This window comes from Streptomyces sp. NPDC056061 (assembly GCF_042266885.1).
In the GTDB taxonomy this organism is placed as follows: domain Bacteria; phylum Actinomycetota; class Actinomycetes; order Streptomycetales; family Streptomycetaceae; genus Streptomyces.
Map to the genome: position 1 here is coordinate 1 of NZ_JBHJWQ010000018.1, position 57671 is coordinate 57671.

General features: G+C 72.4%; 46 protein-coding genes and 8 pseudogenes. 36 read left to right on the forward strand and 18 right to left on the reverse strand.

Annotated elements, in window-relative coordinates; all coding sequences use genetic code 11:
- The 4 genes and pseudogenes from ACFC79_RS23830 to ACFC79_RS23845 all read left to right on the forward strand — a co-directional run.
- Positions 1-503 (forward strand): annotated as a pseudogene (locus ACFC79_RS23830) (hydantoinase); the annotation flags it as partial.
- A 123-nt stretch (positions 504-626) separates the two neighbouring features.
- Positions 627-2057 (forward strand): purine-cytosine permease family protein, encoded by a 1431-nt coding sequence (locus ACFC79_RS23835; RefSeq protein ID WP_376243282.1) that lies wholly within the window; start codon positions 627-629, stop codon positions 2055-2057.
- A gap of 91 nt (positions 2058-2148) precedes the next feature.
- Positions 2149-3744 (forward strand): hydantoinase/oxoprolinase N-terminal domain-containing protein, encoded by a 1596-nt coding sequence (locus ACFC79_RS23840; protein WP_376243285.1) that lies wholly within the window; start codon positions 2149-2151, stop codon positions 3742-3744.
- The gene (locus ACFC79_RS23845) at positions 3737-4810 is read left to right on the forward strand and encodes a DUF917 domain-containing protein (RefSeq protein WP_376243288.1); all 1074 of its coding nucleotides are present in this window, start codon (positions 3737-3739) and stop codon (positions 4808-4810) included. The genes ACFC79_RS23840 and ACFC79_RS23845 overlap by 8 nt, the downstream gene beginning before the upstream one ends.
- Positions 4811-4886: 76 nt before the next feature.
- On the opposite strand, the gene ACFC79_RS23850 is transcribed toward ACFC79_RS23845, so the two are convergent.
- The 4 genes from ACFC79_RS23850 to ACFC79_RS23865 all read right to left on the reverse strand — a co-directional run bounded on the left by ACFC79_RS23850 (position 4887) and on the right by ACFC79_RS23865 (position 8822).
- Positions 4887-5330, reverse strand: coding sequence for an SPW repeat protein (locus tag ACFC79_RS23850; RefSeq protein WP_376243290.1), 444 nt, complete (start codon positions 5328-5330; stop codon positions 4887-4889).
- 190 nt (positions 5331-5520) lie between these two features.
- On the reverse strand, positions 5521-6882 hold the full coding sequence (locus tag ACFC79_RS23855) for a cryptochrome/photolyase family protein (protein WP_376243293.1): 1362 nt from the start codon (positions 6880-6882) through the stop codon (positions 5521-5523).
- Between the two features lie 137 nt (positions 6883-7019).
- Entirely contained in the window at positions 7020-7865 is an 846-nt protein-coding gene (locus ACFC79_RS23860; protein WP_376243297.1) for a siderophore-interacting protein, read from the reverse strand.
- Positions 7866-7913: 48 nt separating this feature from the next.
- On the reverse strand, positions 7914-8822 hold the full coding sequence (locus tag ACFC79_RS23865) for a 5'-3' exonuclease H3TH domain-containing protein (RefSeq protein WP_376243656.1): 909 nt from the start codon (positions 8820-8822) through the stop codon (positions 7914-7916).
- Between the two features lie 425 nt (positions 8823-9247).
- Here ACFC79_RS23865 and ACFC79_RS23870 point away from each other — a divergent pair, with 425 nt between their 5' ends.
- The 4 genes and pseudogenes from ACFC79_RS23870 to ACFC79_RS23885 form a co-directional block, all read left to right on the forward strand.
- Positions 9248-10321: a glycine betaine/L-proline ABC transporter ATP-binding protein gene (locus tag ACFC79_RS23870; RefSeq protein ID WP_376243300.1), complete on the forward strand. Its 1074-nt coding sequence runs from the start codon at positions 9248-9250 to the stop codon at positions 10319-10321.
- Positions 10314-12944 (forward strand): annotated as a pseudogene (locus ACFC79_RS23875) (ABC transporter permease/substrate binding protein); the annotation flags it as partial. The gene ACFC79_RS23870 and the pseudogene ACFC79_RS23875, both read left to right, overlap by 8 nt.
- A gap of 202 nt (positions 12945-13146) precedes the next feature.
- On the forward strand, positions 13147-13692 hold the full coding sequence (locus ACFC79_RS23880) for a helix-turn-helix domain-containing protein (RefSeq protein ID WP_376243658.1): 546 nt from the start codon (positions 13147-13149) through the stop codon (positions 13690-13692).
- A gap of 77 nt (positions 13693-13769) precedes the next feature.
- Positions 13770-14414, forward strand: a pseudogene (locus ACFC79_RS23885) (helical backbone metal receptor); the annotation flags it as partial.
- On the opposite strand, the gene ACFC79_RS23890 reads toward ACFC79_RS23885, so the two are convergent.
- Complete coding sequence (locus tag ACFC79_RS23890) at positions 14353-15504, reverse strand: TDT family transporter (RefSeq protein ID WP_376243303.1); 1152 nt, start codon at positions 15502-15504, stop codon at positions 14353-14355. The pseudogene ACFC79_RS23885 and the gene ACFC79_RS23890 overlap by 62 nt on opposite strands.
- A gap of 70 nt (positions 15505-15574) precedes the next feature.
- On the opposite strand from ACFC79_RS23890, the gene ACFC79_RS23895 reads away from it, so the two are divergent.
- Complete coding sequence (locus ACFC79_RS23895; RefSeq protein WP_376243306.1) at positions 15575-16507, forward strand: LysR family transcriptional regulator; 933 nt, start codon at positions 15575-15577, stop codon at positions 16505-16507.
- Positions 16508-16706: 199 nt separating this feature from the next.
- Here the strand turns inward: ACFC79_RS23895 and ACFC79_RS23900 are convergent, their stop codons facing one another.
- Both ACFC79_RS23900 and ACFC79_RS23905 read right to left on the reverse strand, forming a co-directional pair.
- Complete coding sequence (locus ACFC79_RS23900) at positions 16707-17459, reverse strand: gamma-glutamyl-gamma-aminobutyrate hydrolase family protein (RefSeq protein WP_376243309.1); 753 nt, start codon at positions 17457-17459, stop codon at positions 16707-16709.
- Between the two features lie 282 nt (positions 17460-17741).
- Positions 17742-18470: a FadR/GntR family transcriptional regulator gene (locus ACFC79_RS23905; protein ID WP_376243312.1), complete on the reverse strand. Its 729-nt coding sequence runs from the start codon at positions 18468-18470 to the stop codon at positions 17742-17744.
- Between the two features lie 76 nt (positions 18471-18546).
- On the opposite strand from ACFC79_RS23905, the gene ACFC79_RS23910 reads away from it, so the two are divergent.
- From ACFC79_RS23910 to ACFC79_RS23925, 4 genes are all read left to right on the forward strand, one after another.
- A complete protein-coding gene (locus tag ACFC79_RS23910; protein ID WP_376243315.1) occupies positions 18547-19914 on the forward strand; it encodes a glutamine synthetase family protein in 1368 nt (455 codons plus the stop codon).
- Between the two features lie 8 nt (positions 19915-19922).
- Complete coding sequence (locus tag ACFC79_RS23915; RefSeq protein WP_376243317.1) at positions 19923-21317, forward strand: aldehyde dehydrogenase family protein; 1395 nt, start codon at positions 19923-19925, stop codon at positions 21315-21317.
- Between the two features lie 6 nt (positions 21318-21323).
- Positions 21324-22115, forward strand: a complete 792-nt coding sequence (locus tag ACFC79_RS23920; RefSeq protein ID WP_376243320.1) for a 3-oxoacyl-ACP reductase — start codon at positions 21324-21326, stop codon at positions 22113-22115.
- Between the two features lie 69 nt (positions 22116-22184).
- Entirely contained in the window at positions 22185-23111 is a 927-nt protein-coding gene (locus tag ACFC79_RS23925) for a DUF2510 domain-containing protein (RefSeq protein WP_376243323.1), read from the forward strand.
- A gap of 151 nt (positions 23112-23262) precedes the next feature.
- Here ACFC79_RS23925 and ACFC79_RS23930 read toward each other — a convergent pair whose 3' ends face one another.
- Entirely contained in the window at positions 23263-24465 is a 1203-nt protein-coding gene (locus ACFC79_RS23930) for an amino acid deaminase/aldolase (protein ID WP_376243326.1), read from the reverse strand.
- Positions 24466-24797: 332 nt separating this feature from the next.
- Here ACFC79_RS23930 and ACFC79_RS23935 point away from each other — a divergent pair, with 332 nt between their 5' ends.
- From ACFC79_RS23935 to ACFC79_RS23945, 3 genes are all read left to right on the forward strand, one after another.
- Entirely contained in the window at positions 24798-25673 is an 876-nt protein-coding gene (locus tag ACFC79_RS23935) for a hypothetical protein (RefSeq protein WP_376243661.1), read from the forward strand.
- Complete coding sequence (gene mycP, locus ACFC79_RS23940; protein ID WP_376243329.1) at positions 25670-26869, forward strand: type VII secretion-associated serine protease mycosin; 1200 nt, start codon at positions 25670-25672, stop codon at positions 26867-26869. The genes ACFC79_RS23935 and mycP overlap by 4 nt, the downstream gene beginning before the upstream one ends.
- Positions 26870-26940: 71 nt before the next feature.
- Positions 26941-27669 (forward strand): SseB family protein, encoded by a 729-nt coding sequence (locus ACFC79_RS23945; RefSeq protein WP_376243332.1) that lies wholly within the window; start codon positions 26941-26943, stop codon positions 27667-27669.
- A 92-nt stretch (positions 27670-27761) separates the two neighbouring features.
- Here the strand turns inward: ACFC79_RS23945 and ACFC79_RS23950 are convergent, their stop codons facing one another.
- Positions 27762-28124 carry a DUF1844 domain-containing protein gene (locus ACFC79_RS23950; protein ID WP_376243334.1) on the reverse strand — a complete coding sequence of 121 codons (363 nt, stop codon included), beginning with the start codon at positions 28122-28124 and terminating at the stop codon, positions 27762-27764.
- 356 nt (positions 28125-28480) lie between these two features.
- Here ACFC79_RS23950 and infC point away from each other — a divergent pair, with 356 nt between their 5' ends.
- From infC to ACFC79_RS23990, 8 genes and pseudogenes are all read left to right on the forward strand, one after another.
- Complete coding sequence (gene infC / locus ACFC79_RS23955; protein ID WP_376243336.1) at positions 28481-29167, forward strand: translation initiation factor IF-3; 687 nt, start codon at positions 28481-28483, stop codon at positions 29165-29167.
- Between the two features lie 117 nt (positions 29168-29284).
- Positions 29285-29479, forward strand: coding sequence for a 50S ribosomal protein L35 (gene rpmI / locus ACFC79_RS23960; RefSeq protein ID WP_335938494.1), 195 nt, complete (start codon positions 29285-29287; stop codon positions 29477-29479).
- A gap of 107 nt (positions 29480-29586) precedes the next feature.
- Positions 29587-29970, forward strand: a complete 384-nt coding sequence (gene rplT, locus ACFC79_RS23965; protein ID WP_143625552.1) for a 50S ribosomal protein L20 — start codon at positions 29587-29589, stop codon at positions 29968-29970.
- A 141-nt stretch (positions 29971-30111) separates the two neighbouring features.
- Positions 30112-30945, forward strand: a complete 834-nt coding sequence (locus tag ACFC79_RS23970) for a TrmH family RNA methyltransferase (protein ID WP_376243340.1) — start codon at positions 30112-30114, stop codon at positions 30943-30945.
- A gap of 136 nt (positions 30946-31081) precedes the next feature.
- Entirely contained in the window at positions 31082-32251 is a 1170-nt protein-coding gene (locus ACFC79_RS23975; protein WP_376243343.1) for an ATP-binding protein, read from the forward strand.
- Between the two features lie 199 nt (positions 32252-32450).
- Positions 32451-33578 carry a phenylalanine--tRNA ligase subunit alpha gene (gene pheS, locus ACFC79_RS23980; RefSeq protein ID WP_376243346.1) on the forward strand — a complete coding sequence of 376 codons (1128 nt, stop codon included), beginning with the start codon at positions 32451-32453 and terminating at the stop codon, positions 33576-33578.
- Positions 33578-36130, forward strand: a complete 2553-nt coding sequence (gene pheT / locus ACFC79_RS23985; protein WP_376243349.1) for a phenylalanine--tRNA ligase subunit beta — start codon at positions 33578-33580, stop codon at positions 36128-36130. Before pheS ends, pheT begins: the two co-directional genes overlap by 1 nt.
- Before the next feature lie 349 nt (positions 36131-36479).
- Positions 36480-37180, forward strand: a pseudogene (locus ACFC79_RS23990) (transcriptional regulator); the annotation flags it as partial.
- A gap of 292 nt (positions 37181-37472) precedes the next feature.
- On the opposite strand, the gene ACFC79_RS23995 reads toward ACFC79_RS23990, so the two are convergent.
- Positions 37473-38333, reverse strand: coding sequence for a 3-hydroxybutyryl-CoA dehydrogenase (locus ACFC79_RS23995; protein ID WP_376243352.1), 861 nt, complete (start codon positions 38331-38333; stop codon positions 37473-37475).
- 213 nt (positions 38334-38546) lie between these two features.
- Here ACFC79_RS23995 and ACFC79_RS24000 point away from each other — a divergent pair, with 213 nt between their 5' ends.
- A complete protein-coding gene (locus ACFC79_RS24000; RefSeq protein ID WP_376243662.1) occupies positions 38547-39821 on the forward strand; it encodes a glycoside hydrolase family 10 protein in 1275 nt (424 codons plus the stop codon).
- Between the two features lie 97 nt (positions 39822-39918).
- Here ACFC79_RS24000 and ACFC79_RS24005 read toward each other — a convergent pair whose 3' ends face one another.
- Together ACFC79_RS24005 and ACFC79_RS24010 are read right to left on the reverse strand one after the other, a co-directional pair.
- Complete coding sequence (locus ACFC79_RS24005; protein WP_376243355.1) at positions 39919-40131, reverse strand: DUF1918 domain-containing protein; 213 nt, start codon at positions 40129-40131, stop codon at positions 39919-39921.
- Positions 40132-40261: 130 nt separating this feature from the next.
- Positions 40262-41218, reverse strand: a pseudogene (locus ACFC79_RS24010) (DMT family transporter).
- Between ACFC79_RS24010 and ACFC79_RS24015 the strand changes: the two are divergent.
- Positions 41151-41548 (forward strand): annotated as a pseudogene (locus ACFC79_RS24015) (PLP-dependent aminotransferase family protein); the annotation flags it as partial. The pseudogenes ACFC79_RS24010 and ACFC79_RS24015 sit on opposite strands and share 68 nt — an antisense overlap.
- Positions 41524-41928: pseudogene (locus ACFC79_RS24020) on the forward strand (histidine phosphatase family protein); the annotation flags it as partial. The pseudogenes ACFC79_RS24015 and ACFC79_RS24020, both read left to right, overlap by 25 nt.
- Positions 41929-42067: 139 nt before the next feature.
- Here ACFC79_RS24020 and ACFC79_RS24025 read toward each other — a convergent pair.
- A complete protein-coding gene (locus ACFC79_RS24025; RefSeq protein ID WP_376243358.1) occupies positions 42068-42814 on the reverse strand; it encodes a Clp protease N-terminal domain-containing protein in 747 nt (248 codons plus the stop codon).
- Between the two features lie 131 nt (positions 42815-42945).
- Positions 42946-43443: a peptidylprolyl isomerase gene (locus tag ACFC79_RS24030; protein ID WP_376243361.1), complete on the reverse strand. Its 498-nt coding sequence runs from the start codon at positions 43441-43443 to the stop codon at positions 42946-42948.
- 301 nt (positions 43444-43744) lie between these two features.
- On the opposite strand from ACFC79_RS24030, the gene ACFC79_RS24035 reads away from it, so the two are divergent.
- The gene (locus ACFC79_RS24035; RefSeq protein WP_376243363.1) at positions 43745-44521 is read left to right on the forward strand and encodes a DUF6796 family protein; all 777 of its coding nucleotides are present in this window, start codon (positions 43745-43747) and stop codon (positions 44519-44521) included.
- Positions 44522-44600: 79 nt separating this feature from the next.
- Here ACFC79_RS24035 and ACFC79_RS24040 read toward each other — a convergent pair whose 3' ends face one another.
- Positions 44601-45455 (reverse strand): alpha/beta fold hydrolase, encoded by an 855-nt coding sequence (locus tag ACFC79_RS24040; RefSeq protein WP_376243366.1) that lies wholly within the window; start codon positions 45453-45455, stop codon positions 44601-44603.
- A gap of 325 nt (positions 45456-45780) precedes the next feature.
- Here ACFC79_RS24040 and ACFC79_RS24045 point away from each other — a divergent pair, with 325 nt between their 5' ends.
- Entirely contained in the window at positions 45781-46917 is a 1137-nt protein-coding gene (locus ACFC79_RS24045; RefSeq protein ID WP_376243369.1) for an FAD-dependent oxidoreductase, read from the forward strand.
- An 846-nt stretch (positions 46918-47763) separates the two neighbouring features.
- Here the strand turns inward: ACFC79_RS24045 and ACFC79_RS24050 are convergent.
- Entirely contained in the window at positions 47764-48630 is an 867-nt protein-coding gene (locus ACFC79_RS24050) for a phosphotransferase (protein ID WP_376243372.1), read from the reverse strand.
- Positions 48631-48861: 231 nt separating this feature from the next.
- Here ACFC79_RS24050 and argC point away from each other — a divergent pair, with 231 nt between their 5' ends.
- From argC to ACFC79_RS24075, 5 genes are read left to right on the forward strand one after another with little or no spacing between them, the layout of a single operon-like run.
- Complete coding sequence (argC, locus tag ACFC79_RS24055; RefSeq protein WP_376243375.1) at positions 48862-49890, forward strand: N-acetyl-gamma-glutamyl-phosphate reductase; 1029 nt, start codon at positions 48862-48864, stop codon at positions 49888-49890.
- Positions 49887-51041 carry a bifunctional glutamate N-acetyltransferase/amino-acid acetyltransferase ArgJ gene (gene argJ / locus ACFC79_RS24060; RefSeq protein WP_376243378.1) on the forward strand — a complete coding sequence of 385 codons (1155 nt, stop codon included), beginning with the start codon at positions 49887-49889 and terminating at the stop codon, positions 51039-51041. Before argC ends, argJ begins: the two co-directional genes overlap by 4 nt.
- On the forward strand, positions 51038-51952 hold the full coding sequence (argB, locus tag ACFC79_RS24065) for an acetylglutamate kinase (RefSeq protein WP_376243381.1): 915 nt from the start codon (positions 51038-51040) through the stop codon (positions 51950-51952). Before argJ ends, argB begins: the two co-directional genes overlap by 4 nt.
- Positions 51949-53145 carry an acetylornithine transaminase gene (locus tag ACFC79_RS24070; RefSeq protein ID WP_376243384.1) on the forward strand — a complete coding sequence of 399 codons (1197 nt, stop codon included), beginning with the start codon at positions 51949-51951 and terminating at the stop codon, positions 53143-53145. Before argB ends, ACFC79_RS24070 begins: the two co-directional genes overlap by 4 nt.
- Before the next feature lie 10 nt (positions 53146-53155).
- Positions 53156-53692 carry an arginine repressor gene (locus ACFC79_RS24075; RefSeq protein ID WP_376243387.1) on the forward strand — a complete coding sequence of 179 codons (537 nt, stop codon included), beginning with the start codon at positions 53156-53158 and terminating at the stop codon, positions 53690-53692.
- A gap of 84 nt (positions 53693-53776) precedes the next feature.
- On the opposite strand, the pseudogene ACFC79_RS24080 reads toward ACFC79_RS24075, so the two are convergent.
- Positions 53777-54016: pseudogene (locus tag ACFC79_RS24080) on the reverse strand (hypothetical protein); the annotation flags it as partial.
- Between the two features lie 57 nt (positions 54017-54073).
- Positions 54074-54673, reverse strand: a complete 600-nt coding sequence (locus tag ACFC79_RS24085) for a pyridoxamine 5'-phosphate oxidase family protein (protein ID WP_376243390.1) — start codon at positions 54671-54673, stop codon at positions 54074-54076.
- Between the two features lie 212 nt (positions 54674-54885).
- Between ACFC79_RS24085 and ACFC79_RS24090 the strand changes: the two genes are divergently transcribed.
- Together ACFC79_RS24090 and argH are read left to right on the forward strand one after the other, a co-directional pair.
- A complete protein-coding gene (locus ACFC79_RS24090; RefSeq protein ID WP_376243393.1) occupies positions 54886-56082 on the forward strand; it encodes an argininosuccinate synthase in 1197 nt (398 codons plus the stop codon).
- Between the two features lie 108 nt (positions 56083-56190).
- Positions 56191-57624, forward strand: coding sequence for an argininosuccinate lyase (argH, locus tag ACFC79_RS24095; protein ID WP_376243395.1), 1434 nt, complete (start codon positions 56191-56193; stop codon positions 57622-57624).
- Positions 57625-57671: the final 47 nt, after the last annotated feature.

Here is a 57671-nt window from a genome sequence, read left to right on the forward strand (position 1 = left end):
TCGGTGCCCTGACCGGCGGCTATCCACAGGAGGCCGGCCCCGGCGAACGCTTCGGCGGCGTACCCGTCAGCCTGCGTTTCCCCGACCTGATCACGGTGCCCGCCGACGCGCACCGGGAACTTGCCGAGGCCGCCGACCGGATGCGCCCCGCGGCCGGGCCGCTGCCGCTGATCCTGGTGGGCGGCGGAGCGGACGGCGTGCCCGGCCCGGTGCTCACCGGATTCGATGTCGTACGGCCCGAGCACGGCGGCGTCGCCGGTGCCTTCGGCGCCGCGGCCAGCCCCGTCGGCGGGCAGTACGACCGCATCGTCACCCGGGGCCCCGGCCGTCGGCTCGACGCCGTGCGCGACGAGGTACGGGAGCTGGCCAGGGCCGGTGCCGTACGCGCCGGTGCCGACCCCCGGCGCGTGGAGGTCCGGTCCGAACCGGACCTGCCGGTGCCGTATCTGCCGGGAGCGGTGCTCCTGCGCGCCCGGGCCGCGGGACCACCGCTGCCGCTCTGAACCCGCCACCCCGCACTCTCCCCACCCCGCACTCTCCTCCCCGCCTCTCCTTTCCCGCGGAGCAGCCCGCCGCCGTGCTGCCGCGTCCCTCAGCCCATCCCGCACACCCGAGGACCCGCCCCCATGACCCAGCAGTTCGACGCCCGGCCGGACGCGCGCAGCGCGCCACGGCCCGAGCCACAGCCCCAGGACGAGGACTACCCGCTGGAGCGGGTGCCGCGCGCGGCCCGCTACTCCTGGTTCAACGTCGCCGTGCAGCGATTCGGGCAGCTCTCCGACCTCACCCAGTTCCTGCTGGGCGCCACGCTCGGCGCCGGGCTCTCCTTCTGGGGCGCGTTCTGGGCGTTCACGCTCGGCTCGGTGATCCTGGAGATCGTCTGCATCTTCGTCGGCATCGCGGGCATGCGGGAGGGGCTCTCCACGTCGATGCTGGTCCGCTGGACCGGGTTCGGCCGCTACGGCTCGACCCTGATCGGCCTCGTCATCGCGGTCAGCCTCTTCGGCTGGTTCGGTGTGCAGACGGCGGTCTTCGCCGCCGGACTGCACTCCATCGTGCCCGGACTTCCCATCTGGGCCTGGTGCCTGATCTGCGGACTCGGCGTCACCGCGCTGGTGCTGCGCGGCTTCCGCGCCATGGGCTGGACCGCGTTCGTCACCGTCCCCGCCTTTCTCGGGCTGGCGGGCTGGGCCATGGCGGTGGAGTTCTCCCGCCATCACATCGGCGACCTGGTGACCGCCGCGCCCTTCGGCGCCCACCTGTCCATCGCCACCGGCGCGACCATCGTCGCCGGTTCCTACATCGTCGGCGCCGTCACCACCCCGGACATGACCCGCTTCAACCGCAACACCGGAGACGTCGTCAAGCAGACCGTCGTCGGCATCAGCCTCGGCGAGTACGTCCTGGGTCTCGGTGGCGTGCTGCTCGCCTACGCGGTGAAGTCGTCCGACCTGATCGCCATCATCACGTCCTCCTCCGGGGTCATCGGTGTCATCGTCCTGGTATCCGCCACCGTGAAGATCAACAACTGGAACCTCTACTCGTCGTCGCTCGGCCTGATCGGCGCGGTGGAGGCGCTGTTCAAGGTCCGGCTGCACCGGGTCGGCACGACCGTCGTCATCGGTGTGCTGGGCAGCCTCGCCGCCGCGGCCGGAATCCTGGACCGGTTCACCGACTTCCTCACCGTGCTCGGCATCCTCACCCCGCCGGTCGCCGGAATCATGGTCGCCGAGTACTTCGTGGTGAAGAAGTGGCGACCGCAGCTCGACGCGTCCCGCTCCGCGGGACGGCTGCCCGAGACCGAACCCAGTTGGGTTCCGGCCACGATCGCCCTGTGGATCGTCGCCTCCCTGTTCGGCTGGCTCGGCGACCACTACCAGTGGTGGGGGATACCGGCGCTCAACTCCCTGCTGCTCGCCGGGGTCGGCTACGTCGTCGTCGGCAAGCTCGGCCTGGTGCGCGGCGTCCGTGAACTGCCGTTCGCCCAGCCCGCCCGGCCCGCCGCGGCGATCGAGGCGGAGCTGGACGCGGCCCGGTCGCAGAGCGCCACCGTCTGAGAGCCGGTCGGTCCTTCGGCCGGAAGGCCCGACCGGCTCCGACCCGCGGCCCCACCCCGACACCCCACCCGCTACGAAAGACGGACACACCATGCGCATCGGAATCGACGTCGGAGGCACCAACACCGACGCCGCCCTCCTGGGGGACGACGACCGGATCGTCGCCACCGCGAAGACCCCCACCACCTCCGACATCACCTCGGGCGTCACCGCGGCGATCCGGGCCCTCGACCCGCCGAAGGAGTCCGTCACCGCCGTCATGATCGGCACGACGCACTTCCTGAACGCGCTGATCGAGGGCGCCCGGCTGGCCCCCGTCGCCGCGGTGCGCCTCGGGCTGCCGGCCACGGCGGCCCTGCCCCCGATGACGGACTGGCCGGAGCGTCAGCGGGCGGCCGTCGGCGGGCACGGCTACCTCTGCCACGGCGGGCGGGAGTTCGACGGGCGTCCGTTGTCGCCGCTCGACCCGGAGGAGCTGAAGCGCACCGCCGCCGACATCGCCGCGCGCGGACTGACCTCGGTGGCCGTCTCCTCGGTGTTCTCCCCGGTCGCCGAGGAGGACGAGCGCCGGGCCGCCGAGATCCTCGCCGCGGAGCTGGGACCGGACGTCCACTTCTCGCTCTCGCACGAGCTGGGCCGGGTCGGACTGCTCGCCCGCGAGAACGCCACCGTCATCAACGCGGCCCTGCGCGACCTGGCGGCCGAGATCGTGGCGTCGTTCGCCACCTCGCTCGCCGACGTCTCGCTGACCGCCCCGTTCTTCCTGTCGCAGAACGACGGCACGCTGATGGACGTCGACTTCGCACGGGCCTACCCGGTGGCGACGTTCGCCTCCGGCCCCACCAACTCGATGCGTGGCGCCGCGTTCCTCTCCGGTCTCGGCGACTGCGCGGTCGTGGACGTCGGCGGCACCACCGCCGACGTCGGCATCCTGGCGGGCGGCTTCCCGCGCGAGGCCGCCGGGGAGAGCGAGGCCGCGGGCATCCGCACCAACTTCCGCATCCCCGACGTCCTCTCGCTCGGCATCGGCGGCGGTTCCCTGGTCTCGGCCGACGGGGACACCGGCCCCCGCTCGGTGGGCTACCGGCTCACCGAGGAGGCGCTGGTCTTCGGCGGATCCACCCTGACGGCGACCGACCTCGCGGTGGCCGCGGGCCGCGCCGACATCGGCGACCGCTCCCGCGTCGCCCATCTGGACCCGGAGTTCACGGCGCGCGCCCTGGACCGGATCGCCGAGCGGCTCGCCGAGACCGTCGACCGGATGCGTACCTCGCCCGATGCGCTGCCGGTGGTCGCGGTGGGCGGCGGCAGCGTGCTGGTGCCCGCTTCCCTGCCGGGCTTCGACGACGTGCGACGCCCCGGCCACTTCGACGTCGCCAACGCCGTCGGCGCCGCCATAGCCCAGGTCGGCGGCGAGGTGGACCGGGTCTTCCAGGTCCCCGAGGGCCGCCGGGACGCCGTGCTCGCGGAGGCCCGCGAGGAGGCCGTCGGCCGGGCCGAGAGCGCGGGCGCCAGGCCCGGCACCGTCCGCATCGTCGACGTGGAGGAGGTGCCGCTCGCCTATCTGCCCGGCGGCGCGACCCGCATCCGGGTCAAGGCGGTCGGCGACCTCGACCTGAACGGCATCGGCACCACCCGCGCCCCGGCCGGGGCGCGCGACACCTACGGAGCAGCGTCACATGCGTGAGATCAACCTCGACAACCTGGACGACATCGCCCGCGGCGCGGGCATCCTCGGTACCGGCGGGGGAGGCGACCCGTACATCGGCAAGCTGCTCGCCCGCGAGGCCATCCGCAGGCACGGACCGGTCCGGCTCGTCGCGTTCGACGAGGTGCCGGCCGACGCGACCGTCGTCCCGGTCTCCGGGATGGGCGCGCCGACGGTGCTGCTGGAACGCGTCCCGGCCGGCGGCGAGGAAGTGGCCGCCCTGCGCGCCCTGGAGAAGCACATCGGCCGCCGCGCCACCCACATCGCGCCGATCGAGGTCGGTGGCGTCAATTCCATGCTGCCCATCGCGTGCGCAGCGGAGGCCGGGCTTCCGCTGGTCGACGGGGACGCCATGGGCCGGGCCTTCCCCGAGGCGCAGATGGTCCTGCCCGGACTGATCGGGGTGGCCAACACGCCGATGGCGCTCGCCGACGACAAGGGCAACAGCATCATCGTCGACGCCGTCTCCAACCATGCCGCCGAACGCATCGCCCGGGCCGTCTGCGTGGAACTCGGCTGCCAGATCTCCAGCGCCGACACCGTGATGCGCGGCGACCAACTCGCCGAAGGGCTCGTCCCCGCCACGCTCACGCTCGCCGAACGGCTCGGCGCCGCCGTCCGTGAGGCGCGCGCGGCGCACACGGACCCGGTGCGTGCGGCCCGGGCCATGCTGTCCGGAACCCATCTGCTGACCGGCAAGGTCGTCGACGTCAGCCGCCGTACCGAGGGGGGCTTCGCCCGGGGCGGCGCCCGGATCGAGGGCGTCGGCGACGACACCGGCCGCCTCCTCGAACTCGGCTTCCAGAACGAGCACCTGCTCGCCACCCGGGACGGCGAGACCGTCGCCACCACGCCGGACCTGATCTGCGTGCTGGACACCGACACCGGTGACCCGGTGACCACCGAGGGGCTCCGCTACGGGCTGCGGGTGAGCGTGCTCGCGGCCCCGTGCGACCCGCGCTGGACCACCCCGGGCGGCCTGGCCCTCGCCGGACCGCGCTACTTCGGGTACGACGTGGACTACCTGCCGTTCCGGCGGGACTGACCGGTGGCGGGACACGACCCCGCCACCACCGCACGGCAGCCCGGTCCGTCCCTCGCGGACCGGCCTGCCGTCCCGGTCAGATCCTGCGCTTGCCGATCTTCATCGAGGCACCGACGCAGACCAGACCCAGCAGAACAGTCAGTCCGCCGACGATGACGTTGTTCAGGACGACGCCCAGGCTCGGGCCGCTGCCGACGACCCAGGTCGAGACGATCAACCACGCGCCGATGGCGCAGATGGCCCAGCTCAGGCCGTACATCCGTTCCGGCATGACGGTGAACCCGAGCCCCAGCACCGCGATCGCGATACCCATGATCAGGTTGTTGATCACCAGTGTCGGCTGGGACGCGGTGAAGTGCATCACCCAGGGCGAGATGGCGCAGTAGAGACCGACGAGGAACACCGGCGCGTCCACGAGCGCCACGTCACGCCCACCGAGCACGCGGGCGTAGCGATCACTCATTTCGGAAACATCGGGGTGACCGGCCATCTCACGGCCGGCGTGCGAGAGGTTCGACATGGGGTTCGTCTCCTTCGCTTCCGCGGACCGGGCCACCGCGTCGTGCGCGGGAGGCCCGCTCTGCCATTGTGCCCTTATGTGCCCCTTATGTGCAGTTTTCCGGCGGGGGGACTGCTGCGGGACGCCCGGCGGGGCAGGTACGCGATGCGCTGCACGGCGGACGGAGCACGGGCGGCATCCTCCGGGCGGTTCAGCCGAGGCCGCGGGCCCGTTCGAAGCGGGACCGCGCCGCGCCGAGGTCGACGAGCGGCGCCGGGTAGTCCGGGGCGGCCTCCCGGACGGCCGGCTTCCATGGTTCGTGGACGGCGCCGCCGGGCACCCCCGCCAGTTCGGGCACCCAGCGGCGCACGTACGTGCCACGGGGGTCGAACCGCCTGCCCTGGGCCACCGGGTCGAGGACGCGGTTCGGCCGGGTGTCCGTGCCCGTTCCGGCCGCCCACTGCCAGTTCAGCTGATTGTTCGCCAGGTCGCCGTCGACCAGCAGGTCCAGGAAGTGGGCGGCCCCGACCCGCCAGTCGGCGTACAGCGTCTTGGTCAGGAAACTCGCCGTCAGCATCCGTGTCCGGTTGTGCATCCAGCCCTCGTGCGCCAGTTGCCGCATGCCGGCGTCCACCAGCGGGTACCCGGTGCGGCCGGTCCGCCATGCGGCGATCTCGTCCTCGTCCGACCGCCAACGGTCGTCGCGCGGCCGGTAGTCGGCGTGGGCGGCGTCGGGACGGGCGGCGAGCACCTGGTGGTGGAAGTCCCGCCAGGCGAGTTGGCGGACGAACGCCTCGGCACCGGATCCGCCGCGGTGCCGCGCCCGGTGGACCACTTCGGCCGCCGAGAGGCAGCCGAAGTGGAGGTACGGGGAAAGGCGTGACGTCGCGTCACCCGCCAGGTCGTCATGGCCGTTCGCGTAATCGGCGAGCGGGCCGTTCAGCCAGGACGACAGCAGCCGGCGCCCCGCGGACTCGCCGCCCGCGGCGAGTCCCGGCGACACCCCGGTCACCTCGGACCGCTCCGGCAGTGGGGCGCCGGTCACCTCCTGCGGCAGCCGTACCGTCCGCGGGGCGGGCAGGGTGCCCCGGATCTCCTCGGCCTGCCACCGGCGGAAGTAGGGCGTGAAGACCGCGAAATGGTCGCGGCCCGCCGGGGTGATCCGCCCCGGCGCGAGTGCGGTGACCACCGCGTCGTGGACGTGCAGCGCGCAGCCGACCGACGCCAGTGCCGTACGCAGGCGCTCCTCGCGGCGCAGCGCGTAACCGCTCACCCCCGCGGCGACATGCAGGTCGCGCGCCCCCGTCTCCGCGGCCACGGCGCGGGCCGCGGAGACCACGTCCTCGTCCCGGACGACCAGTTGCCCGCCACGACGGCGCAGCCCCGCGTCGAGGTCCCGGAGGCAGTCCGCGAGGAACGCGCGACGGTTGGGGGCGTCGAAGCCGGCCCGCTGGATGCCCCGGTCGCGCACGAACAGCGGAACGACGGCGTCCGCGTCGTGTACCGCGGCCCGCAGCACCGGGTTGTCGTGCAGTCGCAGGTCGGAGGTGAACAGGGCCACGGAGACGGACATGGGCGGGTGTCCTCCTGATGTCGGCCCGTCGTCGCCCGCACCTGGCGACGGGTCCGCGGGCGCGGCGCGCGGCCGGGACGGCCCGGGCCTGCGCGCATCCTTCCACGGGTCGACGGCCCGCGCCCGCGGCGCGCGGCTCAGGCCGCCACGCCCTCCTGCTCGCGCTCCACCTGGGCGTTCCACTCGCGCTTGACCGAGCGCCAGGCGTCGTCGTTCTGGCCGAGCCGCCAGTACCCGGAGACCGACAGCCGGGGGAGCGGGATCCCGTGGTCCAGGCGCAGGTGGCGGCGGATCTCCTTCACGAAGCCCGCCTCGCCGTGGACGAACGCCTGGACGTCGCCCCCGGGGAACTCCAGCTCCCGCACGGCGGTGATCAGCGCCTCGCCGACCGGACGGTCCCCGCGGTGCAGCCAGGTCACCTCCACCCCGTCGGGCGTCACGATCTTCTGCTCCTCCGAGGCGTCCGCCACCTCGACGAACGCGTGCACCACCGCGCCCGCGGGCATCTGCTCCAGGGCGGCGGCCACGGCCGGCAGGGCGCTCTCGTCTCCCACCAGGAGGTGCCAGTCGGCCGAGGCGTCCGGCGCGTACCCCCCGCCGGGGCCGAGGAAGGTCACCCGCTCGCCGGGGGCCGCGCGCAGTGCCCACGGCCCGGCGAGTCCCTCGTCGCCGTGGACCACGAAGTCGATGGCCAGCTCGCGGGCGACCGGATCCCAGGAACGCACCGTGTACGTGCGGGTGGTGGGCCACAGTTCCCGGGGCTGCTCCTCACGGATCCGGGCCATGTCGAACGGGTGCGCGTAGTCCGCGCCCTCGGGGGCGAAGCAGAGTTTCACGTAGTGATCGGTGCACCCCGCGAGCCCGAAGTCGGCGAGTCCGTCCCCGCCGAGCACCACGCGCACCATGTGCGGGGTGATCCGCTCGGTGCGCAGAACCTCGGCCGCCTGAGCCTTGGGTGCCTGCCGTGCCGGTCGTTCTGCCACGAGGTTCTCCCTGAGTCGGATTTGCTTAGGCTTACCTAAGTTAGCATCTCAGGTGTGGAGTGTGGAGAGCAGCCGCCGCACCGCACCGCCCAGTCCCCACCGCTGCACGAGGGCGTCCAGGGCCATCGGGTCGCGCGGTTCGGCGGGAAGCGCGGGGTCGAACGCCGGTAGTGGCACGTCGCCGGCGACCCGGACGACCTTCGGTGCGACGGCCACGTAGTCCCGGGCCTCGTCGAGGCGCTTGCGCTGCGAGGGGGTCAGCCGGGACGACGGATCGTCGACCGCGGCCATGATCCCGGCCAGGTCGCCGTAGGAGTCGAGCAGCTTCGCCGCCGTCTTCTCGCCGATGCCGGGGACGCCGGGCAGGCCGTCGCTCGGGTCGCCGCGCAGCAGCGCCAGGTCGGCGTAGCCGGGACCGTCCACCCCGTACCTCTCCCGCAGCCACGTCTCGTCGGTCAGTTGGAGCGAGCCGACCCCCTTCAGCGGGTAGAGCACCCGCACGCCGCGGGCGTCGTCGACCAACTGGTAGAGGTCGCGGTCGCCGGTGACGATGTCCACCGGGCCGGTGGCACGGCGGGTGAGCGTGCCGATCACGTCGTCGGCCTCGTAGTGCGCGACCCCGACCCGGGCGATGCCGAGCGCGTCGAGCACCTCCTCGATGACCGGGACCTGGGGGGCCAGGGTGTCCGGGGTCTCCTCCTCGTCGGGCAGCCCCTGCGCGGTCTCCGTCGCCACCCGGTGCGCCTTGTACGAGGGGATGAGCTCCACCCGCCAGTGCGGCCGCCAGTCCGCGTCCATGCAGGCGACCAGGTCGTCCGGGCGGTGGTCCTGGACCAGGCGCGTGATGAAGTCGAGCAGCCCGCGCACGGCGTTGACCGGCGTCCCGTCCGGGGCGCGTACCGAATCGGGGACCCCGAAATAGGCGCGGAAGTAGAGGGAGGCGGTGTCCAGGAGCATCAGTCGTCGCGTCACACCCCGATGATGCCGCACCCCGCCGACGCCGTCCGCCGCTCGTGCCGTGGCCGGAAACGGAGGGTGGAGGAGGTCCGGAGGGGAGATGGTCCGGCACGGGTTCCCGGGCGACGTGCACGGTTCGGACGCGCATTGTTCGTCCGTCGGCGTGAACGCGTGACGAAAACTGTCCACGTGTGACCTGAGTCACTCTTGCGTTTGGCTCGTGTAAGTCCGGGCAGGCGCGCAGCCGGAGCGGATCACGTCGCAGTTTCCACAGATGCGCGTGCCATGCGGGCCGGATCCGCGCCGCTCCACGGTCTGCCGGAGGGGGTGGCAGACCGTTTTTCCGTTCTACGCGCGAGGTGTATGTGTCAAGGCTGCAAGCCGAGCACCTGTACAAGGTGTTCGGCAGAAGACCCGATCAAGCAGTGCGGAAGCTCGAGGGCGGCGCCGACCGCGACGAGCTCCGCGCCGACGGAACGACCGCAGCGGTGATCGATGCCTCGTTCACCGTGGAACCGGGACAGATCTTCGTCGTGATGGGTCTGTCCGGGTCCGGGAAGTCCACGTTGTTGCGCATGCTCAACGGACTCCTGGAGCCCACAGCCGGACGCGTGCTGTTCGACGGCCAGGACCTGACCGCCCTGAGCCCTGCCGAGCTGCGCCATGTCCGTTCCTCCAAGATCAGCATGGTGTTCCAGCACTTCGCTCTCTTCCCTCACCGGAGCGTGCTGGAGAACGCCGCGTACGGCCTCGAAGTGCAGGGGGTACCGCGTGCGGAGCGGGAGCGGCGCGCCGTCGAGGCGCTGGAGCTGACCGGCCTCGCGGGCTGGGAGAAGTCCTGGCCCGACGAACTGTCCGGCGGCATGCAGCAGCGCGTCGGGCTGGCCCGTGCGCTGGCCACCGACGCCGATCTGCTGCTGATGGACGAGTCCTTCAGCGCCCTCGACCCGCTGATCCGCCGCGACATGCAGGACCAGCTGCTCGAACTGCAGAAGCGCCTGAAGAAGACCATCGTCTTCATCACCCACGACCTCAACGAGGCGATGCGCCTCGGTGACCGCATCGCCGTGATGCGCGACGGGCGGATCGTCCAGCTCGGCACCGCCGAGGACATCCTGGTCACCCCGGCCAACGACTACGTCGCCTCCTTCACCCAGGACGTCGACCGCACCCGGGTGCTGACCGCGGGCGCCATCATGGCCGAGCCGCACACGGTCATGGGCACCAGCACGGACGACGGCAAGGAACTGCGCACCCCCGGCGACGTCCTGCGGGAGGCCCCGGCCACCGTCGTCGAGTCCACGCCGATCGCCGAGCTGTTCACGCCCTGCTCGCGCAGCGGCGTCGCCGTCGCCGTCACCGACGCGAAGGGCAAGCTCGTCGGTGTCGTGCCGCGCGAGCGGCTGCTCGCCGTCCTCGGCGAGCCGATGAGCCCCGCCGAGGTCCCCCAGGACGTCACGCCCGGCGCGGTGAGCACGAAGAAGGTGGCCAGTGTTTAGGCTCCCCCTCGGCGACTGGGTCGACTCCGCCGTCGACTGGCTGCAGACCCACCTCGCCTGGCTGTTCGACGCGATCAGCGCGATCGTCAGCGGCATGTTCGACGGCATAGCCGCCGTGCTCTCCGCCCCCGCACCCCTGCTCTTCGCGGGCATCGTCGCCGTCATCGCCTGGTGGCTGCGCGGCCTGCTGGCCGGTGGCCTCGCCTTCGTCGGCTTCGCCGTCATCGACTCCGTCGAGCTGTGGGACGAGGCGATGGACACCGTCACCCTGGTGCTCGTCGCCACCATCATCGCGCTGGTGCTCTCCGTGCCGCTCGGCATCTGGGCGTCCCGCTCGAAGGCCGTGAGCGCGGTGACCCGGCCGGTCCTGGACTTCATGCAGACCATGCCCGCCATGGTCTACCTGATTCCCGGCGTCATCTTCTTCGGCGTCGGCGTGGTCCCCGGCATCATCGCCACCATCATCTTCTCGCTGCCCCCGGGCGTCCGGATGACCGAGCTCGGCATCCGCCAGGTCGACGGCGAGCTGGTCGAGGCCGCCGAGGCGTTCGGCACCACCCGGCGCAACACCCTGCTGCGGGTGCAGCTGCCGCTGGCCCTGCCCACGATCATGGCGGGCATCAACCAGGTCATCATGCTGGGCCTGTCCATGGTGGTCATCGCCGGCATGGTCGGCGGCGGCGGCCTCGGCGGCGCGGTCTACCGCGCCATCGGCAACGTCGACGTCGGCCTGGGCTTCGAGGCGGGCATCTCCATCGTCATCGTGGCGATGTACCTGGACCGGATGACCGGCGCGCTCGGCCGGGAGGTCTCGCCGCTCGCCCGCAGGGCGCTCGCCAGGGCGCAGGTGATGGCCGGCGGTCCGAAGATCTGGAACCACCGCCCGCAGCCCGTCGTCGCGGTCGTCGGCATCGTCGTCCTCGCGCTCGTCGCGGGCGGCATGGGCATCTTCGGCTCCGGCGGCTCGGACAAGCACGACACCGCCTCCGACGCCAAGATCGGCGCCGGCAAGAAGATCAGCATGGGGTACATCCCCTGGGACGAGGGCATCGCCTCCACCTTCCTCTGGAAGGAGATGCTGGAGCGCCGGGGCTTCCAGGTCGACGTCAAGCAGTACGAGGCCGGTGCGCTCTACACCGGCATGGCGGCCGGCCAGATCGACTTCGAGACGGACTCCTGGCTCCCGGTCACCCACGCCAGCTACTGGAAGAAGTACCAGGACCGCCTGGAGGACCTGGGCTCCTGGTACGGCCCCACCTCGTTGGAGCTCGCCGTCCCCGCCTACCTGAAGGACGTCCAGTCGCTGGAGGACCTCAAGGGCAAGGCGTCGCAGTTCAAGGGCCGGATCGTCGGCATCGAGCCGAGCGCCGGCGAGATGGGCCTGCTCAAGGACAAGATCCTGCCGGGCTACGGCCTGGACAAGGAGTACAAGGTCGTCGACGGCTCCACGCCCTCGATGCTGGCCGAGCTGAAGCGCGCGTACGCCAAGAAGGAACCGATCGTCGTCCCGCTCTGGTCGCCGCACTGGGCGTACAACCAGTTCGAGCTGACCAAGCTCAAGGACCCCAAGGGTCTCTGGGGCAAGGGCGACGGCGTCCACACACTGGCCCGCAAGGGCTTCTCCGCCGACAACCCCGAGGTCGGCGCCTGGCTCAAGAACTTCAAGATGACCGAGGACCAGCTCACCGGTCTGGAGGCGGAGATCCAGAAGGCCGGCTCGGGCAACGAGCAGGACGCCGTCCGCACCTGGCTGAAAGCCAACCCCGGCGTCGCCGACAAGTGGACCCCCGTTGCCGGTGCCGTCAAGGCCGCCAAGAGCGCGAACGGCACGGACGAGCGCGACCGCCCCGTCGAGGTGGCGTGGTTCCCCTGGGAGGAGGACATCGCCGCCACGTACCTGTGGAAGGCCGTCCTGGAGGAGCGCGGCTACAAGGTCAACCTCAAGCAGTTCGAGGTCGGTCCGATGTACACCGCCATGTCGCGGGGCCAGATCGACGTCCAGTTCGACGGCTGGCTGCCGTACACCCAGAAGAACTACTGGGACAAGTACGGCTCGCAGCTGACCGACATCGGTTCGTGGTACGGCCCGACGTCCATCGAGGTCGCGGTGCCGTCCTACGTGAAGGACGTCAAGTCGCTCGCCGACCTCAAGGGCAAGGCGTCGCAGTTCAAGGGCCGGATCGTCGGCATCGAGCCGGGCACCGCCACGATGGAGAACCTCAAGAAGAACGTGCTGCCGACGTACGGCCTGGACAAGGAGTACCAGGTCGTCGACTCCTCGACGCCGGGCATGCTGGCCGAGCTGAAGCGCGCGTACGCCAAGAAGGAGCCCATCGCGGTCCTGCTCTGGACGCCCCACTGGGCGTACAACGAGTACGGCATGACCAAGCTCGCGGACCCCGAGAAGGCCTTCGGTGACGGCGACCGGCTGCACACCATCGCGAGCAAGGACTTCCCGAAGACGTACCCGCAGCTGACCAAGTGGTTCAAGAACTTCAAGCTCGACGAGGAACAGCTCGCCGGCCTGGAGAACGAGATCCAGAAGCGCGGCGCGGGCCACGAGCAGGAGGCGGTGAGGGCGGGGTGGCCCCCCACCCCGGCAATCGTGTACCCTTGGCCCCCGCTGTCGCACCGGGTGCCCCCGTTGGGGGGGGCCCCCGCCGCGGGGGGGGCCCACCCCTTCCGGGTGTCCGGACGGCCGCTCGCGGCGGGCGGCGGTGTCCCGGGCGCCGGTCCCGGGCGCGGTCGATACCGGCCGTCCTTGCGCAACCGTGTGCGTAAGGTGCCCGAAACCGGAAGGATGGCGCATCGGGAGGGAGCCGGACATGGAGGAGAAGGAAGCACTCCGCGTGGGCGCCGCGATTCGCCGGCGGCGCAGATCCCTGGGGCTCACACTGGCCGCGGTCGCGACCCGCAGCGGCCTGTCCGTGCCGTTCCTCAGCCAGATCGAGAACGAGCGGGCCCGGCCCAGTGCCACGTCCTTGGACCGGGTCGCCGACGCCCTGGAGACCACCACGGCTCGGCTGCGCGCCGCCGCGGACTCGGCACGCGCCGTCGACGTCGTACGGGCCGCCGGGGGCGACGGGACCCGCAGGGTGGTGCGCGGACGCCACCAGCTCAGTGCCCTGGAGTTCACCGGCGAGATCGATCTCGGACGCGAGTTCCAGCACCGCAACGACGAGGTGATGTACGTGGTGCGGGGCGCCGCGGAGGTCGAGGCCGAGGGGCAGGCGTACCGGCTGGAGGAGGGCGACACACTGTTCCTGTCCGGCGGGGTGCGGCACCGCTGGAGGGCGACCGTGCCCGGCACCCGGCTGCTCGTCGTCGCGGTCGCCGAGCACATCGACGCCACCTTCGACCCGCGCCGCTGAGAGGGGTGTCCGCCGTGCGCGTCGTCTCGCTGGTCCCGTCGCTCACCGAGGCCGTCGCCGTCACCGATCCCGGCCGGCTGGTCGGTGTCACCGACTGGTGCACGTACCCGGCCGGTCTGACCGCCGCCCGGGTCGGGGGCACGAAGAATCCCGACGTCGCCGCGATCGTCGCACTGCGGCCCGATCTCGTCGTCGCCAACGAGGAGGAGAACCGGGCGCCGGACCTCGCGGCGCTGCGGGCGGCCGGGATCGAGGTGCTGGTCACGGAGATCCGCACCCTGGACCGGGCCTTCGGGGAACTGGAACGGGTCCTGGCCGCCGCCTGCGGCCGGCCCCGGCCGCAGTGGCTGGACGAGGCCGAGGCCGCCTGGGCCGTGCTTCCGCGGCCCGGGGCCCCGCGCCGGGCGGTGGTGCCGATCTGGCGCAGGCCCTGGATGGTGCTGGGCCGCGACACCTTCGCGGGCGACCTGCTGTCCCGGCTCGGCGTCCACAACGTCTACGCCGACCACCCCGAGCGCTATCCCCGAATCCCGCTCGGCGAACTCAACGCCTCGGGCGCCGACCTGGTGGTGCTGCCCGACGAGCCGTACCGCTTCACCGCGGACGACGGGCCCGAGGCGTTCCCCGTGCTGCCGGCCGCCCTTGTCGACGGGCGGTTCCTCACGTGGTACGGGCCGTCGCTGGTGCGGGCGCCTGCGGCGCTGCGAGCAGCACTCCGCTGACCAGCCCGCGTGCCGTCCGCAGCCCGGCCACCGCCCACGCCGTCACCAGCAGCGCGTACAGGGCGACGGCCAGCCAGGTGTACGCGGTGAGCCCGGTGTGCCGGGCCAGCCCGGCGGCGCCCGTGACACACGTGCCGACCGGGAAGGTGAAGCCCCACCAGGTCATGGCGAACGTCATGCCGTTGCGCACGGCGCGCACCACCAGTGCGACGGACAGGGCGAGCCACATCAGCGCGAAGCCCATCACCGGAACGCCGTACAGCACGGCGAACACCTCGAAGCCCGCCGCGTACGACGCCGGGACCACGCCCCCGGCCACGTCGGCGAGCTGGTTGACCGCGGTGGTCGACTGTCCCAGCGGCCCGAGGACCAGGAACAGCGTGGGCGTCAGGGCGAGCGGCAGCGGACCGAGGTGGACCAGCCGGGCGAAGATCAGCGGCAGCATCACCAGCGTGGCCAGCAGACTCAGGCCGAACATCGCATAGCACGCCAGCAGCAGTGCCTCCCGCCACTGACCGGCGGGCAGCTCGGGAATCAGCAGCGGCCCGAGGGCCGCGGAGACCATCGGGGCCACCACCGGCAGCAGCCACACCGGCGTCGCGTTGCCCGGCTCGATGCGGTGGCGCACCACCATCAGGTACGGGATCATGACCGCCGCGACCAGCCCGATCACCGTGCCCGACGTGTACAGCACCGCGTCCACGGCCACCGCCGCCCCGTGCCCGATGACGTCCCGGCCGACGACCATGGTGGAGCCGCCGACGGCCAGCAGAGCCATCGAGAGGCAGCCGTAGAACGGGGCGACCGCGGGGTCCAGCAGATGGGTCCGGGCCTGATCGCGGTGGGCGGCCCAGTGCCCGGCACGGGCCGACAGCAGCACCGCCAGCATGACCGCCGCGAGTGCCCAGACCACCGTGCAGGCGACCCGCAGCCCGGGGACGTGCACCGGCAGCGCGACCCCCGCGCTCGCCACGATCGAGGTGCCCATGACACTGGCGTACCAGTTGGGGCCGATGTGCCGGAGTCGGGGGAGGGGAGGGACGTCGGCGTGCGGAGCCGAGGACTGTCGGGTCGGTGAAAAGATGGCCATGCCACGATTCTTGTGAGGCGGGCGGAACCCCACCAGGGACCTCGTCCCTATGAGGTCATAAGCTGATCTTATGGCTGTTGACGTGCACGTTCCGCTCTCCCACCGGGTCCCCGACCTCGGCGCGCTGGAGCTGCTGCTCGCCGTCGCCCGGCACGGCAGCCTGGGGCGGGCGGCCCGCGAGACGGGGGTCAGCCAGCCCGCCGCCAGCAGCCGCATCCGGTCCATGGAGCGGCAGCTCGGGCTGGCCCTGCTGGACCGCTCGCCCCGGGGCTCCCGGCTCACCGACGCCGGCGTGCTGGTCACCGACTGGGCGCGCCGGGTCGTCGAGGCGGCCGAGGCATTCGACGCCGGTGCGCAGGCGCTGCGCGACCGGCGGGACTCCCGGCTGCGGATCGCCGCCTCCATGACGATCGCCGAGTACCTGCTGCCCGGCTGGCTGATGGCGCTGCGCGCCGAGCGGCCGGACACCGCGGTCTCGCTGCTCGCGGGGAACTCGGCGGCGGTCGCCGGACGGCTGCTCGCCGGTGAGGCCGACCTCGGCTTCGTGGAGGGGCTGTCCGTGCCGGAGGGACTGGACGGCACGGTCATCGCCCATGACCGCCTCGTCGTCGTGGTCGCGCCGTCCCATGCGTGGGCCCGTCGCCGCACGCCGCTGACGCCGCAGGAGCTGGCCGCCACCCCGCTGGTCCTGCGGGAGCCGGGCTCCGGAACCCGTCAGGTGCTGGACGCGGCCCTCGCCGTGCACGGCGGCCTCGCCCCGCCGCTGCTGGAACTCTCCTCGACCACCGCGGTGAAGGGCGCGGCCCAGAGCGGCGCCGGACCGTGCGTCCTGAGCGAGCTGGCACTGGGGGAGGAGCTGTCGACCCGGCGCCTGGTGGAGATCCCGATCGGTGGGATGCGGCTGCGGCGCCAACTGCGCGCGGTCTGGCCGGCCGGTCACCGCCCCACGGGGCCCGCGCGTGACCTGCTGACGCTGACGGCGCGGGACGCCCGGCCGGAGTGAGCGGGCGCGGTACCGGGCCGCGCGGCCCGGCAACTGCGCCCCGTGCGCGTCCGGTGCGCGAGCGCCGACGGCCCGCACGCCCGCCCCCGACGGCCCGCACGCCCGCCCCCGACGGCCCGCACGCCCCCGGCCGGGCCGCGCGGACGGACCCGGTCGCCTCGTGCGACGGGTGGGTCCGGCCGCGCGCGTCCCCCGATGCTCAGGCGCTCGTCCGCCGCGGTCCCGCGAGATCTCGCAACGGCGTACCGGCCGGGGCCGGACCGGTCGACGCGGCGGCCACCAGTGCCTGCGCCACGCGCAGGTCGTCGCCCATCTCGGGGTGCCACTGCACCCCGAGCACCCACTGCGGTCCCGGCAGTTCGACCGCCTCGACCGTGCCGTCCGCCGTGTGCGCCGACGGAACCAGATCCGGGGCGAGCCGTTCCACGCACTGGTGGTGGTAGGTGGGCACGGCGCACTCCTGGGGCACGATCGACGCGTAGCGCGTCCCCGGTACCGGCACCACCGGGTGCGAGCCGAGGACGCCGGTGGCCCCCAGCGGACCGCCGTGGCCGTCCAGATGCTGCGTCAGGGTGCCGCCGAGCGCCACGTTGAGCAGCTGCATGCCGCGGCAGACGCCGAGCAGCGGGGTACCGTTCGCCAGCGCGGCCCGGATCAGGGCGGTCTCCCAGGCGTCCCGCTCCGGCGCGGGCGGCCCGGTCCGGAAGTCCCGCTCCGCCCCGTACAGCGTCGGCTCCACGTCCGGACCCCCCGCGATGACGAGACCGTCCAGCCGGGCAACTGCCGTCGCGGCCCGGGTCGGCTCGTCCGGCGGCAGCAGCACGGCGAGCCCGCCGGACCGCTGGATCAGCCGCGGATAGGCGGCCGGGAGGAGCGCGGCGGGCAGCTCCCACACGCCCCAGCGGGCCACGGGCTCCAGATAGGTGGAGACGCCGATGAGAGGTTCGGGCACGGGACGGTTCCCTCCGGGTCGGCCGCCCGCGGGGGCGGAGCGCTGTTCCAGGGCTGCAATGGTGGCAGAGAATACCTTTGCGGCGGAGGGGGATCGCCCGCTTCCGCGCACGTGACGCGCGGCTCCGGCCGGAGCGGTCCGAAGTGTTCCGGAGCGGTCCTGAGCGGTCCGGAAGGAAGAGATCCGAAACGGTCCGGAGGGACTGCCGGAGCGGGCGGCGGTCCGCGCGCGGACGTGTGCGACCGGGCCCGGGACGGCCGCCCGCCATTGCCACCCGGGTCGTCAGGCCAGGAACCCGCGCAGCAGCGCGGCCGTACCGGCGCAGTGTTCGCGCGTCATCGCGCGCGCCGCCTCCGCGTCCCCGTCCAGGACCGCCTCGACGATGCCCGTGTGCTGGTGCTGCGAGTGCTCCAGGTTCCGCACGAGCAGAGGTATGCAGTCCAGCAGGTCGTTCACGGTGGCCCGGACCGCCGCGTACTGCGCGGTCAACGAGGGTGCCCCGGAGAGTTCGGCCAGAGTCAGGTGGAACAGGGTGTCGCGCCTGCGGTACTCGGGCAGAGGTGCCTCGTGAGTCGCCGCCAGAGCCGTCCGCAGCCGGTCCGCGCCCGCGTCCGTCAGCCCCTGCGACGCACACAGCCCGGCGGCCCCCGCCTCCAGTACCTCGCGGAAGCGCAGCACGTCCTCGATGTCGACCGACTCCACCCTCCGGCGCAGCTCCGCCTCGCCGGGGCTCTTGGTGCGCGGCAGCACGAACGTGCCGCCGTAGCGCCCGCGCCGGCTCTCCACCAGGCCCTGGTCGTGCAGCACCCTCAGCACCTCGCGCAGGGTGACCCGGCTGATCCCCAGCAGCTCGGCCAATTCCCGCTCGGCCGGCAGCCGCCCGCCGTCCGGCACCAGCCCGAGCCTGACCACCTGGAGGATCTGCTCCAGCGCCTCCTCGAAGCCGTTGCCCGCCCGGACCGGCCGCAGCACCGGCAGCAGACGGTCGGTGAACTCGTCTTCCTCGGCCACACCCCGTGTTCCCTTCACAATCAATGGTTCTCTTGCGTACCTTAAGCCTTCCGGCCGACCCAAGGAGGAATGTCCCGTGGCAGACCGAACGGCACCGCTCGGCATCGAGGAGCTGCGCACCCGGGTCGGAAACGGCGAGATCGACACCGTCGTCCTCGCCTTCCCCGACATGCAGGGACGCCTCCAGGGCAAGCGGTTCGCCGCCCGCCACTTCCTCGACGAGGTCGTGCAACACGGCACCGAGGCCTGCGACTACCTGCTCGCCGTCGACACCGACATGAACACCGTCGACGGATACGCGATGTCCTCCTGGGACAGCGGCTACGGCGACTTCGCCCTGCACGCCGACCTCTCCACCCTCCGCCCGGTCCCCTGGAACGAGGGCACGGCCCTGGTCATCGCCGACCTCACCCACCAGGACGGCTCGCCCGTCGCCGCCGCGCCCCGCCGCATCCTCGACCGCCAGCTGGAACGACTTGCCGAACTCGGCTACACCGCCCACGTCGGCACCGAACTCGAATTCATCGTCTTCAGGGACACCTACGAGCAGGCATGGGACCGCGACTACCGCGGCCTGACCCCGGCCAACCGGTACAACGTCGACTACTCCGTCCTCGGCACCGGCCGCGTCGAACCCCTGCTGCGCCGCATCCGCAACGACATGGCCGCCGCCGGACTCACCGTCGAGTCGGCCAAGGGCGAGTGCAACCCCGGGCAGCACGAGATCGTGTTCCGCTACGACGAGGCCCGGGTCACCTGTGACCAGCACGCCGTCTACAAGACCGGTGCCAAGGAGATCGCCGCCCAGGAGGGCGCGGCGCTCACCTTCATGCCGAAGTTCAACGAACGCGAGGGCAACTCCTGTCACATCCACCTCTCGCTCCAGGCCACCGACGCACCCGGACACAACGTCATGGCCGACCCGAACGGCGGCATGTCCGCCGTGATGCGCCACTTCCTCGCCGGCCAACTGGCCACCCTGCGCGACTTCTCCCTCCTCTACGCACCCAACATCAACTCCTACAAGCGCTTCCAGCCCGGCTCCTTCGCCCCGACCGCCGTCGCCTGGGGGCACGACAACCGCACCTGCTCGCTCCGCGTCGTCGGCCACGGCCGCTCGATGCGTTTCGAGAACCGGCTGCCCGGCGGCGACGTCAACCCGTACCTCGCCGTCGCCGCGATGGTCGCGGCCGGCATCCACGGCATCGAGAAGGGCCTCGAACTCCCCGAACCGTGCGAGCGCAACGCCTACACCTCCGACTACGCCCACGTCCCCACCACCCTGCGCGAGGCCGCCGAACTATGGGAACGCAGCGAGGTGGCCCCGGCGGCCTTCGGCGACGACGTCGTCGCGCACTACCACAACATGGCCCGCGTCGAACTCCGAGCCTTCGACGCGGCAGTGACCGACTGGGAGCTCCGCCGCTCCTTCGAACGCCTGTGAGGTCCCCCATGACCCCGACCGACATGCCCCCGACCGGCCGGCCGGTGGAACACCACGTACTGAATCCGGCGACCGAAGAACTCCTCGCCACCGTCCCGTCCACCACCGTCGCCGAGGTCGACACCGCGGTGGAACGGGCCGCCGCGGCCCAGGCCCGCTGGGCCGCGGCGGCCCCCGCCGACCGTGCCCGGCTGCTGCGCCGCTTCGCCTCCGCCGTCGACGCGGAGGCCGACCGACTGGCCCGCCTGGAGGTCCGGGAGGCAGGCCACACCCTCGGCAACGCCCGCTGGGAGGCCGCCAACGTCCGCGACCTGCTGGACTACGCCGCCGGGGGAGTGGAACGCCTCTCCGGACGGCAGATCCCGGTCCCCGGCGGTCTCGACGTCACCCTCCTCGAACCCCTCGGAGTCGTCGGCGTGATCGCGCCGTGGAACTTCCCCATGCCGATCGCCGCCTGGGGATTCGCGCCGGCCCTCGCCGCCGGCAACGCCGTGATCCTCAAACCCGCCGAGACCACCCCGCTCACCGCCCTCGAACTCGCCCGGATCGCCCTGGACGCGGGACTGCCCGAACACCTCCTCCAGGTGCTGCCCGGCGCGGGCGCCACCACCGGCAACGCCCTCGTCGAACACCCCGGCGTCGCCAAGATCGTCTTCACCGGCTCCACCCGGACCGGCAGACAGGTCATGGCCCGGTGCGCGGACCGGGTGAAGCGGCTCACCCTCGAACTCGGCGGCAAGAGCCCCAACATCGTCTTCGCCGACGCCGACATCGAGGCCGCTGCCGCTGCCGCCCCCATGGCGTTCCTGGACAACGCGGGCCAGGACTGCTGCGCCCGCACCCGCATCCTGGTCCAGCGCACCGCGTACGACCGCTTCCTGGAACTCCTCGCCCCCGCCATCGAGTCCGTCGTCGTGGGCGACCCGTCCGACGAGGCCACCCAGATGGGCCCGCTGATCTCCCGGGCCCAACGGGACCGGGTCCGCGCCCACGTACCCGCGGAGGCGGCCGCGATCCGCGGCAAGGCCCCCGAGGGCCCCGGCTTCTGGTTCCCGCCGACCGTGCTCACCGACGTCCGCCCCGATGCACCCGTCGCCACCGAGGAGGTCTTCGGACCGGTGGCGGTGCTCCTGCCGTTCGACGACGAGGCCGACGCCGTACGGCTCGCCAACGCGACGGAATACGGCCTGGCCGGCTCGGTCTGGACCCGTGACGCGAGCCGCGCGCTGCGCGTCCCGCGGGCCGTCCGGGCCGGGAACCTGTCCGTCAACTCGCACGCCAGTGTGCGCTACTGGACACCGTTCGGCGGCTTCGGGCGGTCCGGGATCGGCCGCGAACTCGGCCCGGACGCACTCACCGCATTCACCGAGACCAAGAACGTCTTCATCAGCACGGAGGCATGAGACCGCATGAGCACCACCGACAACGAGACCGTCTGCCGCCGCCTCGTCGGCCGCACCGCCGTCATCACCGGGGCCGGCAGCGGCATCGGCCTCGCCACCGCACGCCGCCTGGCCTCCGAGGGCGCCCACGTCGTCTGCGCCGACATCGACGAGGAGACCGGCAAGGCCGTTGCCGACGAGGTCGGCGGCACCTTCGTACGCACCGACGTCACCGAGGCCGAACAGGTCGAGGCGCTCTTCCGGGCGGCGTTCGACACCTACGGTTCCGTCGACATCGCCTTCAACAACGCCGGCATCTCCCCGCCCGACGACGACTCCATCCTCACCACCGGCCTGGAGGCGTGGAAACGCGTCCAGGACGTCAACCTCACCTCCGTCTACCTGTGCTGCAGGGCCGCCCTGCCCTACATGCGCAGGCAGCGCCGCGGCTCGATCATCAACACCGCCTCCTTCGTCGCGATCATGGGAGCGGCCACCAGCCAGATCTCGTACACCGCGTCCAAGGGCGGCGTCCTCGCCATGTCCCGCGAACTCGGTGTGCAGTTCGCCCGCGAGGGCATCCGGGTCAACGCGCTGTGTCCGGGACCGGTCAACACCCCGCTGCTCCAGGAACTGTTCGCCAAGGACCCGGAACGTGCGGCCCGCAGACTCGTGCACATCCCGGTCGGCAGGTTCGCCGAGGCCACGGAGATCGCGGCAGCCGTCGCCTTCCTCGCCAGCGACGACTCCTCGTTCGTCAACGCCACCGACTTCCTCGTCGACGGAGGGATCTCCGGCGCGTACGTCACCCCGCTGTAGCCGACGCCGATCCCACGCCAACAGGGGCTTTCGGAGCCCCTGTTGGCGGCCGGACCCTAGAGTGGGGCCATGAGCAACACGACACCGCCCGGCTGGTACCCGGACGCCGCGACGCCGAGCACCGAACGCTGGTGGGACGGCGCGGCCTGGACGGCGCACACCCGCCCGTCGCCCGCAGCGGACGGATTCGGCCCGCCGGTACCGATGCCGTCCGCTGCGACGGGGGACGGCCGGACCGGCGCCGCCACCCGGACGATCGCACTGGTCACGGCCGGGCTGGTGGTCATCGGCGCGGCCGTCACCGGTGCCGTCCTGCTGAACCGGGACGACGGGACCACACCGCCGGTCGCCGTATCCGGCACTCCCGTACCGCTCCCGACCACCGGCACGGACACCCCCGCCCCGAGCCCGACCCCGACCGCCGACACCCCCGGCGTCCTCGTCGACCAGCTCAACGGCATCACCCTGCCGGTCCCCGACGGCTGGGAACGGCCCGAGCACCTCTCCGACAGCGTGCTGACCATGCGAACGGTCGAGTCCTACGCGTGCCCCGGCGACTCGTCCCACTCCTGCTACCACGGCACGATCACCACCCGCACCGTGGGCGACACTGCCGTCGCCTCCGTCCGGAAGATCGCCGAACAGGACATCGCCGCCGCCGCGGACGACGCCTACGAGAAGAACCCGGCCGGGGACCGGATCCACGGCGGCATCACGTCCCACCGGCAACTCGCCGCCGAACCGGTGAGCGTCGCCGGGCGCGCCGGATACCGGGTGCGCTGGCAGGTCACCACCGGCAAGGGCCCCGGCGGCTACGTGCAGACGCTCGTCTTCCCCTCGACCGTCGGCAGCGAATCACCGGTCGTCGTGCGCTTCGCCCTCGACGCGGGCCCCGACGGCCCGCCGCTCTCCCTCATGGACACCGTCACCGCGGGGATCCGGCCGATGGACGACAGCGACACCAGCGGCGGCGTGGGCAGTTCCGTGGCTCCCTGAGCACCCGCCCGCGGTCCCGGAGCCCGTCGGGCGGCCTCCGGCCGGGCGGACACGCCCCGGCACGCGCTTCCCGCGCCGGCTCCTCCTCCGCCCGGGAGCCACACGCACCGGACCGCGTCCACCACCCGGTCCGAGGACACCCGACAGGCCCTCAGAGGAACGTCCGGCCCTCGCCCCGGTAGGTCGGCACCGCCGCCGTCACCCGGTCGCCCTCGACGAGCTGCAACTCGTCGAAGCGCTCGCACAGTTCACCGGCCTTCGCGTGCCGGAACCACACCTTGTCGCCGATCAGCAGATCGTCGGCGGGGGAGCCCAGCAGCGGGGTCTGCACCTCGCCGGGCCCCTCCTGCGGGTCGTAGCGCAGCCCCTCCGGCAGATACGGGACGGGCAGCCGGTCCGCCCCGGGCGGCCCGGACGCCGGATACCCGCCGCCCAGCACGGTCACCACCCCCACCCCCGGCCGGCGCACCACCGGCTGGGCGAACAACGCCGCCGGACGCCCCGTGAACGACGTGTAGTTGTCGAACAGCCGAGGGACGTACAGCCCCGAACCGGCGGCGACCTCCGTCACTGCGCGTTCCGCCGCCGTGTGCTGCACACTGCCGGTGCCGCCGCCGTTCACGAACTCCAGATCCGGCGCCACCGCCCGTACCGCCCGCACCACCTCGGCCCGCCGCGCGGCCACCTCCCGGCGGCTCGCCGCCTGCATCAGCCGGACCGCCCGAGAACGCAGCGGGTGTCCCGCGACCGCGTCCCCGACCCCGGCGATGTGCCCCTCGTACGCCATCAGCCCCACCAGCCGGAAGCCGGGCCTGCGCCCCACCGAACGTGCGAGCTCCGCCAGCCGGTCCGGCGAACGCAGCGGCGAACGCCGGGCGCCGACCCGGATCCGGCCGCCCAGCAGATGCAGCGAGGTGTCCAGTTCCAGGCAGACCCGGATCTCCTCGCCGCCGCCGGCCCGCGACGCGTCGATCAGTTCCAGCTGCGCGTGGTCGTCCACCATCACCGTCACCGCCGACGCGAGCTTCGGATCACCGGCCAGCTCCGCGAACGCCGCCCGGTCGGCCGACGGATAGGCCAGCAGCACGTCCTCGAACCCGGCCCGCGCCAGCCACAGCGACTCGGCCAGCGTGAACGACATGATCCCGGCGAACCCGGGCCGCGCGAGCACCCGCTCCAACAGGGCGCGGCAGCGCACCGACTTGCTCGCCACCCGGATCGGCTTCCCGGCGGCCCGGCGCACCAGGTCGTCGGCGTTGGCGTCGAACGCGTCGAGATCGACGACGGCGATCGGGGCGTCCAGATGGGCGGTGGCCCGGTCGTACCGGGACCGGTCGGCGGCGCGCGCAGTCATGTCCGCAGCCTGCCAGACGCCTGTACCGATGGGTAGGGGGACGATCCGCGCAGATCTTCCGGTGGACGGGCGTCCCGCTCCCGCCGGACCCGTCCCACCCCGTAGAGTGACCGGGACGCGGCGAACCAACGGCCCTGCCTGCGACATCGATCCGCGCACGGTACGGAACAGGAGCAGGGGGGCGGATGAGTACCGAGGCGCAGCGTCCGCCAGTTCCACCCCGCCCCGTTGCCCCGCCGCCCGCGGCGGCGCGGCCACCGCAGGCCCCCGCCGCGCCCTTCCCGGGCGTTCCCGTCGCGCCGCCGCGGACGCCGCCGCACCGGCCGGCCGCCATGGGGGTGCCGTCGTCCCCCGGCCCTGCACCGTTCCCGTACGGACACCAGCCGCCCCGCTCCGTGCCCCTCCCCGAGACGCCCGCCGAGACCACCACCCGGCTGCGCCCCGTGCGCACCCGTCGGCCCGCCCGGACCGCGACCGCCGTCGCCTGCCTGGTGCTCGGGCTCGGGCTGATCGGGGGCGCGGCCACGGGCGCCTGGCTGGCCGGCTCCTCGTCGGCCGACCCCGCCACCCACAGCTCCTACGCCGTGGGGCGCAGCGCCTGGCACAGCGTTCCCGTGGACACGCTCTTCCCCCGCACCCTCGACGGATCGGGGGCGGGCCCCGGCGGCGCCGACCGGGTCTGGACCCGGATCGCCGTGGCCCCGGACGGCGATTGCGGGCAGGCCCTCGACCCCCTGCTGGCCAAGGCGCTGAGCCCGGCCGGCTGCGAGCGGCTGCTGCGCGCCACGTACACGGACGCCACCGACAGCGCCGTCACCACGGTCGGGATGGTCTTCACCGAGAGCGGTACCGAGACCATGACCGCGTTGCGCGACCGGTTCTCCGAGCAGCATCTCGACCGGCGCGCCGACCTGATGCCCCGCACCTTCCCCGTGGAGGGCACCGTCGCCGCCGGATTCGGCGACCGGCAGCGCGCGTCCTGGTCCGTCCACGTGTCGTCCGAGCTCCCGGTCGTCGTGTTCGCCGTCTCCGGATTCGCCGACGGACGCGTGGTCGCCGACCCGAGGCCCGCGTCCCCGGCCACGGCCCCGAACGCCACGGGCACGGTCGCCGAGTCCGGACTCGGCCACGAGGCCAAGGGCATCGCCGACCGGATCGAGCGCGGCCTGCGCCGGACCGTCACCGACCTCACGGAGAAGCCGCGATGAGCCGACGCGTCCGCCGCCGCGCGCTGGGGGCCGTCTGCGCCGCCACCGCGCTCGCCCTGCTGCCCGCGGGCCCGGCCCGCGCCGATGCCCTGCGGGACCAGCAGTGGGGTCTCGACGCGCTGCACACCGAACGGGCGTGGCAGACCACCAGGGGAAAGGGGGTCACCGTCGCCGTCGTCGACACCGGGGTGGACGGCAACCTGCCCGACCTGGCGGGCCAGGTGCTTCCCGGCAAGGACATGATCGGCTTCGGGGCCGTCCGCGGCGACGGCTCCTGGGCGCGGCACGGAACGGCGATGGCGGGCATCATCGCGGGGCGCGGCCATGGCGCGGACCGCGGCGACGGGGTGCTCGGCGTCGCGCCGGAGGCGAAGATCCTCCCGGTCCGGGTGATCCTCGAAGCCTCCGACCCCGCACGCGCCAAGGCCCGGGAATCCCGCGGCACGGCCCTCGCCGACGGCATCCGCTGGGCGGCGGACCACGGCGCCGACGTCATCAACCTCTCGCTCGGCGACGACAGCGAGTCGGCGCACCCCGAGCCGGGGGAGGACGCCGCCATCCAGTACGCGCTGAGGAGGGGGGCCGTCGTCGTCGCCTCGTCCGGGAACGGCGGCGAGAAGGGCGACCGCACCTCGTACCCCGCCGCCTACCCCGGAGTCATCGCGGTCGCCGCCGTCGACCGGTACGGCACCCATGCCGCCTTCTCCACCCGCCGCTGGTACACCACCGTCAGCGCGCCCGGGGTCGATATCGTGGTCCCGGCCCCCGACCGTCAGTACTACGTGGAATGGGGCACCTCCGCCGCCGCCGCGTTCGTCTCCGGCGCGGTCGCGCTGGTCCGCGCCGCGCACCCGGCACTCACCCCCGCCCAGATCAAGCGCCTGCTCACGGACACGGCCCGCAGCACCCCCGCCTCCGGCCGCGACGACGCCCGCGGATACGGCATCGTGGACCCCGCCGCCGCGATCGAGTCCGCGGCCGCGCTCCGTCCCGCCGAGCTGCGGGCCGAGTCCACCGGGGCCGGGTACGGGAAGCGGTTCTTCGGCCCCGGACCGTCCCCCGAGCAGCACGACAGCGGGCCCACGAGCCGTCTCGCCCTGGCGGCCGGCGGTCTCGGGGCACTGCTGCTGGCGCTCGCCGTGATGGTGTGGCGCGGCCGGGGCCGCGGGCGGTCCGGAGCATGGCGCCGGGCCTGAACGGCTCCGGCGGGCCCGTCGTGCACCGACCTGTTGCCGGGGCGCGGAACCGCGGGTACTACGCTCGCCCCGTGGAGCTGAAGAACATTCCGGACCCCGGTTACTCCGACGACGACGGCACGGCCGACCCGGCCCTGAGCGCGGCACTCGCCGCCTGGGCCGAGGACCGCCGGGCGGTCGGCCCCGTCCTCGAAGCACTCCGGGGGACCCGGCTCCTGGTCCCGGTCGTCGCCGTCCTCGGCGAGGTGGAGGTGGACGAGCGGGGGCTGCGCCGCGAGAAGACCAGCGACATGGCCGTGCCCACCCTCCAGGCCGGGGACCGGCGTGCCCTGCCCGCCTTCACCTCGATCGACTCACTGGCCCGCTGGGACCCGAAGGCGCGCCCGGTCGCCGTCCCCCTGCACCAAGCCCTCCAGGCCGCCGCGCACGAGAAGGCGGACACGGTCGTCCTCGACCTCGCCGGACCCGTCGCGTTCGAGTTGACCGGCTCCGCGCTGCTCGCCCTGGCCGAGGGCCGCACCAGCGCCGAACCGCTGGACGACCCCGCCGTCACCTCGGCGGTGCGCGACGCGGTCGCGGCCGAGCCGTCGGTGCTCCGCGCCCATCTCGGTCCGGGCGGGGCCGACGGCACGCTCGCCCTCGTCCTGGCCGACGGGGCGGAGCCCGCCGCCACGGCCCGCCGGGTCGCCGAGCGGCTGGCGGCGGACGAGGTCCTGCGCGCCCGGCTGGTGCGCGGCCTGGACCTGGCCGTGCTCCCGGCCGGCGCGTCCGCACCGGGCGAGGCCCTGTTCGCGCGCTGACCCGCCCGACGCGGACGAGGGCACCCGGTACGAGATGAGCCCCACGACCCGGAACGGGCCGTGGGGCTCACACGTGTGCAGTGGCGGGGAGGTCAGCCGAAGACCGGGCCGGTGTACTTCTCGCCGGGGCCCTGGCCGGGCTCGTCCGGAACGAGCGAGGCCTCGCGGAAGGCGAGCTGGAGAGACTTCAGACCGTCGCGCAGCGGGGCCGCGTGGAAGGAACTGATCTCCGTGGCGCTGGCGTCCAGCAAACCGGCCAGCGCGTGGACGAGTTTGCGGGCCTCGTCGAGGTCCTTGTGCGTCTCACCCTCCTCGGTCAGCCCGAGTTTCACCGCGGCGGCGCTCATCAGGTTGACCGCGACCGTCACGATCACCTCGACCGCGGGCACCTCCGCGATGTCGCGGGCCATGTCGTCGAAGCCGGGGGAATCGGTGCTGGGGGTCGTGTCGCTCATGCGCCATACGATAGGCCCCCGGCGGCACCGCCCGGTCGGCGGGCGCGTAGGCCGGGCGGTCCGGTCGACGCGCGGTTGGTGCCTGCCCCGCCGAGCTGCTAACCTTGTGTGACGACCGGCTGGGCAGCTATGTGCTCAGCCCACAAGTGGAGGCTCCGATCTCCCACCTGGCCGTCCTGTGGGACGGCGGGTCACCGGTCAGGTGGTGCCCATCGTTCCGTACGGACGATGGAGCCGCCCGATGCGCCCCGCGGCTGACCGCGGCGGTGTTCCGGTTGTTCGAGGAGCCCCGCCTGTGTCCCGTCCGGGGCATTTTTTGTGCACTGGTGCGGTTGGTCTGACAAAACAGACGTTACGTGGCTGTCCGCCAGGCGGTCGCGTGGTGCTACCGAGGAGGATCCATCAGCGCCGAGCCCCGCATCAACGACCGGATTCGCGTTCCCGAGGTGCGACTTGTCGGTCCCAGCGGCGAGCAGGTCGGGATTGTTCCGCTTGCCAAGGCCCTGGAACTCGCGCAGGAGTACGACCTCGACCTGGTCGAGGTGGCGGCGACCGCCCGTCCGCCCGTGTGCAAGCTCATGGACTACGGGAAGTTCAAGTACGAGTCGGCCATGAAGGCCCGTGAGGCGCGCAAGAACCAGGCGCACACGGTCATCAAGGAGATGAAGCTCCGGCCGAAGATCGACCCGCACGACTACGACACCAAGAAGGGTCACGTCGTCCGGTTCCTCAAGCAGGGCGACAAGGTCAAGATCACGATCATGTTCCGTGGTCGTGAGCAGTCCCGCCCCGAGCTGGGCTTCCGACTGCTCCAGCGTCTGGCTTCGGACGTGGAGGAACTCGGTTTCATCGAGTCCAACCCGAAGCAGGACGGCCGGAACATGATCATGGTTCTGGGCCCGCACAAGAAGAAGACCGAAGCCATGGCCGAGGCCCGCGAGGCCCAGGCCGCCCGCAAGGCCGGACGTCAGGGCTCCGCGCCCAGCGCCGACACCGAGGGCGGGAACGCCGAGGCTTCGGGCGAGACACCTTCCGAGGCGTGATCCCGGGGGCCGCCATCCAGGCGGCCCCGGTCACCCCGGAATCCCCACCAAACTGACGCCCCTGCCGTCCGGTGCCCGCACCGAGAGGGGCGCCACTGACGAGGAGAGAACGGCGCGATGCCGAAGAACAAGACGCACAGCGGTGCCAGCAAGCGTTTCAAGATCACCGGCTCCGGCAAGGTGGTCCGTGAGCGCGCCGGCAAGCGCCACCTTCTTGAGCACAAGTCGTCCAAGAAGACCCGCTCGCTGACCGGAACGGTCGTGCTGGCCCCGGCCGACGCCAAGAAGGTCAAGAAGCTTCTCGGCAAGTGAGTCGGCGGCCCCCGGTGACCCGGGGGCGACGACCCGACTCGGACCGGGACCCAATCGTTTCCGGGCCGTGTGACTCCCACCACGGCCCCGCTACAAGGAGTTAACAAGTGGCACGCGTCAAGCGGGCAGTAAACGCTCACAAGAAGCGCCGGGCGATCCTGGAGCAGGCCAGCGGCTACCGGGGCCAGCGCTCGCGCCTGTACCGCAAGGCGAAGGAGCAGGTCACCCACTCCCTCGTCTACAACTACAACGACCGCAAGAAGCGCAAGGGCGACTTCCGTCAGCTGTGGATCCAGCGCATCAACGCCGCTGCCCGCCAGAACGGCATGACGTACAACCGCCTCATCCAGGGTCTGAAGGCCGCCAACGTCGAGGTGGACCGCAAGATCCTGGCCGAGCTCGCGGTCAACGACGCCAACGCGTTCGCCGCCCTCGTCGAGGTTGCCCAGAAGGCCCTCCCGAGCGACGTCAACGCCCCGAAGGCCGCCTGACCCAGGCAGCACTTCCCGGTGCCGATCCGGACCCGCAGGCGCTCGCCGTCTGCGGGTCCGGTGCGTTGCACCCCACGTCAGGTACGTCCGTCACCCCGTACGTCCGTCACCTTCCGTACGCAGAGAGGCTCGCCGCCGACCATGGGCACCCCCGAACTGATCTCCCCGCGATCGCCGCGCATCACCGCCGCCCGACGGCTGGCCAGGCGCAACTTCCGCGGCAAGGAGCGCCGGTTCATCGCCGAGGGCCCGCAGGCCGTGCGCGAGGCCGCGGGGCACCGCGGCAGCGACGGCGAACCGACCCTGATCGAACTCTTCGCCACCGTCGAAGCCGCCGAGCGGTACACCGACATCGTCGAGACCGCCCGCACGGCCGGTGCCCGGGTGCACCTCGCGGACGCCGATGTGCTCGCCGACGTGTCGCAGACCGTCACCCCGCAGGGCCTGATCGGCGTCTGCCGCTTCCTCGACTCGCCGTTCGACGCCATCCTCGCCGCGAAGCCGAAGCTGGTCGCCGTCCTCGCCCACGTGCGCGACCCGGGCAACGCCGGAACGGTGCTGCGCTGCGCGGACGCCGCGGGTGCCGACGCCGTCGTCCTGACCGATGCCTCGGTGGACCTCTACAACCCGAAGTCGGTGCGGGCCTCGGTCGGTTCGCTCTTCCACCTGCCGGTCGCCGTCGGCGTCCCGGTCGAACGGGCCGTCGAGGGGCTGCGGGCGGCGGGGGTGCGCATCCTCGCCGCCGACGGCGCGGGCGACGACGACCTCGACGACGAGCTGGACGCCGGGACCATGGGCGGGCCGACCGCCTGGGTCTTCGGCAACGAGGCATGGGGTCTTCCGGAGGAGACCCGCGCACTCGCCGACGCCGTCGTGCGGGTGCCGATCCACGGTCGGGCCGAGAGCCTCAATCTGGCGACCGCTGCGGCCGTCTGCCTGTACGCCTCCGCGCGCGCCCAGCGCGCCCGTTCCTGAACCCCTGCCCCCGAGGAGTTCCCAGGGGGGCGCACCGTCGCAGTGCGCCCCCGCAGGGTGTCGCTCCGTCACCGACGACTAGTAGGGTGACGCACTCGGGGGCCCACTGCACGGTCCGAGAGGTGGGATAGGGGATATGGGCGTCGGCATCAACGGGCCGCGCGGCACACACACCACTGTCGTGCGCGCCTGCGAGGGGCCCGGCCCCGAGGGGGATCCGGCCGACGGCCGGGCCGCCGACCCCCACCAGCCCGGTGCCGCCGTCGACCCCGATGACCTTCCCGACGGCCTGGTCGTCGCCGACGAGACCGGCCGGGTCGTCTGCTTCAACTCCGCCGCGGCCCGGATCACCGCCGTGCCCCGCGCCGCCGCACTCGGCCGCCGGCTGGAGGACGCGCTGCCGCTGGAGGACCTCAAGGGCCGCCGCTGGTGGACCCTGACCGATCCGTACGGGGGGCTCGCCACCCGGATCGGCCAGCCCGAGCGCAACCTGCTGCTGCCGGGCGGCCGCGAGGTCCTGGTCTCCGCGCGGTACGTGCGCGCGCACCCGACCGGCCCGGTACACCGCGTGGTGATCTCGCTGCGCGGCACCGAGGCCCGCCGCCGCACCGAGCGCAGCCACGCCGAACTGATCGCGACCGTCGCCCACGAACTGCGCTCCCCGCTGACCTCGGTCAAGGGTTTCACCGCCACGCTCCTCGCCAAGTGGGAGCGTTTCACCGACGACCAGAAGCGCCTGATGCTGGAGACCGTCGACGCCGACGCGGGCCGCGTCACCCGGCTCATCGCGGAACTGCTCGACATCTCGCGGATCGACTCCGGCCGGCTGGAGCTGCGCCGGCAGCCGGTGGACCTCTCGGCCGCCGTCGAACGCCACGTCCAGGCCCTCACCGCGAAGGGCCAGACCCCCGACCGATTCCTCGTCCGCACCTGCCAGCCGCTGCCGGCGGTCTGGGCAGACCCGGACAAGGTCGACCAGGTGCTCGGCAACCTGCTGGAAAACGCGGTGCGCCACGGCGAGGGAACCGTCACCATCGAAGTCGCGCCCGCACCGGCGAAGAGCGAGGAGAGGGGAACGTCCGTGACCGTGAGCGACGAAGGCCCCGGCATCCCCGAGGAATCGATGGCCCGCGTCTTCACCCGCTTCTGGCGGGGCAGCAAGCGCGGCGGCACGGGCCTGGGCCTCTATATCGTCAAGGGCATCGTCGAGGCGCACGGCGGGACGATCACGGTCGGCCGCGGCCCCGGCGGCGGCGCGGAGTTCCGATTTATCCTGCCCGTGAGCGCACCGGCCTACCTGGGATAGCCGCCTCTCGCGCGGCGGCCGGGCGGGACGGCGAGGGGCGGCGGGGAAGCCGCCCCGGCGCACACGGGCTCCAGGCACGCCCTGCGCCCCTTAGACTCGACCCTTGGCACCTTTGCGCCACCAGCCGTCGAGCGGGGCCGCGGGGTCCGGGGCGTCCCCGGTTCACAGCAGTACCAGCCAATCGGAAGCACGGGAAGAGATGTCGGCACCGAACAAGTCGTACGACCCAGTCGAGGTCGAGGCACTGAAACCGGAAGAGATCGAGCGCATGCGGGACGAGGCGTTCGCCGCCTTCGCCGCCGCCGGTGACCTCGACGCGCTCGCCCGGGCGAAGACCGCGCACACCGGGGGCACCTCGCCGCTGGCGCTCGCCAACCGGGAGATCGGCGCGCTGCCGCCGCAGGCCAAGGCCGAGGCGGGCAAGCGCGTGGGCCAGGCCCGCGGCGCCGTGAACAAGGCCCTCGCCGCCCGTCAGGCGGAGCTGGAGGCCGAGCGGGACGCCCGGGTCCTGGTCGAGGAGGCGGTGGACGTCACCCTGCCGTACGACCGTGTCCCGGCCGGCGCCCGCCACCCGCTGACGACCCTCATGGAGCGCGTCGCCGACGTCTTCGTGGCCATGGGCTACGAGGTCGCGGAGGGCCCCGAGGCCGAGGCGGAGTGGTTCAACTTCGACGCCCTGAACTTCGTGCCCGACCACCCCGCCCGCCAGATGCAGGACACCTTCTTCGTGCGCGGCGCCGACGGCGCCGACAACGACGAGTCCGGTGTGGTGCTGCGCACGCACACCTCGCCGGTCCAGGCCCGCACCCTGCTCGACCGCGAGCCCCCCGTCTACGTCGTCTGTCCCGGCCGCGTCTACCGCACCGACGAGCTCGACGCGACGCACACCCCGGTCTTCCACCAGATCGAGCTGCTCGCCGTCGACGAGGGCCTCACCATGGCCGACCTCAAGGGCACCCTCGACCACATGGTCCAGGCGCTCTTCGGCCCCGACATGAAGACCAGGCTCCGGCCGAACTTCTTCCCGTTCACCGAGCCGTCCGCCGAGATGGACATGGTCTGCTACGTCTGCCGCGGCGCCTCCGTCGGCAACCCGGACCGCCCCTGCCGTACCTGCGGCAGCGAGGGCTGGATCGAGCTCGGCGGCTGCGGCATGGTCAACCCCAAGGTGCTCATCGCCTGCGGCGTCGACCCCCAGAAGTACAGCGGATTCGCCTTCGGGTTCGGCATCGAACGGATGCTGATGTTCCGCCACAACGTCGAAGACATGCGAGACATGGTCGAGGGTGACGTCCGGTTCACCCGGCCGTTCGGGATGGAGATCTGATGCGTGTCCCGCTTTCCTGGCTGCGGGAGTACGTCGACCTGCCGGCGACGGAGACCGGCCGTGACGTACAGGCCAAGCTCGTCGCCGTCGGCCTGGAGGTCGAGACCGTCGAGCAGATCGGCGCAGGCCTCAAGGGCCCGCTGGTCGTCGGACAGGTGCTGACCATCGAGGAGCTGGAGGGCTTCAAGAAGCCGATCCGCTTCTGCACGGTCGACGTCGGCGATGCCAACGGCACCGGCGAGCCTCAGGAGATCGTCTGCGGCGCCCGCAACTTCTCCGTCGGCGACAAGGTCGTCGTGGTCCTCCCGGGCGCCGTTCTGCCCGGCGACTTCGCGATCTCCGCCCGCAAGACGTACGGCAAGACCTCGCACGGCATGATCTGCTCCACCGACGAACTCGGCATGGGCGACGACGGCACGCACGGCATCATCGTGCTGCCGCCGGAGCACGAGGCCGGCACGGACGCCATCGAGCTCCTCCAGCTCGTCGACGAGGTCCTCGACATCGCCGTGACGCCGGACCGCGGCTACTGCCTGTCCATGCGCGGCGTCGCCCGCGAGACCGCCATCGCGTACGGGCTGCCGCTGCGCGACCCGGCGCTCCTCGACGTGCCCGCGCCGAACGCCTTCGGCCACCCGGTCACGGTCACCGACCCGATCGGCTGCGACCGCTTCACCGCACGCACCGTGGTCGGCCTGCAGCCCGAGGCACGCTCCCCGATCTGGCTGCGGCGCAGGCTGCAGAAGGCCGGGATGCGCCCGATCTCGCTCGCCGTCGACATCACCAACTACGTGATGCTGGAACTCGGCCAGCCGTTGCACGCGTACGACCGCAGCCTCCTCGACGGGCCGATCGGCGTCCGTCGCGCCGAGCAGGGCGAGAAGCTCACCACCCTCGACGGCACGGCCCGCGTCCTGGACGCGGAGGACCTGGTCATCACCGACAACCGCGGGCCGATCGGCCTCGCCGGTGTCATGGGCGGCGCCAACACCGAGATCGCCGACGGACAGGAGGGCGCCCGCGGCACCACCGAGGTCGTCATCGAGGCGGCGCACTTCGCCCCGATCTCGATCGCCCGGACCGCGCGCCGCCACAAGCTGTCCTCCGAGGCGTCCAAGCGCTTCGAGCGCGGCACCGACCCGCAGGCCGCGGCCGCCGCCGCACAGCGCACCGTCGACCTGCTGGTGCTGCTCGCCGGCGGCACCGCCGAGGCCGGGGTCACGGGGATCAGTACCCCGTCCGCGCCCCGCACCATCACCATGGCGGCGTCCCACCCCGACCGGGTGGCCGGTGTCGCGTACGGACGCGAGACCGTCGTGCGCCGCCTCCAGGAGGTCGGCTGCGACGTCTACGGGCAGGACGAGCTGATCGTCACCGTGCCCTCCTGGCGCCCCGACCTCGCCGAGCCGAACGACCTCGCCGAGGAGGTCATCCGGCTGGAGGGATACGAGAACCTTCCCTCCACCCTCCCGACGCCGCCGTCCGGCCGCGGCCTCACCGACCGCCAGCGGCTGCACCGCCGGGTCGGGCGCGTCCTGGCCGGAGCCGGGTACGTCGAGGCTCTGAACTACCCGTTCATCGGCTCCGCGGTGTTCGACCAGCTCGGGCTCGACACCGACGACGCCCGTCGCCGCACCGTCGACCTCGTCAACCCGCTCTCCGACGAGGAGCCCTCGCTGCGCACCACGCTGCTGCCGGGATTGCTCGGCGCACTGCGGCGCAACGACGGCCGCGGCAGCCACGACCTCGCGCTCTTCGAGACCGGCCTGGTCTTCGTGCCCGGGGCCGCCGGCTCGGTACCGGCGGTGGAGACCCCGGCGGCCGAGGCGGGGACGAAGGCCGTCCGGCTGCCCGTCGACCGCCGTCCCACCGACGAGGAGGTCGCCCGGCTCAACGCCACGCTGCCGCACCAGCCGCGGCACGCCGCGGTGGTCCTCGCGGGCGCCCGCGAGCAGGCCGGCTGGTGGGGCACGGGCCGCCCGGCCGACTGGGCCGACGCCGTCGAGGCCGCCCGGACGATCGCCCGCGAGGCGGGCGTCGAGGTGACCGTCCGCGGTGACCGGAACGCGCCGTGGCACCCGGGCCGCTGCGCCGCGCTGTACGTCGCCGTGAACGGCGAGGAGACCCTCTTCGGGCACGCGGGTGAACTGCACCCGCGCGTCGTCAAGAGCCTCCACCTGCCGGAGCGCACCTGCGCGGCGGAGGTCGACCTGGACGTCCTGGAGCGGGCCGCCGAGGGCGTCCTCCGGGCACCGCGGATCTCCGCCTTCCCGGTGGCGACCCAGGATGTCGCGCTGGTCGTGGCCGAGAACGTGCCGACCGCCGAGGTGGAGCGGGCACTGCGCGAGGGCGCGGGCGGACTCCTCGAATCGCTGCGGCTGTTCGACGTCTTCACCGGCGACCAGATCGGTGCGGGGCGCAAGTCGCTGGCGTACGCGCTGCGTTTCCGTGCCGCGGACCGCACGCTGACCGTCGACGAGGCCACGGCCGCCCGCGACGCCGCGGTGGCGCTGGCCGCCGAGCGGACCGGAGCGGTGCTGCGGGGCGCGTGACGACAGCCCGCGGATGACGCGGTGAAGAAGGGGCGTACCCGAGGACGGGTACGCCCCTTCCGTCTCGCCGGACGGTTCCACCGCCGCTTCCGGGCGTTCCCCGCGCCGTCCGCGCCGCCACGGAGCGTCGGGCAGGGCCGACGGAACGAACGGTGCGAGTACGGGTCGTCGGCTGTTCGAGGGGGAGCGGACGACCCGGCCGCCTCTTGCGAGGCGACTGATTCAACCGATTCGCGGGCCCGGGCGAAAGGGTGTGCGGCGGGGCAGTCGGGACATTGTGTTCACACCCCGTGCGAATCGTGCTCCACTGGTGCGACACGCCTCGGCGTGCGAACCACCGGAGGGGCACATGGGGGCGACCGAGCCCAACATCCTGCTGGCGGCCCTGATCGAGGAGGCGGGCGTCTCCCGTGCGGGTCTGGCCGCGCACATCAACCGGGCGGGCCGCTCCCGCGGACTGTCCCTGCGCTACGAGCACACCGCGGTGGCCCGCTGGCTGAAGGGCCAGCGGCCGCGGGGCCAGGTGCCGGACCTGATCTGCGACGTACTCGGAAATCGCCTGAACAGGCAACTCTCGCCGGCGGACATCGGCCTGGCGCCCCCGGACCCCGGCTCGGCCGGATCCGCCTCCGAGCTCCCCGGGTTCGTGGAGCGGGCCACCGCGCTGTGGCGCTGCGACGCACGGCGCGGCCCGAGCCGGCCGACCCCGGCCGTACTCACCGGCACCGCTGCCGTGATGCCGGTCTGGGAGTGGGAGAACACGGCGGAGGACGCCGATGTCTCGCGCGACGGTCCCTCCCCGGTCGACGGGGCGGACCTGGGACCCTGCGCGCGGCCCGTGCCCACTACGAACGGATGTACCGCAGGGCGGGCGGGATCGCGACCCGCTCCCGCGTCGTCGACTTCCTGAACGCCGAGGCGGCCCCGCTGCTGCGCGGCGGCCGGACCGACGCGGTGGGGCGTCGGCTGCACCGGGCGACGGGCGCGCTGGTGGCCGTGGCGGGCATCTGCGCCTACGACTCCGACGCGCACGGGCTCGCCCAGCGCTACCGGGGCTAATCGCAGTGCTCCCCCGTTCACGGGGGAGGTGAAGCGATTCTCAAGACTGCTCTGACCCGCAGGTCACAGCGGACGACGGGTGAGGTGAGGCCGTTCGTCCCTCGGGCGGGGCGGTCATCGTGCGGGGCGTCCGACGGGCGGGGCGGCCGCGGCACGGTGGGGCCGTGCCGCGGCCGGGGCCGATGCGCCCGGTCGCGGCCGCTCGGGGTTCCCGGGGCCGCGAACGGGGCCGGGTAGCGGGGACGCCCCGGTTCCCGGCCCCGTACGGGCACGGAGGAAAGAATCAGGAGTACACGTAGAAGCCCGAGCCGGTCTTGCGACCGAGCCGACCCGCGTCCACCATCCGCTGGAGCAGCGGGGGAGCGGCGTACAGCGGCTCCTTGAACTCCGCGTACATCGAATCGGCGACCGAGGCCACGGTGTCCAGCCCGATCAGGTCGGACAGCTTGAGCGGGCCCATCGGGTGGGCGCAGCCGAGCTCCATGCCGTTGTCGATGTCCTCGCGGCTGGCGATGCCCGACTCGAACATCCGGATCGCGGAGAGCAGGTACGGAATCAGCAGCGCGTTGACGACGAAGCCGGAACGGTCCTGGGCGCGGATCGGGTGCTTGCCCAGGACGTCCTGCACCAGGGCCTCCGAGCGCTTGACCGTCTCGTCGGAGGTGGTCAGCGCGGGGATCAGCTCGACGAGCTTCTGCACCGGTGCCGGGTTGAAGAAGTGGATGCCGATGACCTGGTCCGGACGGGAGGTCGCCACCGCCAGCCTCACCAGCGGGATGGAGGAGGTGTTCGAGGCGAGGATCGCGTCCTGCCGGGTCACCACCTGGTCGAGCACCTGGAAGATCTCGGTCTTGACCTGCTCGTTCTCCACGACGGCCTCGATGACGAGATCGCGGTCGGCGAACTCCCCGAGATCGGTGGTGAACGTCAGCCGGGCAAGTGTCTCGTCGCGCTCCTCCGGTGTGATCTTGCCGCGGTCGGCGGCCTTCGAGAGGGAGTTGTGGAGCCGGGTGCGACCGATCTCCAGCGCCTCGCCGGTGGTCTCGGCCACCTTGACCTCAAGACCGCTGCGGGCGCACACCTCCGCGATACCCGCGCCCATCTGGCCACAGCCCACCACTCCGACGCGTGCAATATCGGCCATAGAGTCCGTCACCTCGTGCCTTTCGCTGATCCCGAGTCGCAGGTTCCCGTCTGATTCCGGTGCCCGCACCGACCCCACGACGTTACCCGCGACCTACGGGTCATCGCGGGTCGGGGCGGGCATGCTCTGCGTTACGCCCGAACACAGGGTGACGGACGATGACGGAGAGACGGAAGGTGTGAAGAAATGCGGCAATTGGCCAGAAGGGGCTTCGTGGCAGGAGCGGCGGGCGTGGTCGCGGGGGTGGCGGGCACGGTCGCCATGGCCGGTGACGCGGCCTCGGCCCCCGCCCGGCACGACTCCGGTGCGGGGTCCGCGGGCACACCGGAGCGGCGGGGCGGGCATCACGTCACGCGGCGCGAGCTGCGGGGCATGTGGGTGGCCACGGTCGCCAATCTCGACTGGCCGTCGAAGCCCGGTCTGACGGCGGCGGCCCAGCGGGCCGAACTGATCGGCTATCTCGACGAGGCTGTCGACCGGCGGCTGAACACGGTGATCCTCCAGGTGCGCCCCACCGCCGACGCCCTGTGGCCGTCGCCGTACGAGCCGTGGGCGCAGTACCTCACCGGCGTCCAGGGCAAGGACCCCGGCTGGGACCCGCTGGGCACCGCCGTCGTCGAGGCGCACGCGCGCGGTCTGGAACTGCACGCCTGGTTCAACCCGTACCGGGTCGCCAACCACACCGACCCGTCCCGGCTGGTGGCCGGCCACCCGGCCAGGCTGCACCCCGACTGGGTCCTGCCGTACGGCGGGAAGCTGTACTACAACCCCGGCATCCCCGAGGTCCGCCGCTTCGTGCAGGACGCGATGCTCGACGCGGTCCGCCGCTACGACATCGACGCCGTGCACTGGGACGACTACTTCTACCCGTACCCGGTGGCCGGGCAGGAGTTCGCCGACGACGCCGCGTACGCGAAGTACGGGGCCGGGTTCCCGGACAGGGCGGCCTGGCGGCGCGACAACACCGACAGGCTGGTACGCGAGACCGCCGAACGGATCAAGGCGATCAAGAAGAACGTCCGGTTCGGCATCAGCCCGTTCGGTGTGTGGCGCAACGCCTCGACGGACCCGCTCGGCTCCGCCACGAAGGCGGGCGTGCAGACCTACGACGATCTGCACGCCGACACCCGCGGCTGGATCAAGAAGGGCTGGATCGATTACATCTGCCCGCAGATCTACTGGAACATCGGCCTCGCCGCCGCCGACTACGCCACCTTGGTGCCCTGGTGGAACGAGGTGGTGCGCGGCACAGGGGTCGACCTATTCGTCGGCGAGGCGCTGTACAAGGCCGGTGACCCGGCCCAGCCGGCCGCCTGGCAGGACCCGGCCGAACTCTCCCGCCACCTCGATCTCGCCGCCGACCACGACCAGGTGCGCGGCCACGTCTACTTCTCCGGCAAGGACGTGGTCCAGGACCCGATCGGTGCGATGTCACGGGTCGTGGCCGACCACTACCGCACCAGGGCACGGCCGCCCCGCCTGACCTGAGCCGCGGGGCGGCCGCGCCCGGTCGGGGACGGGCGGCCGGGCTGTGCCGGCCGCCCGTGCGCCGGCCCCGGGGGGCGACAAGCGCCGCCGGAGGCCGCTACGGGGTCTTCCGTGTCTGCTTCCGGTGGCCGGTGTGCTGTACGACGCTGTCGGGACCGGGGGAAACCAGGTGTTCATGTCCGTCCGCGAAGCGGATGCGGTACGGGGGAGCACCCCCGGGCCCGAGCACTTCGACGATCTCTGCGACCCTGTCGTGCTGTCCCACGGTCCTGCCGTGCATCAGCAGCCGGTCGCCCGTGTGTGCCTCCATCGGGAGTGACCTCCTCACGGGTGGCGGTCCTTGTCGACAAGTCTATGACCGAAAACCGACTTCGCCCGGCGGGAGGGACTCACCCGCCGGGCGCCGGGGGCGCGCCTGCCGTACGCGGTGGACGGAACGCTCACGCCGGGCGCCGGGGGCGTCCCGCCCGCTGGGTGACCGCGATGCAGGCGAGCACCGCGACCGCCGCCACCGGAGCCGCGGCCGGTACCTGTTCACCGAGCAGGCAGTACGGACCGCACCAGGGTCAGCAGCGGCTGTGCGAGCTGGAGCTGGCCGGCCCTCGGCACACCGATCTCCGCCATCCCCCGGTACCAGACGTACAGGCCGAGGAAGGTGGACCCGGCAGCGACCCGGACCAGGCCGATCACCCCGTGGGCGGTCGGCCGCACCGGCTCCGCGGACGGGGCGATCGCCGCCCCGGCGAGCGCGAGCGGCAGCGAGAGGACGAGTGCCCGGCCGGTCACCTGCCGGCCCGGCATGATTACGGCAAGTCGGCCCCCCTCGGTGTAACCGGCCGCGCAGACCAGCAGCGCGCCGAACAGGTACAGATCACCGCCGGACAGCGCACCACCGCTCTGCTGCACGGTGAACGCGATCACCACGCCGGCCCCGGCGAGCGCCGCGAACCAGAAGGCGCGGGGTGGCCGGGCCCCGTCCTGACGGAGGAGAACACCGCGGTCGTCAGGGGGAGGAGCCCCACCACCACGGCCGCGTGCGAGGTCGTCGAGGTCCGGAGCGCCAGTGTGGTGAGCATCGGGAAGCCGATCACCACGCCCGCGGCGACGACGGCGAGTCCGGGCCGGTGCCGGCGGTCCGGCAGCGGGACGCGTCCGGCGAGCAGGGCCGCGCCCGCGATCGACGCGGCGAGCAGGGTGCGCAACGCGACGAGCGACCAGGGGCCGAAGCTCTCCAGGCCCCAGACGGTCGACGGGAAGGTCAGTGGGAACGCGACGACGCCGAGCCCGGCCGGCGGTACGCCGCCGCGGTTCGAGGCCCCGGCCTCCGCCGCCTCGCCGAGCCTGCGCGTGGGCGCACTCGCCGCCCGCGGCCCGGTGTTCGGCAGGCTGCGGGCCATCCAGGTCGTCGACAGCTTCTTCGTGCCCCGGCCGCTCCAGGAAGCGGCGCTCGAACCGGTCGGCTCACCGTCCTGGGGCCGCCATCTGCGTTCCGTCCCGGCCGAGTTGAGGAACAGGCGCGACACCATGACGGCAGCCCTGCGGCGGGAGCTGCCCGCCCTCGCACTCCCGCACGTACCGACGGGCGGCAACAGCCTGTGGCTGCGCCTGCCCGACACCGGCACGGGCACGGGAACGGAGGAGTCGGCCGTGGTCGCGGCGGCCCTGCGCGCGGGCGTCGCCGTAGCCCCCGGCCGCCCGTACTCGCAGCCGTGCCACCGGTCGGGCACTCGGCTACGCACCGCTCGTCCAGCCCGCGCTGCGCGACTGCGACATGGGCCGCTGGCGCGGCTGCACCCTGGCCGATGTCGCGGCCTGCGAACCCGTGGCCGTCGACGCCTGGCTCGCCGACCCGCGCTCGGCCCCGCACGGCGGCGAGCCGCTGCTCGCCTTCATCTCGCGGATCGGGTGCTGGCTGGACACCCGGCCCGCGTGCGACGGGGCCATCGTCGCGGTCGCCGAACCCGCGGTCGTCCGGGCCGCTGTCGTCTACGCCCTCAAGGCCCCGCCGTCGGCGTACTGGAACGTCGACGTCCTTCCGCTGTCCACGGTCACACTCGACGGCGCCCCCGGCCGCTGGAGCCTGAGACTGGAGGCGGGGGCCCACTGAATGGCAGCGGTTCCCGCGCGGCCACGCCCTCCGAGCCCCTGGACGACCCGGCCGCGCGCGGACCGGCGGGCGGCGGAGGAGATACCGGGGGCGGTGTCGGCCGTCCGGAACCGAACCGCCCCCGGTGCTCCCCGGGTAGTCAGCCCTCCTTCTTGTCCGGGGAGGCGGTCAGGACCGCGAGGGCCTCGGCGATGGCCGTTTCGGCGCTCGCCTTGTCGATGCCGAGGCCCGACAACACGCCGGAACCGTCCTCCTGCTCCAGCAGGGCGAGCAGGATGTGCTCGGTGCCGATGAAGTTGTGCCCCATTCGCAGGGCCTCCCGAAACGTCAGTTCCAGCGCCTTGCGGGATCCGGCGTCGTACGGGATCAGGTCCGGCACTTGGTCCGCCGCGGCCGGGAGCGCCTCGGTCGCGGCCCGGCGGACCGCTTCCAGGGTGACGTCCTGGGCCTTGATGAACGCGGCACCCAGCCCTTCCGGCTCGCTGAGCAGTCCCAGTACGAGGTGCTCCGTGCGGATTTCGTCGTTGCCGGCCGCCCGGGCCTCGTTCTGCGCGGCCATCACGACGTTCTTGGCCCGCGGGGTGAAGCGGCCGAATCCCTGGCTGGGGTCGAGATCCGACGGCTCCCCGGGGTCCTTGGCGACGAAGCGCTTCTGGGCCGCCTGCCTGGTCACCCCCATGCTCTTGCCGATGTCGGTCCAGGAAGCGCCCGATCGCCGGGCCTGGTCCACGAAGTGGCCGATCAGATGGTCGGCCACGTCGCCGAGGTGGTCCGCGGCGATGACCGCGTCGGAGAGCTGGTCGAGAGCGTCGGTGTGAACCTTCTTGATGGCCTCGATCAGGTCGTCGAGGCGCACGGGATGGGTCATGGGTACGTGATTCGCCATGCGTCAACCTTAGGTTGACAGGCGAAGGGTGTCAACCTTGGGTTGACACCCTGGTGCATGTCTCCGGGAACGGCGGAGCGCGCCGCTCGGCAGGTCTTTGCCGGACGGCGCGCTCGTTCGTCGGGGGTGGGTCAGAGGGTGCCGCTGTCCGCGATGGTGATCTTCGCCTTGGGGGCGCCGCTCTGCGAGCCGAGGGCCTCGATCTTCTTGACCAGGGCCATGCTCTCCTCGTTGTCGACCTCGCCGAACACCACGTGCTTGCCGTCCAGCCACGACGTCACGACGGTCGTGATGAAGAACTGGGAGCCGTTGGAGTCGGGGCCGCTGTTGGCCATGGAAAGCAGGCCGGGCTTGGAGTGCGCGAGGTTGAAGTTCTCGTCGGGGAACTTCGCGCCGTAGATGCTCTGCCCGCCCGTGCCGTTGCCGCGGGTGAAGTCGCCGCCCTGCAGCATGAAGGCGGGGATGATCCGGTGGAAGGACGAACCCTTGTAGCCGAAGCCCTTCTCGCCGGTCGCCAGCGCGCGGAAGTTCTCCGCCGTCTTGGGAACGACGTCGTCGAACAGCTTGAACGTGATCCGCCCGGCGGGCTCGTCGTTGATGGTGATGTCGAAGTAGACCTTGCTCGTCATGGAACCATCCTGACATCGACGCCTCCGGGGCCGACGGGCGGGCGGGTGCGTGGAGCCGTGCGTCCGGGCCGGTCCGGGGTGTTCTGCGGGGATTCGAGGGCCGGGGTGGCCCGGGGATTCCCGCGGGGATCCGGGCTCCGGTCCGCCCGGTTGCCGGTGTCGGGCCTCCTCGCTGTTCCCCGGTGCTACTGGAGGGTGCGTCCGGGTGAACCTCGCGCGACGGGTGCCGGTCCGCACCTCGGAGCATCGTTTATAAGGTTAGCCTCACCTAACTGTGATCATGATTGGGGAGGTCGGCACAGTGACGGATGGCACGGCGGGCGGGCGAGTGGGGCTCGCCGGGATCGCGGGGATCCTGGCGTCGATCGCCTGGCTCGCGGGCGACATTCTGCTGTTGGGCAAGCCGGTGGTGTCGGCCGACCTGCATCCTGTTCTGGGTGACTACGACGGCATGTCCGCCGTTTCGCTGGCGGCGATGCTTCCGGCGTCCACGGCGCGGCTGGCGTGGGGAGCGCTGCTCGGCGTGCTGACCGGTCCGCTCTACCTCGTCGCGTGCCGGCACCTGTACCAGGGTCTCCGGCCGGCGGGCAGGCTGCTCGCGCTGCCGCCGTTCTGGCTGCTGACCTCGGGCTTCGCCATTGCTCCCTTCGTCCATGGTTCGTTCTTCTACTGGGGGCTCGCGGCCAGAGCGATCGACGCCTCGGGGGACCGCTCCGCCGCCCTTGCCGCCCTGCCGGGCGACATGGCGGACGTGCTGTTCACCGCCTACGCGGCGCTGATGGTCTGCTGGGTGCTGGGTTCCGTCTGGATGGCCGTGTGCGTGCTCCGGGGAGGTGCGGCCCTCCCGCGATGGGCGTGGTTCGTGAACCCGTTGATCTGTCTTCCCGTGGGTGGCCTCGTCGCGATGCTGATGCCGGGGACCGCGCTCCAGGGGGCGCAGCTGAGCATCGGCAACCTGCTGCTGTTCACCCTGTCGACCATCGTGCTGTGGAAGGTCCGCCCGGGAACCGGGGCGGACCTTCCGGTGCCGGTGACCGTGCCGGGCGCGGGCGCGGGGCGGGAGACGTCACCGGCCTGACCGCGGCGGCACGGCCCGGCCGGTGGGGGCGCCCCCGGCCGAGGCCCGTCGCCGCCCTCCGGCGCCACCGGTCCGACCGTCAGAGCGCGGCGAGTTCCGCGAACATCTCGGCGGCGGGCTCCGGGTGGACGAGCCAGCGCAGATGACTGCCCGCGAGAGTCCTGACATCGGAGGGGTTGTCGGGCGTGAGCGCGTCGGCTTCGCGAATCAGGCGGTCCTGCATGGCGGGTGGGATGCTGGCGTCGTCGGCCAGACGGACGAAGGTCCGGGGGATCCGGCCCCAGCTCGCGGCCTGCGCCCGGTCGTCGGATGTGCCGGCGTCGAGGCTCTCGTCGGGCTGGAAGGTGTTCAGGAAGACCCGGAACTCGTCGTCGTCGAGATCGGCGGCGAAGGCGTGCCTGAATGCGGCGAGTGCCGCCGGATCGGCCGTCCGGAAGTTCGTCCGGAGCAGGCCGAGATCGGCCGGGTTGCCGGCAAGTGCAAGTGCGAGGGAACCGGGGTCGACGTCCGCCATCTCCGGCTCCGCGTAATAGCCCGCGACATCGAGATCGACGGGGCACCAGGCGGCGACGTAGCAGATCCGGTCGATCAGGTCCGGCCTGGCGTTGCCGGCGGCGGTGATCGTGATGCCGCCCCTGCTGTGACCGACGAGGACGACCGGCCCGGTCCGCTTCGCGCGTTCGAGGACGCCGATCAGATGGGCCGTGTTGTCGGCGAGGGTGACCCCCTTGATGTTCCCCGGTTCCGTGGCGAGCGCGGGGAGGTCCTGCGGGGCCTGGTAGGCCGCGGGGAACGTCGCCCCGAATCCGTGTCCTGGCAGGTCGACGGCGGCCGAGCGGTACCCGAGCAGGGCGAGTTCGGCCTGCAGCGGCGCGAAGGAGAACGAGTTCGCGAAGGCCCCGTGGACGAAGACGAAGGTCGGAGATTTCTGCATGCCCACACACTCCGGCACGAGGGCGCCGGAGGCAAGATCGATTTACCGGCGCAGGTCGGGGGCCGCGGTGTTTCCCGGTGGCCGGGGAGGCAGTTCAGTCGTCGTCGGCGACCGGACGGTTCCCGGGTGCCGAGCCGTCCTCTCCGGCCGGGGGCCTCGTCGCCGTCGGCGGTCCCCGGGTGCCGAGGCGCCGGAACCGTTACGCGGTGTCGGCCGTGTGCCGGGGCTGTCGGTCCGATGTCGGCGGCTCGTCGACGGGGCCTGGGACCTTTCCGGAGACGGCCGGCCGGAGTTCACCGGGCGGCCCCGATCCCGAGGAGCCACCATGCACACCCCCGTCACGGTCATCGGCGCCGGACTCGGCGGACTCACGCTGGCCCGCGTCCTGCACATCCACGGCATCCCGGTCGTGGTCCACGAGGCCGAGCCCTCCCCGACGGCGCGTGCGCAGGGCGGAATGCTCGACATCCACGACTACAACGGTCAACTCGCCTTACGGGCGGCCGGTCTGATGGACGAGTTCCACGCCATCGTCCTGGAGGGCCGCCAGGCGATGCGGGTCCTCGACCGGGACGGGACCGTCCTGTTCGACAAGGCCGACGACGGCACGGGCGGACGCCCCGAGGCGCAGCGCGGAGAACTGCGCCGCATCCTGCTCGACTCGCTCCCGTCCGGCACCGTCCGATGGGGCCACAAGGCCGACAGCATCCGTTCCCTCGGCGGGGGCCGTCACGAGGTGACCTTCACCGACGGCGGCACCGTCGTCACCGGCCTGCTGGTCGGCGCGGACGGCGCCTGGTCACGGGTGCGGCCGCTGCTCTCCGACGCCGTGCCCGAATACGTCGGCACGTCGTTCGTCGAGACCTACCTGTTCGAAGCCGACACCCGGCATCCCGCCGCCGCGAAGGCGGTCGGCGGCGGGATGCTGATGGCGCCCGCGCCGGGCCGTGAGATCTTCGCCCACCGGGAGAACGGCGACACCCTGCACACCTATGTGGCGCTGTCCAGGCCGCAGGACTGGTTCGACGACATCGACTTCACCGATGCCGCCGCGGCCACCGCGCGGATCGCGCGGGAATTCGACGGCTGGGCGCCGGAACTCACCGCGCTGATCACCGACGGCGACACCGCGCCGGTCCTGCGCCCGCACCACGCGCTGCCGGCCGGGCACCGATGGGACCGGGTGCCGGGCGTGACCCTGCTCGGCGACGCCGCCCACCTCGCGGCCCCGAACGGCGAGGGCGCCAACCTGGCCATGCTCGACGGTGCCGAACTCGGCAAGGCCCTCGCCGCGCACCCCGACGACGCCGAGGCCGCGCTCACCGAGTACGAGCGGGACATGTTCACCCGCAGCGCCGAGGTCGCCATGTTCGAAGGTGCCGCCATTCACGACATCGACTCCGACCACAACACGGCCCGCGCCCTGGTGGCGGCGTTCGTCGAGGACGAGCGGACTTCGTGAGCCGTCCCGACGGCGGGGCCCCGGCCGTCCGGACGCCCGATGCCGGCCGGGAGGCGGGGCGGGGCGCATGAGGGCGATGCGCGGGCACCGACCGGGACCCGTCCCGCCGCGTCGGGGGCTCGCTCGCCGGTGGAGCGCTCGGCCGCGACGGTGCGACCGGGCGCCCCGGTCGGCCGGGGGAAGCCGGCCGGCCCTGTCGGACGCCGCCCCCGCCCGCACCGGTGTCACCTCCGTCGAGACCGGCATCGACGACTGCGACACCCGCCGTCCCGCCCTCGCAGGCATGGTCGGCAACGGCATCCTGTTGGCGACGGCCGGCAGCAAGGCCCTGCTCGCCCAACGCAACAGCGACGCGCACATCCGCGTCCACACCGCCTTCCGCGCCCCGCGGAACTGGCAGGCGGCCGCAGGCGTGGAACTCGACGACACGGCGGCCGGGCGCACACACCTGCTGAAGATGTCCGACGGCTGGGACGAGAACCTGCTCCACCTCCTGCGGCACCACGACGGCGGGTTCGTCGACCGGCCCGTGTTCGTGCTGCCCGCCCCGCACACCTGGGAATGCCTCCCCGGCATCACCCTGCTCGGTGACGCCGTGCGCCCGATGCCCCTGTCGGGCTCGGGGCCGACCTCGCCATGCTCGACGGCACCGATCTCGCCCGCGCCCTCGTCACCGAGTCCGGCGTCGACGACGCCATCCGTGCCCACGAGAGCCTCATGCTGCCGCGCTCGGCCCGGACCCGCCCAGCGTTCGCTCACACTGCTGTGGTCGGCGCGAGTGGGGTGGCAACGGCGACGGTCTCGTCGCTGGGTTCCTTGCCGCTTTCACGTGACCTCCGGCGATTTCTACAGACCGTCAAGTCGCCTGGTCACCGTGTCGAGTGTCGGCCACGGAGGACCCTCGCGCAGCAAGCGCAGGAATTCCTCTCCGAACCGCCTCCCATTCGGAAACTGGTCGCCGAGCTCCCAGCGCCACGCGGCGACCATCGCGACGACGAGCTGCCGACAGTCGTCCAGCAGCCCGTGGTCAACGTTCGGGTAGTGCTCGCAGACCGCCTCGGGAACATGGGCGAGATCGAACTCGACAGGTCCACGGCAGCAGGTCTCGAGGTCGATGAACAACGGGCCGTTCCTCGTGCTGAGCACATTGCCCGGATGCGGCTCGCCGTGGAGCAGCTGCTCCACGGCGCCGCGGCCGTCGATCGCTCGTCGCAGGCTTGCCAGCCTGCCGCCGAGGAACACGCGGTCCGCGTCGGCGAGCTCCGGCGAGCGATCCGGGTCGGCGACAACTTCTTCCGCCTCCGTGATCCGGTCCGTGAACCTCGGGCTCGGCACATCGACCTCGCGCATGCCGGCGTGCAGCTGCTCCAGCGCCTTGGCGTAGTCGACTGGTGAGGTGCGAGGTGTCACGGGCTCGTGGTAGGTCCACAGCGTCACTGCGAAGCCATCGCGCGTGTACACACGCGGGTCCGCCCGAGGCTCCAAGGGACACACCGGGCATCCGGCCTCGGTGAGCCGCTGAGCGAGATCGACTTCGAACTGTGCGACCTCCTGTCCCACAGGGGCGACCCGGGCAAAGACGTCGCATGGCGTCAGCCGCAGTGCCAGCTTGTTCGAGTTGTGGAGAACGATTGCATCGTCGGCCGGCAGGTCGAGCGATGCGGCGACCGAAGTCGCAGCCGCGATCGCACGCGTGACGTCGGTCATATCCATCCTGGAATCTTGGCATGGATGAGCGAGGGCGATGCCGGCCGGCGTGGTCGGGTGCCAACTATCGCGGCTCGGCACAACAACGCAGCGTTGCGAGACCGAGATCCGCCGACCAGAACGCTCATCCGCCGACCAGGAGTCGAAGTCACAACCGCCTCACCACCGGTGACGCGGGGATCGTTGCATAAAAGTGCACGGTTGCGTATAGTCATGCCATCGGCGATGGAGGGTTTCATGGTGGTGCGTGCAGCGGTGGCAGGGGCGAGCGGATACGCCGGCGGGGAGCTGCTCCGCCTCCTGCTGGTCCACCCCCGGGTCGAGATCGGGGTCCTCACCGCGAACTCCAACGCGGGCCGGCGCCTCGGTTCGCTGCAGCCGCATCTGCGGCCGCTCGCGGACCGGATACTGGAGCCCACCACGCCCGAGGTGCTCGCCGGGCACGACGTCGTCTTCCTCGCCCTGCCGCACGGGCAGTCCGCCGCCGTCGCCGAAAAGCTCGGTGACGAGGTGCTCGTCGTCGACATGGGTGCCGACTTCCGGCTGAAGGACGCCGCCGACTGGGAGAAGTTCTACGGCTCGCCGCACGCCGGGACCTGGCCGTACGGCCTTCCCGAACTGCCGGGCGGACGTGCGGCGCTGGCCGGGGCCAAGCGGATCGCGGTGCCCGGTTGCTACCCGACCGCCGTCTCGCTCGCGCTCTTCCCGGCGTACGCGGCCCAGCTGGCCGAGCCCGAGGCCGTGATCGTCGCCGCCTCCGGCACCTCGGGGGCGGGCAAGGCGGCCAAGCCGCATCTGCTCGGCTCCGAGGTGATGGGCAACATGTCCCCGTACGGCGTCGGCGGAGCCCACCGGCACACCCCCGAGATGATCCAGAACCTCAGCGCGGCGGCCGGTGAACCGGTCACGGTGTCCTTCACGCCGACCCTGGCACCGATGCCCCGGGGCATCCTCGCCACCTGTAGCGCGAAGGCGAAGCCCGGGGTGAGCGCCGAGTCCGTCCGCGCCGTGTACGAGAAGGCGTTCGCCGACGAACCCTTCGTCGACCTGCTCCCCGAGGGACAGTGGCCCGCCACGGCCGCCGTCCACGGTTCCAACGCCGTACAGATCCAGGTCGCCCACGACGAGGCGGCGGGCCGGATCATCGTGATCAGCGCCATCGACAACCTCGCCAAGGGCACCGCCGGAGGTGCCCTGCAGAGCATGAACATCGCCCTCGGACTCCCCGAGGACACGGGTCTTTCCACGATCGGAGTCGCACCGTGAGTGTCACGGCAGCACAAGGGTTCTCCGCGGCGGGCATCGCCGCGGGAATCAAGGAGAGCGGTAACCCGGACCTGGCCCTCGTGGTCAACAACGGTCCGCGTCGCGCCGCTGCGGGCGTCTTCACCTCCAACCGCGTCAAGGCCGCCCCCGTCCTCTGGTCGGAGCAGGTGCTCAAGGGCGGCGAGGTCACCGCCGTCGTACTCAACTCCGGTGGTGCCAACGCCTGCACGGGGCCGAAGGGCTTCCAGGACACGCACGCCACCGCCGAGAAGGCCGCCGAGGTCCTCTCCGGCCACAACGTGGGCGAGATCGCCGTCGCGTCGACCGGGCTGATCGGGACCCTGCTCCCGATGGACAAGCTGCTGCCCGGCATCGAGCTGGCCGCGGCAGCCCTGAGCGAGCACGGCGGCGAGAAGGCCGCCATCGCGATCAAGACCACCGACACGGTCCACAAGACCGCCGTCGCGGGCGGCGAGGGCTGGACCGTGGGCGGCATGGCCAAGGGCGCGGGCATGCTCGCCCCGGGCCTCGCCACCATGCTGGTCGTCCTCACCACCGACGCCGACGTCGACGCCGCCGGACTCGACTCCGCACTGCGCGCCGCCACCCGCACCACCTTCGACCGGGTCGACTCCGACGGCTGCATGTCGACCAACGACACCGTGCTGCTGCTGGCCTCCGGCGCCAGCGGAATCACCCCGGAGCAGGGCGAGTTCGCCGAGGCCGTACGCGCCGTCTGCGCCGATCTGGCCCGGCAGCTCATCGGCGACGCCGAGGGCGCCTCCAAGGACATCCGGATCGAGGTGATCAACGCCGCGACCGAGGACGACGCCGTCGAGGTCGGGCGCTCCATCGCCCGCAACAACCTCCTCAAGTGCGCCATCCACGGCGAGGACCCCAACTGGGGCCGAGTCCTTTCCGCCATCGGCACGACGAAGGCCGCGTTCGAGCCCGACCGGCTGAACGTCGCCATCAACGACGTCTGGGTCTGCAAGGACGGCAGCGTCGGCGAGGACCGCGACCTCGTCGACATGCGCTACCGGGAGGTCAAGATCACAGCCGACCTGGCCTCCGGCGACCAGTCCGCCGTCATCTGGGCCAACGACCTCACCGCGGACTACGTCCACGAGAACAGCGCGTACAGCTCATGACCGCGGCGCGGAAACACACCGCACTCCCGAAGGCGCAGATCCTCGTCGAGGCACTGCCCTGGCTGACCCGGCACAACGGCAAGACCGTCGTCATCAAGTTCGGCGGCAACGCCATGGTCGACGAGGAACTGAAGGCGGCCTTCGCCCAGGACGTCGTCTTCCTGCGCCAGGCCGGCCTCAAGCCCGTCGTCGTGCACGGCGGCGGCCCCCAGATCAGCGCCCAGCTCGACAAGCAGGGCCTGGTCAGCGAGTTCAAGGCGGGGCTGCGCGTCACCACGCCCGAGGCGATGGACGTCGTCCGGATGGTGCTCGCCGGCCAGGTCCAGCGCGAGCTCGTCGGCCTGCTCAACCGGCACGGACCGCTCGCCGTGGGCCTCACCGGCGAGGACGCCCGCACCATCACCGCCGTCCGGCACCGGCCGGTCATCGACGGGGAACCCGTCGACATCGGCCGGGTCGGCGAGATCACCGCCATCGACACCGGGGCGATCCAGGCACTGCTGGACGACGGCCGCATCCCGGTCGTCTCCTCCATCGCACGCTCCGCCGACGACCACCACGTCTACAACGTCAACGCCGACACCGCGGCCGCCGCGCTCGCCGCCGCGCTCGGCGCCGAGACGCTGATGGTCCTCACCGATGTCGAGGGCCTCTACGAGGACTGGCCGAACAGCGACGACGTGATCAGCCGCCTCACCGCCGGCGAACTGGAGAAGCTGCTGCCCGAGCTGTCCAGCGGCATGGTGCCGAAGATGCAGGGCTGCCTGCACGCCGTGCGCAACGGCGTCGAGACCGCCCGGGTCATCGACGGCCGGGTCCAGCACTCGATCCTGCTGGAGATCTTCACCGATGAGGGCATCGGCACGATGGTCGTGCCCGACCCGCAGACCGACGCGGAAGGGGAGTCATGAGCAACCAGGAGCTGACGCGGCGTTGGAGCCGGGCCCTGATGAACAACTACGGCACACCCCGGCTCTCCCTCGTCCGCGGCGAGGGCGCCCGGGTATGGGACGCGGACGGTACCGAGTACCTCGACTTCGTCGGCGGCATCGCGGTGAACGCGCTGGGCCACGCCCACCCCGCCGTCGTCGACGCCGTCTCCACCCAGATCGCCTCGCTCGGCCACGTGTCCAACCTGTTCGTCGCGCCCCAGCCGGTGGCCCTCGCCGAACGGCTGCTCCAGCTCTTCGGCCGTGACGGCAAGGTCTACTTCGCCAATTCCGGGGCCGAGGCCAACGAGGCCGCCTTCAAGATCGGCCGGCTCACCGGACGCACCCACATGGTCGCCACCGAGGGCGGCTTCCACGGCCGGACCATGGGTGCGCTCGCGCTCACCGGCCAGCCGAAGAAGCGCGAGCCCTTCGAGCCGCTGCCCGGGGACGTCACCCACGTCCCGTACGGGGACGTCGAGGCGCTGCGGGCCGCCGTGACCACCGACACCGCGCTGGTGATCATCGAGCCGATCCAGGGCGAGAACGGTGTGGTCGTGCCACCGCCCGGCTACCTGGAGGCGGCCCGGGAGATCACCCGGGCCGCCGGCGCCCTCCTCGCCCTCGACGAGGTGCAGACCGGCATCGGCCGCTGCGGCCACTGGTTCGAGCACCAGGCCCACCAGGACATCGAGCCCGACATCGTCACCCTCGCCAAGGGCCTCGGCGGCGGACTGCCGATCGGTGCCACCGTCGCGTTCGGCCCGGCGGCCGAACTGCTGGAGCCCGGCCAGCACGGCACGACGTTCGGCGGCAACCCGGTCGCCTGTGCCGCCGGTCTGGCCGTCCTGGACACCCTGGCGGCCGACGGCGCCCTGGACCGGGTGAAGCGGCTCGGCGAGCGGATCAGGGAGGGCGTCGAGGCCCTCGGGCACCCGCTGGTCTCCCATGTCCGCGGCTCCGGGCTGCTGCTGGGTATCGTGCTCACCGAGCCCCTCGCCCAGCAGGCGCAACAGGCGGCTCAGGGAGCCGGAATCCTGGTGAACGCGCCCGCGCCCGACGTCCTGCGGCTGATGCCGCCGCTGATCATCGGTGACGCCGAGGTGGACGCGTTCCTCCGGGCACTTCCCGGTGCTCTCGACACGGCGAACGGGGACGGACGATCCGGAGAATGAGGCGACGACGATGACCGAGGCGCAGGAGACCGAGCACGGCGGGCCCTCCGTGCCGCAGACCCGCACCGCGCGCCACCGCCGGATCGTGGACATCCTGAACCGCAAGCCGGTGCGCTCGCAGAGCCAGCTGGCCAGGCTCCTCGCGGACGACGGGCTGAGCGTCACCCAGGCGACGCTCTCCCGCGACCTGGACGAGCTGGGCGCGGTGAAGATCCGCAACACCGGCGGCGAGCTGATCTACGCGGTGCCCAGCGAGGGCGGATTCCGTACCCCGCAGGCACCGCTGGGCGGGTCCGCGAAGGAGGAGCGGATGCGGCGCCTCTCCGCCGAACTGCTCATCTCGGCGGAGGCGTCGGCCAACCTCGTGGTGCTGCGCACGCCCCCGGGCGCGGCCCAGTTCCTCGCCTCGGCCATCGACCAGGCCGAACTGCACGACATCCTCGGCACCATCGCGGGCGACGACACGCTGATGCTGATCAGCCGGGATCCGGCGGGCGGCCAGGCGCTCGCCGACCATCTGCTGCGCCTGGCGCAGAACGAGCGCTGAACGGGCCGGGCCGCCGCGCGCCCGCCGTCAGCAGCGGGTGATGGCGGCCCGACCCGAACGGGTCCCGATCGCGATGTGCGGGCGGCGGGCCGGGGCCGACCCGGCCCGCACCCGGACGCCCCGGCGCAGGTTCCACCAGCTGACGGTGCCGGTGGTGGAGCCCGCGGCCGGGGTTCGGGCCGTGATCAGCCGGCTGCCGCCGCCGGTGTCGGCCATCCGGGCGGGGAGCGGCGGCGCCGCGGCGGGCCGCGCGGCGAACGTGCCCGCCGACGCGAGCAGGACCGTACCGGCCGGCAGGGATCGGCTCAGCGGTGATCTGCGCATGCCGCGGACGTCAGGTCCTCGGGGCGCGCTGCGGCACCCCGACCGGCTCCGGACGGCTCAGTCCCGTTCCGCGCCGGGCATGGCCGGCAACGGGAGCGGCAGCCCGGGGAGCCCGTCGATGCTCGTCGCGATGTGCTCCTTCTTGTGGAAATAGGCGTCGAGCGACACGTCGTCCTCGCGGGCGAAGCGCCGCGCGTGCAGCGGCCGGTCCTCCTCGTACGCCATGAAGGGGACGGCGTAGCCGCAGGTGTCCCGGATCCGTTCGGCCCGCACCACGATGATCGCGCGCAGCCCGTGCAGGCCGGGATCGACGTGGGGGAAGTGGCCGAGCAGCGGGACGAACCGCGGATCGTCGCGGAAGACCGGCTCGCCGCGGCCGTGCACCCGCACGATGTTCGGGGGCCCCTGGAAGGCGCACCACATCAGGGTGATGCGGCCGTTCTCACGGAGGTGGGCCACGGTCTCCGCATTGCTGCCGGCGAAGTCCAGATACGCCACGGTCAGCTCGTCGACGACGGCGAAGGAGCCGGTGACGCCCTTGGGGGAGAGGTTGACCGTGCCTTCGCCGTCCAGGGGCGCGGTCGCGGTGAAGAAGATGTGCTGTTCCTCGATGAAGGTCCTGAGTCGTCCGTCGATCCGTTCGTAGATCTTTCCCATGGCGGCCATTGTCGTCGCCAACTCGCGCGACGGGAAAGCCGTTTCGACCGGTGGGACGGTCCGTCGGCCGGGGGCGTCGCGTCCCGGCCGGTCCCGACCTGCCGGGACGTCGTCCGAACCTCCGCGGCACGCCGCTCACCAGCACCTTTGACAAAACATACGGAGCACTGCATAGTTATACCCATCAGTGATTGCACCTTAAGGAGAAACCCGTGACCGAGCGCGTCGTACTCGCTTACTCGGGCGGCCTGGACACCTCCGTCGCCATCGGCTGGATCGCCGAGGAGACGGGCGCCGAGGTCATCGCCGTCGCCGTGGACGTCGGCCAGGGCGGCGAGGACCTGGACGTGATCCGCAAGCGCGCGCTCGCCTGCGGTGCCGTCGAGGCCGAGGTCGCGGACGCCAAGGACGAGTTCGCCGAGGGATACTGCCTCCCGGCGATCAAGGCCAACGCCCTCTACATGGACCGCTATCCGCTGGTCTCGGCCCTCTCCCGGCCGGCCATCGTCAAGCACCTGGTCGCCGCGGCAGAGAAGCACGGCGCCGGCATCGTCGCCCACGGCTGCACCGGCAAGGGCAACGACCAGGTCCGCTTCGAGGCCGGCATCTCCGCGCTCGGCCCGGACCTGAAGTGCATCGCCCCGGTCCGCGACTACGCGATGACCCGCGACAAGGCGATCGCCTTCTGCGAGGAGAAGAACCTCCCGATCGCGACCACCAAGAAGTCCCCGTACTCCATCGACCAGAACGTCTTCGGGCGCGCCGTCGAGACGGGCTTCCTGGAGGACATCTGGAACGCGCCGATCGAGGACATCTACGAGTACACCGAGAACCCGGCCGCCCCCCGGGAGGCCGACGAGGTCGTCATCTCCTTCAAGGAGGGCGTCCCGGTGGCCATCGACGGCAAGCCCGTCACCGTCCTCCAGGCCATCCAGCAGCTCAACCAGCGGGCCGGCGCCCAGGGCATCGGTCGGCTCGACATGGTCGAGGACCGGCTCGTCGGCATCAAGTCCCGTGAGGTGTACGAGGCCCCGGGCGCGATCGCGCTGATCACCGCCCACCAGGAGCTGGAGAACGTCACCGTCGAGCGCGAGCTGGCCCGCTACAAGCGGCAGGTCGAGCAGCGCTGGGGCGAGCTCGTCTACGACGGCCTGTGGTTCTCGCCGCTCAAGCGCGCCCTGGACGGCTTCATCGAGGAGGCCAACCAGCACGTCACCGGCGACATCCGGATGACCATGCACGCGGGCCGCGCCGTCGTCACCGGCCGCAGGTCCGAGCAGTCGCTCTACGACTTCAACCTCGCCACCTACGACTCGGGCGACACGTTCGACCAGTCCAAGGCGCAGGGCTTCATCGAGATCTTCGGCCTGTCCTCGAAGATCGCGGCGAAGCGCGATCTGCAGGCATAGCCTGATACCGACCTGGCCTGACCCTCCGTGGTCACGTCACCGCCTCCCCGGCCCTCCGTGCGGGGAGGCGGTCGCACATCCACCCCTTGTTCTTCCGAGGAGCACGCAGTGAGCAACGGCAACGGCACCAGCGACGTCCGCCTCTGGGGCGCCCGCTTCGCCGACGGTCCGGCCGAGGCGCTGGCCAAGCTGTCCGCCTCCGTCCACTTCGACTGGCGGCTCGCGCCGTACGACATCGCCGGCTCCCGTGCCCACGCACGCGTGCTGAACAAGGCGGGCCTGCTCACCCGGGACGAGCTGGACCGCATGATCGCCGGGCTCGACCGGCTGGAATCCGACGTCGCGGACGGTACGTTCACCGGTACCGTCGCCGACGAGGACGTGCACACCGCGCTGGAGCGGGGCCTGCTGGAGCGGCTCGGCCCGGACCTCGGCGGCAAGCTGCGGGCCGGACGGTCCCGCAACGACCAGATCGCCACGCTCTTCCGGATGTACCTGCGCGACCACGCCCGGATCATCGGCGGCCTGATCGCCGAGCTCCAGGGCGCCCTGGTCGGCCTCGCCGAGGCGCACCCGGACGTCGCGATGCCCGGCCGCACCCACCTCCAGCACGCCCAGCCGGTGCTCTTCGCCCACCACGTGCTGGCGCATGCGCAGGCCCTGTCCCGGGACGCCGAGCGGCTGCGCCAGTGGGACGAGCGGACCGCGGTCTCCCCGTACGGTTCCGGTGCCCTCGCCGGTTCGTCGCTCGGCCTGGACCCGGAGGCGGTCGCCGCGGAGCTGGGCTTCGGACGCGGCTCGGTCGGCAACTCGATCGACGGCACCGCGTCGCGCGATTTCGTCGCCGAGTTCGCCTTCATCACCGCGATGATCGGGGTGAACCTCTCCCGGATCGCGGAGGAGGTCATCATCTGGAACACGAAGGAGTTCTCCTTCGTGACGCTGCACGACGCCTTCTCCACCGGCTCCTCGATCATGCCGCAGAAGAAGAACCCGGACATCGCCGAGCTGGCCCGGGGCAAGTCCGGCCGGCTGATCGGCAATCTGACCGGCCTGCTGGCCACGCTGAAGGCCCTCCCGCTCGCCTACAACCGGGACCTCCAGGAGGACAAGGAGCCGGTCTTCGACTCCTGCGACCAGCTGGAGGTCCTGCTGCCCGCCTTCACCGGCATGATGGCCACCCTGACCGTCCATCGCGAGCGCATGGAGGAGCTGGCGCCGGCCGGATTCTCGCTCGCCACCGATGTCGCCGAGTGGCTGGTCAAGCAGGGCGTCCCGTTCCGGGTCGCGCACGAGGTCGCGGGTGCGTGCGTCAAGGAGTGCGAGCAGCACGGCATCGAGCTCGACCAGCTGACCGACGAGCAGTTCGCCAAGATCTCCGAGCACCTGACCCCCGAGGTCCGCACGGTCCTGAACGTGCCCGGTGCACTCGCGTCCCGCAGCGGCCGCGGCGGCACGGCCCCGTCGGCGGTGGCCGTCCAGCTCGCCGAGGTGAAGGCGGACCTCGCGGTCCAGGAGGCGTGGACGGCCGCGAAGAACTGACCGGCGCACCGGACGGCGAGGCCGGGCAGGGGCGGGCGGCGCGGGTG

Bases quoted from the DNA above. Each gene is read 5' to 3' on its own strand.
- ACFC79_RS23835 (WP_376243282.1), top strand. From the start codon at position 627: ATGACCCAGCAGTTCGACGCCCGGCCGGACGCGCGCAGCGCGCCACGG.
- ACFC79_RS23840 (WP_376243285.1), top strand. From the start codon at position 2,149: ATGCGCATCGGAATCGACGTCGGAGGCACCAACACCGACGCCGCCCTC.
- ACFC79_RS23845 (WP_376243288.1), top strand. From the start codon at position 3,737: ATGCGTGAGATCAACCTCGACAACCTGGACGACATCGCCCGCGGCGCG.
- ACFC79_RS23850 (WP_376243290.1), bottom strand. From the start codon at position 5,330: ATGTCGAACCTCTCGCACGCCGGCCGTGAGATGGCCGGTCACCCCGAT.
- ACFC79_RS23855 (WP_376243293.1), bottom strand. From the start codon at position 6,882: ATGTCCGTCTCCGTGGCCCTGTTCACCTCCGACCTGCGACTGCACGAC.
- ACFC79_RS23865 (WP_376243656.1), bottom strand. From the start codon at position 8,822: ATGCTCCTGGACACCGCCTCCCTCTACTTCCGCGCCTATTTCGGGGTC.
- ACFC79_RS23880 (WP_376243658.1), top strand. From the start codon at position 13,147: ATGGAGGAGAAGGAAGCACTCCGCGTGGGCGCCGCGATTCGCCGGCGG.
- ACFC79_RS23890 (WP_376243303.1), bottom strand. From the start codon at position 15,504: ATGGCCATCTTTTCACCGACCCGACAGTCCTCGGCTCCGCACGCCGAC.
- ACFC79_RS23895 (WP_376243306.1), top strand. From the start codon at position 15,575: ATGGCTGTTGACGTGCACGTTCCGCTCTCCCACCGGGTCCCCGACCTC.
- ACFC79_RS23915 (WP_376243317.1), top strand. From the start codon at position 19,923: ATGACCCCGACCGACATGCCCCCGACCGGCCGGCCGGTGGAACACCAC.
- ACFC79_RS23920 (WP_376243320.1), top strand. From the start codon at position 21,324: ATGAGCACCACCGACAACGAGACCGTCTGCCGCCGCCTCGTCGGCCGC.
- ACFC79_RS23925 (WP_376243323.1), top strand. From the start codon at position 22,185: ATGAGCAACACGACACCGCCCGGCTGGTACCCGGACGCCGCGACGCCG.
- ACFC79_RS23930 (WP_376243326.1), bottom strand. From the start codon at position 24,465: ATGACTGCGCGCGCCGCCGACCGGTCCCGGTACGACCGGGCCACCGCC.
- ACFC79_RS23935 (WP_376243661.1), top strand. From the start codon at position 24,798: ATGGGGGTGCCGTCGTCCCCCGGCCCTGCACCGTTCCCGTACGGACAC.
- mycP (WP_376243329.1), top strand. From the start codon at position 25,670: ATGAGCCGACGCGTCCGCCGCCGCGCGCTGGGGGCCGTCTGCGCCGCC.
- ACFC79_RS23950 (WP_376243334.1), bottom strand. From the start codon at position 28,124: ATGAGCGACACGACCCCCAGCACCGATTCCCCCGGCTTCGACGACATG.
- rpmI (WP_335938494.1), top strand. From the start codon at position 29,285: ATGCCGAAGAACAAGACGCACAGCGGTGCCAGCAAGCGTTTCAAGATC.
- ACFC79_RS23970 (WP_376243340.1), top strand. From the start codon at position 30,112: ATGGGCACCCCCGAACTGATCTCCCCGCGATCGCCGCGCATCACCGCC.
- ACFC79_RS23975 (WP_376243343.1), top strand. From the start codon at position 31,082: ATGGGCGTCGGCATCAACGGGCCGCGCGGCACACACACCACTGTCGTG.
- pheS (WP_376243346.1), top strand. From the start codon at position 32,451: ATGTCGGCACCGAACAAGTCGTACGACCCAGTCGAGGTCGAGGCACTG.
- pheT (WP_376243349.1), top strand. From the start codon at position 33,578: ATGCGTGTCCCGCTTTCCTGGCTGCGGGAGTACGTCGACCTGCCGGCG.
- ACFC79_RS23995 (WP_376243352.1), bottom strand. From the start codon at position 38,333: ATGGCCGATATTGCACGCGTCGGAGTGGTGGGCTGTGGCCAGATGGGC.
- ACFC79_RS24005 (WP_376243355.1), bottom strand. From the start codon at position 40,131: ATGGAGGCACACACGGGCGACCGGCTGCTGATGCACGGCAGGACCGTG.
- ACFC79_RS24025 (WP_376243358.1), bottom strand. From the start codon at position 42,814: ATGGCGAATCACGTACCCATGACCCATCCCGTGCGCCTCGACGACCTG.
- ACFC79_RS24030 (WP_376243361.1), bottom strand. From the start codon at position 43,443: ATGACGAGCAAGGTCTACTTCGACATCACCATCAACGACGAGCCCGCC.
- ACFC79_RS24040 (WP_376243366.1), bottom strand. From the start codon at position 45,455: ATGCAGAAATCTCCGACCTTCGTCTTCGTCCACGGGGCCTTCGCGAAC.
- ACFC79_RS24045 (WP_376243369.1), top strand. From the start codon at position 45,781: ATGCACACCCCCGTCACGGTCATCGGCGCCGGACTCGGCGGACTCACG.
- ACFC79_RS24050 (WP_376243372.1), bottom strand. From the start codon at position 48,630: ATGGATATGACCGACGTCACGCGTGCGATCGCGGCTGCGACTTCGGTC.
- argC (WP_376243375.1), top strand. From the start codon at position 48,862: ATGGTGGTGCGTGCAGCGGTGGCAGGGGCGAGCGGATACGCCGGCGGG.
- argB (WP_376243381.1), top strand. From the start codon at position 51,038: ATGACCGCGGCGCGGAAACACACCGCACTCCCGAAGGCGCAGATCCTC.
- ACFC79_RS24070 (WP_376243384.1), top strand. From the start codon at position 51,949: ATGAGCAACCAGGAGCTGACGCGGCGTTGGAGCCGGGCCCTGATGAAC.
- ACFC79_RS24075 (WP_376243387.1), top strand. From the start codon at position 53,156: ATGACCGAGGCGCAGGAGACCGAGCACGGCGGGCCCTCCGTGCCGCAG.
- ACFC79_RS24085 (WP_376243390.1), bottom strand. From the start codon at position 54,673: ATGGGAAAGATCTACGAACGGATCGACGGACGACTCAGGACCTTCATC.